This is a genomic window from Pseudomonas sp. NPDC089406, from assembly GCF_044900265.1.
In the GTDB taxonomy this organism is placed as follows: Bacteria; Pseudomonadota; Gammaproteobacteria; order Pseudomonadales; family Pseudomonadaceae; genus Aquipseudomonas; species Aquipseudomonas fakonensis.
This window is the reverse complement of the sequence record NZ_JBJDNC010000002.1, coordinates 1-56,483: the sequence shown is the minus strand read 5'-3', so window position 1 is coordinate 56,483 and position 56,483 is coordinate 1. Positions and strand designations below refer to the sequence as shown.

The window sequence follows — 56,483 nt, the reverse complement described above, 5'->3', positions numbered from 1 at the left end:
TACAACCCCAGCCAGCCCTTTTTGCTTTTTTCCAGCCGGGCGCCGGCGTAGGCCCAGTCGCCAGTGGCGGTGATGGTGTAGATATGGCGGTCGGTCTGTTTGACGAACTGGAATTTGAATTCGACCGGCCTGAACCCGTGTGCGCCCCTATGCTCGGGGCGTAGCCAGCCATCATATTTGGCAGGAAGGTCTGCCGCCCAGGCATGGGGGTATTGGGTTACCCCGATCCGGCCATACTTGCAATGCAACTCGGCGGTGAAGTGGGTATTGATCATGTTGGCTCCGGTTTGCGGCAGGGCTCCTCGTGGGAGCGACGGCCAAACCTAAGCTCGGGCGGGGTAGGGCGGCAGGTGGAAGGGCTGCTTTAGCGGTCGTGGGTGGCGGTAGTGGTGGCTGGGCAGGAATGAAAACGCCACCCGAAGGTGGCGTTGGTGAATCAGGCCTGGGATCAATAGTCGTCTTTGTCGAACCGCCGCGCCTCGCGCTGCAGTTGGTACACGAAGCCTTCGATCTTGCGCTGCGCCTGGCCGCTCAGGTTATGGAAGCGGATGCCGGCGAAGGTGGTGTTGATGCGCTCTTCATAGTGCAGGTGGCGCAGCTCGACCATGGTGTCGGTCAGGCCCAGTGGGGCGGCTGCCTTGAAGCGCTCGTACACCTGGCCCAGTTGCAGGCGGTCTTCGACGTTGCCCTCGAAGCGCAATTTGCAGCCGGTGGCAGAAATATCCAGCAGTTTGCCGCGCAGGGCGCCGTTGCCCTTGAGGTAGGTGCCGTCGAGCATCACATCGACCAGCTGCGACAGCTTCAGCGCGGCGCGGAAGGCATTGCGGCGCTGGTGATAGGTGACTTCTTCGGGCAGCGGGCCGCGGTAGCAGCGGTGGCCGTCGATTTCAGTAATGCTCAGCGGGGTGTTGCATTCCCAGGCGATGCGCACGCCGTCGTGGAAACCTTCGACACGGAACGGCTCGCCGTTCTCGATGAACTTCTCGCCGTCGCGGGGGATCATTTCGTCCAGGGCGACTACACCGGTGTCGCGGTCGACGTGCACCACATAGCTCTGGAACCGCTGGCTGCGCTCAGGGAAGCTGATGATCAGCGGGTCGTGGCTCTCCAGCAGCTGGCGCAGGTTGGCCGCAATCTCCAAAGGGGTACTGAGCACCTTTGGTGGCTGGGGGGCATCGGTTTCATTGAACACGGGTTTTCAATCTCCAGGCAAAAACGACACACGCAAGTAAAGGCATTTTGCCAGTATGTTCCGTGCCTTGAATATAGACAATCACACTTGGCTGAGCGCCCGGGGCTTGGCCATCGGTGAGGTGGTGCCACGGCTGTCGTACAGCGACGGGGAATCGCCGCCGTGGAGGATTCTGATCTGGTTGGCCGTGGTGTGTTGCTGCATCTGGATGATCCGGCCATTGGTCTCGTTGACCTTCTGGCAGGTATCGAGCAACTGGCTGAGCACATCGAGCTGCTGCAAAAGAAGTTCGCCGTTGGGCGACTGTGCAGCCATTACCTGCACGCCGGCGCGGTCTGGGCTCAGGCCCTGGCCGGTCAGCAGCAGCCTGCGCCGCTGCCCCTGCTGTTCGAGCAACACGATCAACGACTGCTTGCGTGCCAGGATATGTTCCAGCATTGGCATGTCGCGGCCGTGCAGGGCGAGTGCTTCCTGTTCCAGGAGCTCGAGCAGTTCCTGCGTCGGGGCGATGTCGTCTTCGATCAGTTGCAGCAGGGTGATGTCGTGCATGGCTAACTCTTGGGGTTGTTGCGTCCTTGAAGTCAGCGCGCCGAAAGGTTAGCGCTGCGCTTCGAAATCAAGCAGTTTGCTGGCGACCCGGCCGGCATCGACCTGGTAGCTGCCATCTGCGATCGCCTGCTTCAACTCGGCCACGCGGGCGCTGTTGACGGTAGGCTGGTCGCGCAGCTTGTCGCTGATCTTTTGCAACTGCTGTGCCTCTTGGCTCAGGTGTACCGTTTCTCCGCTGGCATTGCTGCGCACCGGGGCTTGGCTGGCTTCACCGGCTTTTTCGCTGTTGCCGGAAGCTGCGGTGCCGCGAGCGCCGCCCGTAACGGACGGAGAATTATTCAAACGACTGAAGTCGATGACCATGATCAGAACCTCTGGGTATTTGGACGCATGCCTTGTTTTCGGCCAACCCGAAACAAACTTTAGGCGCAAATGCATTGCCGCCCGTCAGCAGGCCTGCGTGACCCGATTTCCGACACAGTTTAGGGGGCGGGGTTCCTTACCGCCAGTCTTCTGTCGTTTGTCGATAACCCGTTGCCGGGCCTGTGCTACATGGCTACCTCTACCTGGCCTGGGCCGGTCACCCGGGCCTTGACCACACGTTTGGAATTCAGGTTGCGTACCCGGATCTGTTCCTGCATGCCGCCCTTGCTCAATGCCTCGCCCGGCATGCGCACGCTGAGGCTGCCGCTGCGAGCGATGATCACTACGTGGTCGCCCTTGCGTATCACCTCGGCCTGTTCCAGTTGCACCTGCGTCAAAACCTGGTCGAGCACCATCGGCCTTACAAGTTTCATGCCTACTGCCTGGTCCAGTTGCGTCAGGTAACCGGGGCCGAGCGTGCCGACATCACGTTCGCGTAGCGCCACATCGCCTTCTTCGACCATGCTTTCGCGCTTGAGCGGGCGGGTCATCACCACCACGTTGCGCAGCAGGCGCACCTGGGCCGGCACGAACACCGTCCAAGGGGCGGCGCCGTCGCAGCGTATCTTTACCGTCACCCGGCCCAGCGGCGTCGGGCTTTCCAGCGAAGCGTCAAGTTGCTGGCTGCACAGCGGCATGCGCAGGCGCGGGTCGAGGTTGTTGACCTGGATCTCGTAGCGGCCTTGGGTCTGGGTGGTGGCCAGGTAGTCTTCGACGGTGAATTCAAGAAACCCTTGGGTGACACCGATAAGCTGTTCAGGCAAGGTGAACGCGTCTGCCAGCGTGCGAACGCCGGGTGCCATGAAGCACAGGGCGGCCAGCGTGCCGGTCAGCAAGCGCGTCAGTCGTCGGGAAAATGTCGTTTTCGTGTACATGGTGCTCAAAAAAGCAAAGCCCGTGCCGACTCGGTACGCAGGCAATCGTTGAAGGAGTCCGGCATGGCTGGAGTGATGGATTCGGTCAACCAGCGCACACAGCTGGTGGGGCAGAATCGCCTGGAGCTGCTGTTGTTCCGCCTCAATGGCGAACAGCTCTACGGCATCAATGTGTTCAAGGTCCGGGAAGTACTGCAGTGCCCGGTGCTGACGCTGCTGCCCAAGGCTCACCCGGTGGTGCGCGGCGTGGCCAACATTCGCGGGGCGACCATCCCGATCCTCGACCTGTCGATGGCCACCGGGCTGCCGGGGCTACGGGAGGAAACCCGTAACAGTTTCGTGATCATTACCGAGTACAACACCAAGACCCAGGGCTTCCTGGTGCACTCGGTGGAGCGCATCGTCAACATGAACTGGGAAGAGATCCACCCGCCACCCAAGGGCACCGGGCGCGATCACTACCTCACGGCAGTGACCCGGGTCGACAACCGCATGGTTGAAATTATCGACGTGGAAAAAGTGCTCGCCGAAGTTTCGCCGTCGTCACAGCAGGTGTCGGCCGGTGTGGTCGACGAGGAAGTGGCGGTCAAGGCGGTGTCGCTGCGGGTGTTGACGGTCGATGATTCGTCGGTGGCGCGCAAGCAGGTCAGCCGCTGCCTGCAGACCGTCGGGGTCGAAGTGGTGGCGTTGAACGACGGCCGCCAGGCGCTGGATTACCTGCGCAAGCTGGTCGATGAGGGCAAGCGGCCGGAGGATGAGTTCCTCATGATGATTTCCGACATTGAAATGCCGGAGATGGATGGCTATACCCTCACATCAGAGATTCGCAACGACCCGCGCATGCAAAAACTGCACATCTGCCTGCATACTTCGTTGTCCGGAGTGTTCAACCAGGCGATGGTCAAGAAGGTCGGGGCCGATGACTTCCTGGCCAAGTTCAGGCCGGACGACCTCGCCCAGCGCGTTGTCGACCGCATCAAGGCAACCCATTGAAACAGTCGGGGCCCGCCCCGGCGCTAGCGATTTGAGAGAGGCGGCAGCTTTGTCTACGGGTAATTTGGATTTCGAACAGTTCCGGGTCTTCCTGGAAAAAGCCTGTGGCATCCTGCTGGGCGAGAATAAGCAGTACCTGGTCTCCAGCCGTCTCAACAAGCTGATGGAGCAACAGGGCATCAAATCGCTGGGCGAATTGGTGCAGCGCATCCAGACCCAGCCGCGCAGCGGCCTGCGCGAGCAGGTGGTCGATGCCATGACCACCAACGAAACCCTGTGGTTTCGCGACACCTACCCCTTCGAAGTGCTCAAGAGCAAGGTTATCCCCGAGTTTATCAAGGGTAACCCTGGCCAGCGCCTGCGCATCTGGTCGGCGGCTTGTTCATCGGGGCAGGAGCCGTACTCCATCTCCATGGCCATCGACGAGTTCGAGCGTACCAACCTCGGCCAGTTGAAGATGGGTGCGCAGATTGTCGCCACCGACCTGTCCGGGGCCATGCTGACCAACTGCAAGACCGGCGAATACGACAGCCTGGCCATCGCCCGCGGGCTGTCCCAGGAGCGCCTGCAGCGCTACTTCGACCCCAAGGGGCCGGGGCGCTGGGCGATCAAGGCGCCGATCCGCAGCCGCGTCGAGTTCCGTTCGTTCAACCTGCTCGACAGCTATGCCGCGCTGGGCAAGTTCGACATCGTGTTCTGCCGCAACGTGCTGATCTACTTCTCGGCTCAGGTCAAGAAGGACATCCTCATGCGCATCCACAGCACCCTCAAGCCGGGCGGCTACCTGTTCCTCGGCGCCTCCGAGGCGCTCAACGGCCTGCCGGACCACTACCAGATGGTCCAGTGCAGCCCGGGGATCATCTACCAGGCCAAGTAAGGCTGGTGGGGCAATGAAAAAGGCCGGTATCGCGAGATACCGGCCTTTTTCATTGCACCTTCTAGGGGCCGGATTGCCGGCGATGAGGCCGGCACAGCCAGAACAAGGCGGTTGCCCCCGGCAAGGCGGCAAAACCTGACGTCAATTTTTTGTTTTGCCGCTTTTGCCGCCCGGCAATTGCCGCTTGCCTGCCATCGGGCGGAACCGCCTTGCCGCTTTTCTGGCAGGCACAACCGGCAAAGTAGTGGCGCAGCCCAGTGAATCCGGGCTTCGGTAAAACTGGCACAGCCCTTGCTAAAGCTTTGCCAACGAAATTCCGGTCAACCTTCGAAGGTTTCCCCGACATGAGCATCAGCTTCGACAAAGCGCTTGGTATCCACGAAAAGGCATTGGGCTTCCGCGCCCAGCGCGCCGAGGTGCTGGCCAACAACATCGCCAACGCCGACACGCCCAACTACAAGGCGCGTGACATGGACTTCTCGTCGGTGCTCGCCGCCGAAGCCGACAAGCAGCAGAAGGGCCGCATTGCGCTGGACCGCACCAACACCCGGCACATCGAGGCCGAAGGCCTGGCCATGGCCGACGACAGCCTGCAGTACCGCACCCCGACCCAGCCGTCGATCGACCAGAACACCGTTGACGCGCAGATCGAGCAATCGAACTACACCGAAAACGCCATCGGTTTCCAGGCCAGCTTCACCCTGCTCAACAGTAAATTCAAAGGGCTGGTATCGGCCCTGCGCGGAGAGTAACCATGTCCCTGTCCAGTGTTTTCAACATCGCCGGTAGCGGCATGAGCGCGCAGAACACCCGCCTCAACACCGTCGCCTCCAACATCGCCAACGCCGAGACCGTCTCGTCGAGCATCGACCAGACCTACCGTGCCCGCCACCCGGTGTTCGCCACCACCTTCCAGAACGCGCAAAACGGCGTCAGCCAGTCGCTGTTCCAGGACCAGGGCGAAGCAGGGCAGGGCGTGCAGGTCAGCGGCATCGTCGAGGACCAGAGCAACCTCGAAGCCCGTTACGAGCCCAACCACCCGGCGGCGAACAAGGACGGCTACGTCTACTACCCCAACGTCAATGTGGTCGAGGAGATGGCTGACATGATCTCCGCCAGCCGTGCGTTCCAGACCAACGCCGAGCTGATGAACACCGCCAAGACCATGATGCAGAAAGTGCTGACCCTGGGTCAGTGATAAGGAATCCGGACCATGGCAATCGATACCACCGGCGGCGTCAATCTTAATGATGTCATCGCCAACTCCGGCGTCAGCACCAGCACGACCAACAAGTCGCTGACCAGCTCCGCGACCGGTAGCAACACCCTGGGTAAGGATGCGTTCCTGCAGCTGCTGGTCACCCAGATGCAGCACCAGAACCCGCTGGACCCGCAGGACAACAGCGAATTCGTCGCCCAGCTGGCGCAGTTCAGCAGCCTTGAAGGCATTACCTCGCTGAACGAGTCGGTCAGCAATATCACCAGCGCCATGGCGTCGTCGCAAGCCCTGCAGGCTTCGTCGCTGGTCGGCCGTTCGGTGATCGTGCAGAACGACAAGGCCGTGGTCGACACCACCGCCAGCTTCAATGGCCAGTTCGTCGTGCCGCAGTCCATCAGCGAAGCGAAGATCACCATCACCGACAAGGACGGCAACGCGGTCAAGACCATCGAGCTGGGCTCGCAGGCTGCCGGTTATGCCGACTTCATCTGGGATGGCACCAACTCCAAGGGCGAGAAGGTCGACCCGGGCACCTACACCTTCACCGCCACCACTACGGTGAACGGCCAGTCGGTGCAGATGAACACCCTGCTGCCGGCCAAGGTCACCAGCGTCAGCTTCAACACCACCGGCGAGATGGTTCTCAACCTCGCAGGCGTGGGCAAGGTTTCCCTGTCCGACGTACAAACCATCGGTATCTAAGGCCGACAGAACGGCAAAAAAAGGAGCGACACCATGTCTTTCAATATCGGCCTTAGCGGTCTGTACGCAGCCAGCAAGCAGCTCGACGTCACCGGCAACAACATTGCCAACGTCGCCACCACAGGCTTCAAATCCTCCCGTGCCGAGTTCGCCGACGTGTACGCCGGCGCCAACCGCCTGGGCGTTGGCAAGAACCAGGTTGGTAACGGCGTGCGCCTGGCGGCGATCTCCCAGCAGTTCAGCCAGGGCGACGTCAACAACACCGGCAACGTGCTGGACATGGGCATCCAGGGCCAGGGCTTCTTCATCCTGTCCGACAACGGCGCGCAGGTGTACACCCGTGCCGGTGCCTTCCAGAACAGCAAGGACAACTACGTGGTCACCTCGGACGGCCTGCGCCTGCAAGGCTATGCCGCCGACGAGAACGGCAACATCAAGAAAGGCGTGCTGACCGACCTGAAAATCGACACCTCGGCGCTGGCGCCCAAGGCCACCACCCTGATCGACCAGGGCATCAACCTGAACTCCGAGGCCGATATCATCCCGCTGCCGACCGCTACGCCTGCGGGCCCTGCGTTCGACCCTGCGGACGATACCACCTACACCAAGTCGTTCCCGACCAAGGTGTACGACAGCCAGGGTAACGAGCACACCATGGAGCAGTTCTACCGCAAGACCGGTACGAACCAGTGGACCATGTACACTCTGGTCGATGGCCGCAACCCGCTCGACCCGACCAGCACCGCTCCGCTGCAAGGTAATATCACGTTCAATTCCGACGGTACCGTGGCGTCGATGACTGCCCAGGCAGTCACCCCGCCGACCGCCTGGACCGTGACCAACAACACCTTCACCCTCAACGGCTGGATCCCGGCCGCCAAGGATGCATCGGGCAACTGGGCCTCCAACGGTTCTGCGGCCGCTGCCGGTGGCATGCGCCTGTCGATGAACAGCACCACCTCCTTCAACGAAGAGACTGCGCGGATGTCGCAGTCCCAGGACGGTTACGCCACCGGTATCCTGTCGAGCCTGTCGATCGACTCCACCGGCGTGATGTTCGCCAGCTTCAGCAACCAGCAGTCGCGCGCCATCGGCCAGGTGGCTCTGGCCAACTTCGCCAACGAGCAGGGCCTGCAGCAAATCGGTGGTACCCGCTGGACCGAGACCTACTCCTCGGGCATTCCGGGTATCGATACGCCGAAGACCGGTACCCTGGGCAGCGTCGAGTCCAACTCGCTGGAAGCCTCCAACGTCAACCTGACCCAAGAGCTGGTCGAGCTGATCAAGGCGCAGAGCAACTACCAGGCCAACGCCAAGACCATCTCCACCGAAAGCACCATCATGCAGACCATCATCCAGATGACCTGATGCTTTGCGCTTGAGCGTGTTCGGCGAACCCCTTTCCCTGTGAAGGGGTTCGTCGTTTTTGCAGGAGGGGTGATGAACAAGTTGCTTGTGGCATTGCTGGCCGCGTTCTGCCTGTGCCAGGCCCAGGCCGGTACCGCGCCCTGGTGGCGCTGGGAAAGTCAGGCCGACGGGCGCCTGGTGTGCTCGCAGTGGTCGCCGGGGGAGGGCTGGAAGAAGTTCGCCGGCCCCTACACCAATGCCGGCTGCCGCGAACCATAGCGCTGACGCGCGCCTTTGTAGGAGCCGGCTTGCCGGCGATGAGGCCGGGCCTGCCTTGCGCCTTGCCGGCCCCATCGCCGGCAAGCCGGCTCCTACACGGGGTAGCGTTATTGCCACCAGCGGCAACCCGGCGCCGGTTATCCGGCACCAGGCGCCCTGAAAAATCCCGCAAAGGCCCGTATTCACGGGCTTTTTCACAAATTTCAAAAGTTGGTTCGGAACTTGCTTTGTAGCCTGCACAGCAACGGCGAGCGGCAAGCGTTCGCCAGTGCAGCGGAGGATGACTGTGGACAAGATGCTTTACGTGGCCATGACCGGCGCCAGCCAGAACGCGCTGGCCCAGAAGGCCCACGCCAACAACCTGGCGAACGTTTCCACCAATGGTTTCCAGAAAGACCTGGAGCAGGCGCGCTCGATGCCGGTATTCGGCGACGTTTTACCGTCGCGTGCCTTCGCCATGACCGAGCGCCCGGCCACCGACTTCAGTGAAGGGCCGATGGTCGAGACCGGTCGCGAGCTGGATGTGGCAGTCGCCGGCAAGGGCTTCATCGCCGTGCAGGCGCCCGACGGCAGCGAAGCCTACGTGCGCACCGGCAGCCTGAACATTGACGCCCTCGGCGTGCTGCGTGCCGGCAATGGCATGCCGGTGATCGGCAATGGTGGTCCCATCGCCATCCCGCCGGAGCAAAAGGTCGAGGTGGGTTCGGACGGCACCATCAGCATCCGCTCCATGGGTGAAGACCCGCGGGTGATGGCCGAGGTCGACCGCATCAAGCTGGTCAACCCCGACATCAAGACCATGACCAAGGGCCTCGACGGCCTGATCCACACCAAGGACGGCCAGGCCGCTGCTGTCGACGTCAACGTACGCGTGGTGTCTGGCTTCCTCGAAGGCAGCAACGTCAACGCCGTCGAAGAAATGACCTCGGTGCTGGCCCTGTCCCGCCAGTTCGAACTGCACGTGAAAATGATGAACGCAGCCAAAGAAGGCGATGAAGCCATGGCGCGTGTTTTGCAAATCGGCTAACCACACTTGAACGGGTGCCGTAAAACAGGCGCACGAGGAGAATACTGATGCTTCCGGCTCTTTGGGTCGCTAAAACCGGCCTGTCCGCCCAGGACACCAACCTGACCGTCATTTCCAACAACCTGGCCAACGTCTCGACCACCGGCTTCAAGCGTGACCGTGCCGAGTTCGCTGACCTTCTGTACCAGATCAAACGCCAGCCGGGTGCCCAGTCCACCCAGGACAGCGAACTGCCCTCGGGCCTGCAGGTCGGTACCGGTGTGCGCATCGTCGGCACCCAGAAGAACTTCCAGACCGGCAGCCTGCAAACCACCGAGAACCCGCTGGACATGGCCGTCAACGGCCGCGGCTTCTTCCAGGTGCTGCAACCGGACGGCACCGTCTCGTACACCCGTGACGGCACCTTCCACCTGAACTCCGACGGCCAGGTCGTCACCGCCAACGGTTTCACCCTGGAGCCTGCGATCGTCGTACCGAACGACGCCCAGACCTTCACCGTCGGCCAGGACGGCACCGTATCGATCACCGTTGCCGGCAACCCGGCTTCGCAGGTCATCGGCAACATCCAGACTGCCGACTTCATCAACCCGGCCGGCCTGCAGGCCATCGGTGAAAACCTGTTCCTGGAAACCGCCGCCAGCGGCGCGCCGCAGGTCGGCACCCCAGGCCTGAACGGCTTCGGCACCACCCTGCAGCAAACCCTGGAAAACTCCAACGTGAGCACCGTGGAAGAGCTGGTCAACATGATCACCACCCAGCGTGCCTACGAGATGAACTCCAAGGTCATCTCCACCGCCGACCAGATGCTGTCGTTCGTCACTCAGCAGCTGTAAGCCATAAAGCTCGTTACACCGTGAGGTATGCAACATGAAGCGTCTGTTGTCCGTTTTCGCCCTGGGGGGGGCGGTGTCGCTGGCCGGTTGCGTCGCGCCGACGCCCAAGCCCAACGACCCGTACTACGCGCCGGTTCTGCCGCGCACCCCGTTGCCGGCAGCGGCCAACAACGGTTCGATCTACCAGGCCGGTTTCGAGCAGAGCCTGTACACCGACCGCAAGGCGTTCCGGGTGGGTGACATCATCACCATCACCCTGAACGAGCGCACCTCGGCCAGCAAGAACGCCGGCTCGCAGATCGCCAAGGACAGCAAGGCCGACATCGGCCTGACCTCGCTGTTCGGTACCGTGCCCAACACCAACAACCCGTTGGGCAGCGGCGACCTCACCCTCAATGCCGGCTACGAAGGTACCCGCGCGACCAAGGGTGCAAGCTCGGCATCGCAAGGCAACACCCTGACCGGCTCGATCACCGTCACCGTCGCCGAGGTGCTGCCCAACGGCATCATCGCCGTGCGCGGCGAAAAGTGGATGACCCTGAACACCGGTGAAGAGCTGGTGCGTATCGCCGGCATGATCCGCGCCGACGACATCGCCACCGACAACACCGTGCCGTCCACCCGTGTGGCCGATGCGCGCATTACATACTCCGGTACCGGTTCGTTCGCCGACGCCAGTCAACCCGGCTGGCTCGATCGCTTCTTCATCAGCCCGCTCTGGCCCTTCTGAGTACGGATGACCATGTTCAACGCTAGGCGGTTGATTGCCGCGACACTGCTCATGACCTGCGCGTTCGCCGCCCACGCCGAACGTCTGAAGGATATCGCCAGCATTTCCGGCGTTCGCACCAACCAGCTGATCGGCTACGGCCTGGTGGTGGGCCTGAACGGCACCGGCGACCAGACCACGCAGACTCCGTTCACCCTGCAGACCTTCAACAACATGCTGTCGCAGTTCGGCATCAAGGTGCCGGCAGGCTCCGGCAACGTGCAGTTGAAGAACGTCGCCGCGGTGTCGGTGCATGCCGACCTGCCGGCCTTCGCCAAGCCCGGCCAGGCGGTGGACATCACCGTGTCGTCGATCGGTAACTCCAAGAGCCTGCGCGGCGGCAGCCTGCTGATGACCCCGCTCAAGGGTATCGACGGCAACGTCTACGCCATTGCCCAGGGCAACCTGGTGGTGGGCGGCTTCGACGCCGAGGGCCGCGACGGCTCGAAGATTACCGTCAACGTTCCGTCGGCCGGCCGCATTCCTGCTGGCGCCACCGTCGAGCGCGCGGTGCCGAGCGGCTTCAACCAGGGCAACAGCCTCACCCTGAACCTCAACCGCCCCGACTTCACCACCGCCAAGCGTATCGTCGACAAGGTCAACGAGCTGCTCGGCCCAGGTGTGGCCCAAGCGGTGGACGGTGGTTCGGTGCGGGTCAGTGCGCCGATGGACCCGAACCAGCGTGTCGACTACCTGTCGATTCTGGAAAACCTCGAGATCGACCCGGGTCAGGCGGTGGCCAAGGTCATCATCAACTCGCGTACCGGCACCATTGTCATCGGCCAGAACGTCAAGGTGTCGCCGGCTGCGGTGACCCACGGCAGCCTGACCGTGACCATCACCGAAGACCCGATCGTCAGCCAGCCCGGCCCGTTCTCCAATGGCCAGACGGCAGTTGTGCCGCGCTCGCGGGTCAATGCCGAGCAGGAAACCAAGCCGATGTTCAAGTTCGGCCCAGGCACCACGCTGGATGAAATCGTCCGTGCGGTGAACCAGGTGGGCGCAGCCCCTGGCGACCTGATGGCGATCCTCGAAGCCCTGAAACAGGCCGGCGCCTTGCAAGCCGACCTGATCGTGATCTGAGGGCGGTGGCAATGGACAGCAAAAGCCTGGTCTCGAGCAGTGGCGACAGCGGCGCGTTCACCGACCTCAACCGCCTGAACTCGCTCAAGCACGGTGACCGTGACAGCGAGGCCAATATCCGCAAGGTGGCCCAGGAATTCGAGTCGCTGTTCGTCAGTGAAATGCTCAAGGCATCGCGCAAGGCCACCGATGTGATGGCCGACGAAGACAGCCCGATGAACAGCTCGACGGTCAAGCAGTACCGCGACATGTACGACCAGCAGCTGGCTGTGAGCCTGTCCCGCGAGGGTGGTGGTATCGGCCTGCAGGACGTGCTGGTGCGCCAGCTGTCGAAAAACAAGGCTGCCCCGGTCAACACCAGCCCGTTCCCGCGCATCGAGGGCAATGCCCCGGCGCTGTGGGGCACCAAGGTGGATGCCGCAGCCAACGCCACCCAGGCCAGCGTGCACCGCAACGACGTGGCGGCGCTCAATTCGCGGCGCCTGGCGCTGCCAGGCAAGCTCACCGACCGCCTGCTGGCCGGTATCGTGCCGTCGGCGGCCACCACCAACAGCGCCGCCGTGCCGGCCCGCGACGGCCAGCCGTTGGTCAATGGCGTGGTCAAGGGTGACTGGGAACCAGCCCAGGCCTTCGCGGCCAGCAGCAGCAACGGCATGCGCATCCTCGGGCGTGCCGTGGCCCAGCCGCCGCTGGCGCCGCAAAAAGCCTTCGCCGGCAGCGACGAATTCGTCGCCACCATGCTGCCGATGGCCGAACAGGCCGCCAAGCGCATCGGTGTCGACCCGCGCTACCTGGTGGCCCAGGCCGCCCTGGAAACCGGCTGGGGCAAGTCGGTCATGCGCAACAGCGACGGCAGCAGCAGCCACAACCTGTTCGGCATCAAGGCCACCGGCAACTGGCAGGGTGGCGAGGCACGGGCGATCACCAGCGAGTTCCGCGACGGGCAGTTCGTCAAGGAAACCGCAGCGTTCCGTTCGTACGATTCGTACCAGGACAGCTTCCACGACCTGGTCAGCCTGTTGCAGAACAACTCTCGCTATCAAGAAGCGGTGAAGTCGGCCGATAAACCAGAACAGTTTGTGCGAGAGCTGCAAAAGGCCGGGTACGCCACCGACCCGAACTACGCCAGCAAGATCTCGCAGATCGCAAGACAGATGAAGTCGTACGAGAGCTACGCGTCGCTCGGTACCACAACGAAACTTTAAGGGCTTGAACCATGGCGAGTTTGATCAACATTGGCATGTCCGGGCTGACGAGCGCTTCGTCGGGCCTGCATACCACCGGCAACAACATCGCCAACGCCGATGTCGCCGGCTACTCCCGTCAGCAGAACATCCAGCGCAGCAAGGGCTCGGTCCAGGACGGTCAGGTGTTCATGGGCACCGGCACCACGCTGGCTGACGTTCGCCGGGTGTATAACTCGTTCCTCGACGCGCAGTTGCAAACCGCCACCTCGCTCAACAGTGACAGCACCACCTACCTGAACCAGGTGACGCCGCTGAACAACCTGTTGTCCGACAGCAACACCGGTATCACCAGCGCCCTGGCCAACTTCTTCTCGGCCCTGCAGAGCGCGGCCAACAAGCCGACCGAAGACGCCTCGCGCCAACTGCTGCTGAGCAACGCCGACGCCCTGGCAAACCGCTTCAACAGCCTGTCTGCCCAGTTCAAGGAGCAGAACACCAACATCAACGGCAACCTCAGCTCGCTGACCTCGCGTATCAACGAGCTGACCTCGAGCATTGCCCAGTACAACGAGCAGATCTCCAAGGTTTCGGCGATCACCGGCCAGCCCAACGACCTGCTCGACCAGCGCAACGAAGCCGTGCGCCAGCTCAACGAGCTGGTTGGCGTGCAGACCGTCGAGCGTGACGGCAGCATCGACGTCTACCTGAAGAACGGCCAGTCGCTAGTGTTGGGCAAGACCACCAACAAGATGAGCGCCGAGCCCAGCGCCACCGACCCGACCCAGTACGCGGTCAAGATCGACCGCGGCAGCACCACCATGGACATCACCAGCAGCATCACCGGTGGCGAGATGGGCGGCCTGCTGCGCTACCGCAGCGACACCCTGGCCCCGGCGATGAACGAGCTGGGCCGTATCGCCCTGGTGGTTGCCGAACAGATGAACTCCCAGCTGGGGCAGGGCATCGACAAGAACGGTGAGTTCGGCGCGGCGCTGTTCAACGACATCAACAGCGACAAGGCCATGTCGGCGCGCAGCACGCCGAAAGTGGGCAACACCGGCAGCGCCGACCTGAACGTGGTCATTCGCGATACCGGCAAGCTCAGCACCAGCGACTACCAGGTGACCTTCGTCGGCCCAGGCACTGACCAGTACCAGGTCAAGAAGCTGCCTGACGGCACCGACATGGGCACCTTCAGCACCAACGACGACCCGGCGCCGGTGATCGATGGCTTCAGCATCGACCTGGCCAGCGGTACCGCGGCAGTGGGCGACAGCTTCAAGATCACCCCCACCCGCAATGCCTCGGCCGAAATGGACGTGGTGCTCACCGACGCCAAGCGCCTGGCCCTGGCCGCACCGCTGACCGCCACCACCAACAGCGGCAACAAAGGTACCGGTGTGATCACCCAGCCGGTGCTGACCTCGGTACTGGACATCGCCGACCCGGCCCAGCGCCTCGACCTGCAGACCGGCATCAAGTATTCGACCCCGGTACGCCTGGTGTTCGGCAGCGAGACCACCTCGCCGCAAACCTACGAAGCCTTCGATGCCAAGGGCAACAGCATCGGCACCGGCACCTTCGTGCCGGGCCAGAGCAACACCCTGAGCTTCAGCGTGCCGATGATCGACAGCGCCGGCAACCCGATCAACGACGCCAGCGGCACGCAGAAGAACTTCACCTTCGAGATGGACATCGCCGGTTCGCCCAAAGAGGGCGATACCTTCAGCGTCGCGCTGACCGGCGCAGGCTCCTCGGACAACCGCAACGCGCTGGCCCTGCAAGGCCTGCAGACCAAGCAGACCATGGACATCGGTTCGACCAAGGGCATCAGCATCACCGACGCCTACGGCAAGCTGGTGGAAAGCGTGGGCGCCAAGGCCAAGCAGGGCCAGATGGACTCCCAGGCCACCGGCGTCATCCTCACCCAGGCCACCGCCGCCCGCGATTCGGTGTCCGGCGTGCAGCTGGATGAAGAGGCCGGCAACCTGGTCAAGTATCAGCAGTACTACACCGCCTCGTCGCAGATCATCAAGACGGCGCAGGAAATCTTCAACACCCTGATCGCTGCGCTTTAAGGAGTTTGCCCATGCGTATTTCCACGGCCCAGTTCTACCAGTCGAGCGCGGCAAACTACCAGCGCAACTATTCCAACGTGGTCAAGACCAACGAAGAAGCCAGCTCCTTCGTGCGCGTCAACACCGCCGCCGATGACCCGGTGGGGGCGGCGCGCCTGCTGCAGCTGGGCAACCAGGCAGACATGCTGGCGCAGTACAAGACCAACGCCACCAACATCACCAACTCGCTGAACCAGGCCGAGACCACGCTCGACTCGATCAACACGATCCTGACACGGGTCAACGAGCTGGCACTGGAGTCGGGCAACGCCGGCTACACCGACACCGAGCGCAAGGCCAAGGCCGCCGAGCTGGGCCAGCTGGAAGACCAGCTGCTGAGCCTGATGAACAGCCGCGATGAAAACGGCCAGTACCTGTTCGCCGGTTCCAAGACCGACACCGCGCCGTTCGTGCGCAATGCCGATGGCACCTACTCCTACCAGGGCGACCAGACCCAGCTCGAGCTGCAGGTCGGTGACATGCTCAAGATGGCCGGCAACAGCACCGGTTTCAGCGTGTTCCAGCAGGCCCTGAACACCAGTCGTACCGAAACCACCCTGGCCACCCCGGCGGTGGATGATGGCCGGGTCAAGCTGTCCAACGGCCAGGTGTCCGGCAGCGTCACCTACAACGACCGCTTCCGCAGCGGCCAGCCGTACACCATCACCATGCTCAGCAGCACCCAGTTCAGCATCACCGACAGCCTGGGCAACGACGTCACCGCCGAGGCCACCCAGGGCGGCACCTTCGACCCGAACACCGCCGGCGGCTCGGTGGTCAGCTTCCGTGGTGTCGACCTGCGCCTGAACATCAACCTGCAGGATGGCGACGTGCCGGACACCGCCGTGGCAGGCCACAGCTTCACCCTGCAGAGCAAGCCCGACAGCATCAACACCACCCGCAGCCCGGGCAACCCGTCCAGCGCCCAGGTGACCTCGGCCAGCATCACCGACCCGGCCAAGTACCAGGCGATGTTCCCCAACGGCGGTGCGGTGATCAAGTTCACCAGCGCCACCGATTTCGAGCTGTATGCCCAGCCGCTGACCGCCGACAGCCGCCCGGTGGCGAGCGGCACCATGGCCGGCAACGTGGCCTCGGCCGCCGGTGTCGACTTCACCTTCAGCACCACGCCGCCGCAGCAGTCGGGCGACCAGTACATGGTGACCGTGGACAACCACCAGACCCAGAACGTACTGGACACCGTGGCCCAGCTGCGCACTGCCCTGAGCAAGCCGATCGAAGGCGACGCGGCGGCCTACCAGCAGCTGCGTGCCGACCTGGACTCGGCCATTGCCAACATCCAGAGCGGCCAGGACTCGCTGAGCACCGCCGTCACCGATATCGGTGCCCGGGGCAAGGCGCTGGAAATCCAGCAGGCCACCAACGAGAGCCTGACCATCGCCAACACCAACACCCAGTCGTCGATCCGCGACTCCGACCCTGCCGAAGTGGTGATCCGCCTGACCCAGCAGAAGGCCATGCTCGAAGCGTCGCAGACCGCGTTTGCCCGCATCAGCCAGCTGAGCCTGTTCAACGCCCTCTGAGTGCGCCTGCTGCGGTCACCCTCTGCCCGCCCCGGGCGAGGGTGACGGCGCCGTGTTTCCCCTGTGGTTGCGACTGTTCTGAATTCTCTGCGGGCAGTCGCCTGTCGAGAGAATTCCCCCGTGAACCCAGCCCCCCTGGTCAGCCTCGTCATCCCCGCCTGCAACCCGCGGTTCTTCCGTGCGGCCCTGGCCAGCGCCCTGGCCCAGGACTACGAAAACCTCGAAATCATCGTTTGCGACGACAGCCGTGGGCCCGAGATCGAAGCCTCGGTCGAGGAGCTGCGCGCACTGGCCCGTCACCCGCTGCTGTACCTGCGCAACCTCGAGCCGCTGGGGTTTGCCGGTAACCTGCAGCAGGGGCTTGAGCAAAGCCAGGGCGACTACATCAAGTTCCTCTGCGACGACGACCGTCTGATGGCCGATTGCGTGTCCAGCCAGGTGCAATTGTTCAGGGCGCAGCCCGAGATCAGCCTGGTCGCGGCCCGCCGCCACCTGGGTGACGAAGGCGATCACATCCTGCCGCAGCGCCTGGAAACCAGCCCGCTCACCTTTGGCGCCACGCTGTTCAATGGCAGCGACCTGCTGGACTTCTTCGAGACGCGCCAGCTCAATTTCATCGGTGGCTTAAGCTGCGTGCTGCTGCGCGCCAGTGACCTGCGCGAACTGCTGCCGGCGCTGGCGCCGGGGTTTGTGGCGCTGCTCGACTTCGTATTGTTCGTGTGCCTGCTGCGCCGCGGGCACCTGGGCGTGACTGCCGGGGTGCATTGCATCGAGCGGGTCCACCCGGGCCAGTTGAGCAGCCAGGCCGACATCAAGGCCGCCGCCGCAACAGAGGCGCAGCACCTGCGCGATATGTTCGCCGCGCGCACCCGCGAGGGTGAACCGTTCAGCGGCTGGGTGCGGGTGCAGTTCCTCCAGGGCGACCAGCTCGACGCCCAACGCGCCTGGGACAACCTGTTCCTGGTGCACACCCTGCGCTGCCTGCAAGCCATTCATGACTCCAAGGTCGGCAGCGACAGCGACAGTTTTGCCGAGCTCTACGGCAAGTGGCTGGCCTGCCGCCAGGACCCGCTGGTGCTGGCACGGCTGATGCGCCTGAGCGAGCACTGGCCGGTGCGCCCGCGCATCGTGCCGGTGGTGATCGACAGCGACGGCAACGCCCACGCGCTGCAGGTGACGCTGGACAGCATCGCAGGCCAGGCCTACGCCGCCGATGCCACCCTGGTGCTGTCGCACTCGCCCAAGGCAGGGGAGTGGGGCGCCAAGGTCATCAGCCAGCCGTTGCAGACCGACTGGGCCGCGCAACTGAACACCCTGGTCGGGCAGTTGGGCGGGGCGGACTGGATTTACCTGCTGCGTGCCGGCGACCGCCTCAGCGCCTTCAGCCTGATGCTGCTGGCCGAGCGCATCGTGTCGCGCCCACAGATCGCCTGCTGTTATGGCGATGAGGGTGTGCTGCGTGACGGCGAGTCCCAGGAGCCGGTATTCAAGCCCGACTTCAACCTCGACCTGATGCGCGGCTACCCCTACACCGGGCGCATGCTGGCGTTCTCCTGCAGCGCCCTTCAGGCCCTGGGCGGTTTTGCCGCCGGCTACCGCGAACTGGCCCCCCATGACCTGCTCTGGCGGTTGGTGGAAGCGCAGGGCCCGCAAGTCATCGAGCACATCCCAGAAGTGCTGGGCGAGAGCACCTTCGGTTATGCCGCCTGGCTGTCGTCGGCGGCCGTGATCGAGGAAAACCCGCAACTGCTCAAGGTGCACCTCGAGCGCCTGGGCGTCAGCTACCAGCTGCGCAACAGCGACGGGCTGATCAACCAGGTGCGCTACCTGCATGCCGCGCAGCCCCTGGTAACCCTGGTGATCAGTGTGCGCGACCAGTTGCCGGCGCTCGAGCGCTGCCTGGAGAGCGTGCTGGAAAAGACCGCCTACCCGCACTACGAAGTACTGATCGTCGACAACGCAAGCCAGGGCGCCGACATTCACGCCTGGCTGGCGGCGATGCAGCAGTTGGGTGGTGGCAAGCTGCGGGTGCTGAGCCTGGGCGAAGAAACCAGCTTGGCCGCGCAGCAGAACCTGGCGGCGCAGCAGGCCCGGGGCGACTACCTGCTGATGTTGAGCCCGTTTGCCGTGGTCACCGAGCCGGGCTGGCTCGATGCGTTGCTTAGCCATGGCCAACGTCAAGAAGTCGGCGCGGTCGGGGCCAAGCTGTGCGATGCCCGCGGCCTGGTGGTCCAGGCGGGCAGCGTGCTGGGGCTGCGCGGCGGGGTGGCTTCACCCTTCGTTGGCGAGCCGGCAGAGGCGGGGGGCTACATGCAGCGCCTGCAGGTGGCGCAGAACTACTCGGCGGTGACCGCCGACTGCCTGCTAGTGCGCAAGGCGTTGTTCGACAGTGTCGGCGGCCTGAACGATGCGCAGTTCGGTGTCGCCTTCAGCGACATCGACCTGGGCCTGCGCCTGTGCCAGGCCGGTTACCTGGTGGTGTGGGCGCCCGATGCCCGCCTGGTGCTGGACCGCCCGGCGGAAGCTGCGCCCGACGCTGCCCGCAGCGCCGAGCGCCAGGCGCGCCTGGTGCAGCAGCACGAGGTGTTCGCCGAAGCCTGGATGCCGCGGGTGGCACGCGACCCGGCCTACAACATCAACCTGGCCCTGGGCGGCTCCGGTTTTTGCCTGGACCCGGGCTTGAAAGCCGGCTGGATGCCGTTTGCCGGGCGCTCGCTGCCCCATGTGCTGGCGCTGCCGATGAATACCGGCGCCGTCGGCCATTACCGGGTGATCCAGCCGCTTACCGAGCTGGACAAGGCCGGCTGGGTGACCCAGCAGCAATACTTCGAGATCCCCACCAATGTGGAGCTTGAGCGCAGCTCGCCGGATGTGGTGATCGTGCAGGGGCGCTACCAGGAGAACTTCGTCAAGGAGATCGAGCGCCTCAAGACCTTCTCCAAGGGCTTTTGCATTTACGAGCTGGACGACTATGTGGTCGATGTACCGAAAAAGAACGACCACCTCAAGCACGTGCCGCATGACCTGCAAAAATCACTGCGCCGCGGCATCGAGCGCTGCGACCGCCTGGTGGTCTCGACCCAGGCCCTGGCCGACGCGCTGCACGGCGCCCACAGCGATATCCGGGTAATGCCGAACATGCTCGCCGAACAGCTGTGGACCGGCCTGCGCAGCCAGCGCCGCAGTTCGCGCAAGCCGCGCGTGGGTTGGGGCGGTGGCACCAGCCACACCGGCGACCTTGAAGTGATCGCCGAGGTGGTCAGGGCCCTGGCCAACGAGGTGGACTGGATCTTCTTCGGCATGTGCCCGCCGGCGCTGCGCCCGTACCTCAAGGAATTCCACCCGCCGGTGCCCATGGAGCTGTACCCGGCCAAGCTGGCCAGCCTGAACCTCGACCTTGCCCTGGCGCCGCTGGAGTTCCACATCTTCAACGACTGCAAGAGCAACCTGCGCCTGCTGGAGTACGGGGTGTGCGGCTACCCGGTGATCGTCACCGACACCCGCGCCTACGAAGGCTACCTGCCGTGCACGCGGATCAAGACCAACAGCACCGAGGAGTGGTTGCAGGCGATCCGCATGCACCTGGCCGACCCGGACGAAAGCTACCGTATGGGCGACCGCCTGAGGCAGGAAGTGTTGCGCGACTACGTGCTGCGCGAGGACCACGTGCAGCATTGGTACAGCGGCTGGATGCCAGGCTGATACGCAATTGCGAATACGCCCAGTCTCCCTGTGTAGGAGCGGCCTTGTGTCGCGAAAGGGCTGCGCAGCAGCCCCAGGATCTCGGCATCATGCAAAATTGCCGGGGCTGCTGCGCAGCCCTTTCGCGACACAAGGCCGCTCCTACACAGGGATCGCATAAGCTTCGAGTCGGCGCCGTACCTGTAGGAGCCGGCTTGCCGGCGATGAGGCCGGTACAGTCAGCACAACACAGTTGCTCCTACAAGGATCTGTGCAGCCCACTCTGGCGCGTTTCCTGCAAGTCCCCTCTGATATCGCCATAAATCGTGCAGCCACACGAGCCATGGCCGGTGACGAACAAGAGGGGACAACATGAAGGCGGTAATTCTGGCCGGTGGACTGGGCACGCGTATCAGCGAAGAGTCCCACCTCAAGCCCAAGCCCATGATCGAGATCGGCGGAAAGCCAATTCTCTGGCACATCATGAAGCAGTACTCGGCCCACGGCATCCATGACTTCGTGATCTGCCTGGGCTACAAGGGCTATGCGATCAAGGATTTCTTCGCCAACTACTTCCTGCATACCTCCGACGTCACCTTCGACATGCGCGCCAACCGCATGGACGTGCACCAGAACTACAGCGAGCCGTGGCGCGTCACCCTGGTGGACACCGGCGAGGAAACCATGACCGGTGGCCGCCTGCGCCGCGCCGCGCGTTACCTGGAAGACGAAGAAGCCTTCTGCTTCACCTACGGTGACGGCGTGTCCGACCTGAACATCGGCGCCCTGGTGGACTTCCACCTGGCCCACGGCAAGCTCGCCACCGTCACCGCCGTGCAACCGCCAGGCCGCTATGGCGCCCTGGAGCGCGACGGCGACCAGGTCAAAGGCTTCGTCGAGAAACCCCGCGGTGACGGCGGCTGGATCAACGGCGGCTTCTTCGTGCTGTCGCCCAAGGTGCTTGGCTACATCGCCGACGACCAGACCTCGTGGGAGTCCGAACCCCTTGCCAGGTTGGCTGCCGAATCGCAGCTGAACGCCTTCCAGCACGACGGCTTCTGGCACCCGATGGACACCCTGCGCGACAAGAACCACCTCGAGCAACTCTGGCAAAGCGGGGAGGCCCCATGGAAGCAGTGGGCCTGAGCCCGGCGTTCTGGCAGGGCAAGCGGGTCCTGCTGACCGGCCACACCGGCTTCAAGGGCAGCTGGCTGGCGCTGTGGCTGCGTGAGCTGGGTGCGCAGGTGACAGGCTTTGCCCTGGACCCTGGTACTGAACCCAGCCTGTTCGAGCTGGCTGAGGCCGGTACCGGCATCAAGGATGTGCGCGGCGACCTGCGTGACCTGGGCGCGCTGCTCGAGGTGATCGCCGAAGCCGAACCCGAGATCGTCCTGCACCTGGCGGCGCAGCCGCTGGTGCGCGAGGCTTACCGCGACCCGCTGGGCACCTATTCGAGCAACGTCATGGGCACCCTCAACCTGCTGGAGGCAGTGCGCCAGGTCGGTGGCGTGCGCGCCTGCGTGCTGGTGACCACCGACAAGGTGTACGCCAACCAGGAATGGCCTTGGCCGTATCGCGAGAACGAAGCCCTCGGCGGGCACGACCCGTACAGCAGCAGCAAGGCCTGCTGCGAGCTGCTGGCGCAATCCTATGCGGCGTCGTTCTTCCCGGCCGCCAAGCATGCCGAACACGGCCTGGCCATGGCCACCGCGCGCGCCGGCAACGTGCTGGGCGGCGGCGACTTTGCCGCCGACCGCCTGATCCCCGACGTGCTCAAGGCCTGGTCGGCCGGCGAGCCGGTCACCCTGCGCTATCCGCAGGCCGTGCGCCCCTGGCAGCACGCCCTGGAGCCGCTGGCCGGCTACCTGCTGCTGGCCGAGCGCTTGTATGAAGAAGGCCCGGCCTACGCCGGTGCGTGGAACTTCGGCCCGGGCGAGCAGGACATGTGCAGCGTCGGTTCGGTGGTCAGTTATCTGGCCCGGCAGTGGCCGGACGCCCCGGGCGTGCAGGTGGAGCAAAGCGAGCTGCATGAAGCCGGCCTGCTGCGCCTGGACAGCTCCCGCGCCCGTCAGGTGCTGGGCTGGCGCACGCGCTGGTCGCTGCACGAGTGCCTGCGCCACACCCTGGACTGGCACCTGGCCTGGCAGCGCGGTGACAACATGCGCGCCTTCACCCTCGACCAGTTGAACCTGTACGCGGAGCTGTCGTGACCGACCTGCAGTTGCAAGCCTTGCCCCTGGACGGCCTGTTCAGCGTGGTACACAAAAGCCATGGCGATGCCCGTGGCCGCTTTTCGCGGTTGTTCTGCGAGGGCAGCCTGGGCGAGCTGGGTACGCCGTTCCATGTGCGCCAGATCAACCACTCGCACACCGTCGGCCAGGGCAGCGTGCGCGGCCTGCACTACCAGCTCGGCGACAGCCCGGAAGCCAAGCTCATCACCTGCCTGCGCGGTGAGGTGTGGGATGTGGCCGTGGACCTGCGCCAGGGCTCGCCGACCTTTTTGCACTGGCACGCCGAGCACCTGCGCGCGGGCGACGGCCGCAGCCTGTTGATCCCGGCCGGTTTCGCCCATGGCTTCCAGGTGTTGAGCGAGGAAGCCGAACTGCTGTACCTGCACAGCGCCGACTATGCCCCGGGTCGTGAAGGCGGGCTGTCGGTGCATGACCCGAAGCTGGCCATCGACTGGCCGCTGGCTGTCAAGAATCTGTCTGCCCGGGATGCCGAACACCCCTGGCTGACGCCATCGTTTGCCGGAGTATGTCCATGAACTGCCGTGGCTGTGGTACCTGCCTGAGCCTGCCCCTGATCGACCTCGGCACCGCGCCGCCGTCCAACGCCTACCTGCGTGCCGACCAGCTGGCCGCCGCCGAGGCCTGGGTGCCGCTGAAAGTGGCAGTGTGCGAGCACTGCTGGCTGGTGCAGACCGAGGACTACACCCGGGCCGATGCGCTGTTCGATGCCGACTACGCGTATTTCAGCTCCTACTCAAGCTCCTGGCTGGCCCATGCCCGCGACTACGTGGCGCAGATGGTCGAGCGCTTCGGCCTGGGCGCGCAAAGCCGCGTGGTGGAAATCGCCGCCAACGACGGCTACCTGCTGCAGTACGTGGCCGAGCGCGGCATCCCATGCCTGGGCGTGGAGCCCACCCGCAGCACCGCCCAGGCGGCGCGTGCCAAGGGCCTGGAGATCCGCGAGGTGTTCTTCGGCGAGCAAACTGCTGAGGCGCTGGTGGCCGAGGGCTGGTCGGCCGACCTGATGGCGGCCAACAACGTGCTGGCCCACGTGCCGGACATCAACGACTTCTTGCGCGGCTTCGCCACCTTGCTCAAGGCCGATGGCGTGGCCACCTTCGAGTTCCCGCACCTGCTGTGCCTGATGGCCGAGCACCAGTTCGACACCCTGTACCACGAGCACTATTCCTACCTGTCGCTGACGGCGGTGAACACCCTGTGCGCGCGTAACGGCCTGGAGATCTTCGACGTCAGCGAGTTGCCCACCCACGGCGGCTCGCTGCGGGTGTTCGCCCAGCGTGCCGGCGGCCCGCAGCCGCGCAAGGCCTGCGTCGATGATTTGCTGGGGATCGAGGCGCGGGTCGGGGTGACCACGGCGGCGTTCTACAACACCCTGGCACCGGCGGCCGAACGCATCAAGCAGCAGCTGCTGCGCTTCTTGCTGCAGGCCAAGGCCGAGGGCAAGCGCGTGGTTGGTTATGGCGCTGCCGCCAAGGGCAACACCTTGTTCAACTATGCCGGGGTCAAGCCCGACCTGCTGGCCTGGGTCGCCGACGCCAACCCGCACAAGCAGGGCAAGTACCTGCCGGGCAGCCGCATCCCCGTGGTGGCGCCGGAGCGCCTGGCCATCGAGCAGCCTGACTACGTGCTGGTGCTGCCGTGGAACCTGCTCAAGGAAGTCAGCGAGCAGCAGGCGCACATCCGTGAGTGGGGCGGGCGTTTCGTCATCGCCGTGCCGGAGCTGACCGTTCTATGAAAGTGCTGGTCACCGGTGCCACCGGTTTTGTCGGCCGGCACCTGGTCGCCGAGCTGCTCGCCCGCGGGCACCAGGTACGCGCCGTGGCCCGCCGGCAGGAGCCTGCCCAGGCGCTGCCGTGGTTCGACCAGGTCGAGTTCGTCAGCGCCGATATCCACGACCCGCAGTTGGCGGTGGGCGCGCTGTGCGAGGGCATCGATGCACTGGTGCACCTGGCCTGGCCCGGCTTGCCGAACTACCAGGGCCTGTTCCACCTTGAGCACAACCTGATGGCCGACTACGGCTTTATCCGCCGTGTGGTGGAAGCGGGGGTGAGCCAGGTGCAGGTCACCGGCACCTGCTTTGAATATGGGCTGCAGGACGGCGCCTTGAGCGAGGCGCTGCTGTGTCAGCCGGCCAACCCCTACGGGCTGGCCAAGCACAGCCTGCAGCAGTTTTTGCAGAGCCTGGCCCGCCAATTGCCGTTCAACTTGCAATGGGTGCGGCTGTTCTACCTGTATGGCGAGGGGCAGAACCCCAACAGCCTGCTGGCGGCACTGGACCGCGCCATCGACGCCGGGCAGGCGTGCTTTGACATGTCTGGCGGCGAACAGCTGCGCGATTTTCTGCCTGTGCAGGCGGTGGTCGCCAACCTGGCCGGGCTGCTCGAACTGCGCGATTTCACCGGCGTAGTCAATTGCTGCAGCGGCCGGCCGATATCTGTACGCAACCTGGTGGAGGCGCATATCGCCAGCCGCGGCGCGAAGATTGCGCTGAACCTGGGCCATTACCCCTATCCGGCCCACGAACCCATGGCGTTCTGGGGCGATGCCCGCCAGTTGCGGGCACTGCTGGGGGCCAGCCTGTGAAGAATTCCAGTTACCCCGAATCAAACCGCCGTATGACCGCTGGCCACTGCCACGCCGTCGACAGCGCCCGTTCAGCACACCTGTCTACCGAGACCCGATAAATGACCGACTCGCCGATTAAGGCCTTCGAAGCCGAATGCACCGCGCAAATTGCCGCCCAGGGTGAAGACAAGGCGTTGCAGCAGCTGTCCCGCGACTTCTACGACAAGTCCGCCGAGCACAAGTACACCTACCACTTCTCGTGGATGGGCCGGCCGATCATTCAGCTGCCCCAGGACATGATGGCCATGCAGGAGATCGTCTGGCAGGTCAAGCCGGACCTGATCATCGAGTGCGGCATCGCCCACGGCGGCTCGATCCTCTACTACGCCTCCCTGCTGGAGCTGCAGGGCCATGGCGAGGTGCTGGGCATCGACATCGACATCCGCGCGCACAACCGCGAAGCCATCGAGGCGCACCCGATGAGCAAGCGCGTGCGCATGATCCAGGGCTCGAGCATCGACGAAGGCATTGCCGCGCAGGTGCGGGCGATCGCCGAGGGCAAGAAGGTCATCGTGGTGCTCGACTCCAACCACACCCACGCGCACGTGCTCAAGGAGCTGGAGCTGTACGCGCCGTTGGTGGCGGTGGGCAGCTACTGCGTGGTGATGGACACCGTGGTCGAAGACATGCCGGCCGGCTCCTTCCCCGACCGCCCGTGGGATGTGGGTGACAACCCCAAGACTGCGGTGTGGGAGTACCTCAAGGGGAACGACAGCTTCGAGATCGACTACCAGATGCAGAACAAGCTGATGATCACCGTGGCGCCGGACGGCTACCTGCGCCGGGTTCGCTGAGACACATACACAGTTCGATTTCTTCGGCGGCAACGCCAATGGTGGTGAAGACTATGCAAGGCAATTTTGCGGCAGACCAGGCAACCCCACTGCGCGAGCGCTTGACGCTGGTAGTGATGACGCACAACCGTCAGGCGTTCCTGCAACGCACGCTGCAGTACTATCAGGACTACCCGTGCTCGATCCTGGTACTGGACTCCTCGACCGAATCGGCAGCGGCAATGGCCGCCCAGTACCCGGGCGTGGAATACCTGCACTTGCCGCAGTTTTCCTACATGGGTCTGCAGGCCAAGCTGACCTATGGCGTAAACCTGGTGCGTACGCCGTACATGGCGTTTGCCGCCGATGACGACTTCCTGCTGTTCGACGGCATGAACCAGTCGCTGGACTTCCTTGACGCCAACCCCGACTACGGCCTGTGCCACGGCTACTGCCTGAACTACCTGGCCCAGGCCACCCAGGTGCTCTACCACCGGCGCAATAAAAAGGTTCGCGAAGACTACGCCGAGCCGCGCGCCGAGCAGCGCCTGCTGGACTTCATGGGCGAGTTCATTCCGCCGTTCTACGCCATCACTCGCACCGCGCTGCTGCAGCAGTGGTTCGAGCTGCTGCCGGCCGGCACCAGCTTCGAGTGGCAGGAAATCGGCCATGCCTACTTCTTGCTGACTAACGCCAAGGCGCGTCTGCTGCCGATCCCCTATGCAGTACGGGAAACCAACTACGGCGTCTCGGAGCACAACACCGAGGTGTATCACGTGCTGGCGTTCACCGATGCCAAGGCAGTTGCCGAGCGTGAACGCTACGCCGACTTCTTCGCCGGCCTGCCGACCGCCATCGAGGGCCTGGACCACGCGGGCCGTCGCCAACTGGCGCTGGACAGCTTCGCGGCCATGGCCGACGGCTTGCTCAAGGGCCGGGCACTGACCCTGGAACTGCTCTGGGTGTCGAGCTGGGCCGACCCGTTGAAGCCGCCGGTGCGTACCTTCCAGCCCGCGCAGTACGTCGAGATGCCGTTCTACAACCAGGCCTTCTTCGACCAACTGACCGCGTTCGAATTCCTGATCCACGCCATGCCGGCCGGCCGCCTGCAGTTGCAGGAGCTGGAGCCGCTGCTGCTGCGCCAGGAGCAGCTGTTGCAGCCCCAGGCCAACGATACGCCGGGCACGGTGTGGTCGCGCCTGTGGGATGCGCTCAAGCGCAACGCCTTCAACCGCGAGGTGGTGCGCGGCCTGGCCGAGCAGCTGCGCGAGCGGGGTGAAAACGCAGAAAGCCAGGCGCTGTTCGCCTGGCTGGAGCGCCTGAACAGCGTGCCGCACCAGAGCGGCCGGCAACTGCTTGGCAACATGCGTTCCGGGCGCCTGCTCGACTGGCTGCAGGCACGCAAGCCCGATGCCGCTGCGCAAAGCGCCATCGCCGAGCACCTGGCGCTGCACCAGGGCGGGCCGCAGTTCGGCATCCTTCTGCTGGACCTGGACAACAACCAGACCGCACTGCAGGACACCTTCGACAGCCTGGTCGGTGGTCTGAGCAAGGCGTTCCGCATCATGGTGTTCACCACCGGCGAGCCGCCGATGGCCACCTCGCTGCACAACACCCTGCACTTCATCAAGGTCAGCCGCGAGGACTATGTCGAGCGGATCAACCAGATCGCCCGGCAGACCTCCTGCGAATGGCTGCTGCTGGCCGAGGCCGGTGACCAGTTCACCGCCACCGGCTTGCTGCGCGCCGGCCTTGAGCTGATGAACGCGCCAGAGTGCCGCGCGGTCGCAGTGGACGAGATCCAGCGCCAGGCCAACGGCGCCTGGCACGAACTGCTGCGCCCGGGGGTCAACCTGGACCTGCTGCAAAGCAACCCGGCGCTGATGGCGCGCCATTGGCTGCTGCGCCGTGAGGTGCTGGTAGAGGCGGGCGGTTTCGACAAGCAGTTCACTGATGCCCTGGAATATGACCTGCTGCTGCGCCTGATCGAGCGGGGCGGCCTCAACGGCCTGGCACACCTGGATGAGCCGCTGCTGATTACCGCCGTACCGCAGGCCGGGGACGATGAGCATGCCCGCCAGGCCCTCAGCCGGCACCTGGTGAGTCGTGGCTACAAAGCCCAGGTCAGCGCGCCGCAGGCGGGCACCTTGCGCATCGACTACCGCCATGTTGAACGGCCGCTGGTGAGCATCCTGTTGCTCAGCGAAGACAATCTGGAGCCACTGCAGCGCTGTGTCAGCAGCATCCTGCAGCGCACCCGCTATGCCCGCTACGAAGTGCTGATCGCCGACAACGCCAGCCAGTCGCCACAGTTGCTTGAGTGGCTGGCGCTACAGCAGCAGGCGGCCGGCAAGGTGCGCGTGCTGCAAAGCGCCGAACGCCTGAGCCCGGCAGCGCTGCGCAATGCTGCTGCGGCCCAGGCGCAAGGGGAATACCTGGTGCTGCTGGCAGCCGATGCCGAAGTGGTCAATGCCAACTGGATCGAAAGCCTGCTCAACCAGGCGCAGCGCCCCGAGGTGGGGGTGGTTGGTGCCAAGCTGCTCGACGCAAAAGGCAAGCTCGGCCAGGCCGGCCTGCTGCTGACGGCCGATGGCCAGGTGCTGCCGGCCTTTGCCGGCGAAGCCGGGGAGGCGACCGGCTACCTGCAACGCTTGGCCGTGGAGCAGAACTGCACGGCGGTCTCCGGGGCCTGCCTGATGATCGGCAGCGAGCTGTACCGGGCGTTGCAGGGCCTGGATGAACAGGCATTCGCCAGCGCCTATGGCGATGTCGACCTGTGCTTGAAGGCCGCTGCCGAGGGCTTGTTGACGGTGTGGACACCGCAGGCGCAGGTGTGCAGCTTCGGTGTGCAGGCCGAGGACCCGGCGGCGCTGGCAGCCTTGCGCGACAAGTGGTCGGCGCAGTGGCATGGCGCGGTCCAGGGGCGCGACCTCAAGCCGGCTTCGGCGGCGTTTGACTGGCTGCAACTGATCGCCTGATCGCCGGCAAGCCGGCTCCCACAGGATCGCCCAGAGCCTGAATCAGGCGCTGTACCTGTGGGAGCAACTGTCTTGCTCGATTTCTAAAAGCTGGCGCGTTCCCTGTGGGAGCGGGCTTGCCCGCGAACACCGGCGCAGCCGGTGCCAGCCACCGCGTCGTCTGCTTCGCGGCTAAAGCCGCTCCCACAGGATCGAGCAGAGCCTGAATCAGGCGCTGTACCTGTAGGAGCGGCTTTAGCCGCGAACACCGGCGCAGCCGGTGCCATCCACCGCATCGCCCGCTTCGCGGGGCAAGCCCGCTCCTACAGGATTGTGTTAGGTCCGCTCCCGGCGCTGTATCTGTGCCGCCATTACCCCACTTTGCGCCTCGCCGGGGTGACGCACCCAGGCAAAATATGCGATTGTCTGCAATATTTCGTGACCTATCGGTCAGAGCGGGCATCTCCCTCTTTAATCGTTAATGGGGCCGGCGTGCATTTGCCGCTCGCCTGCGCCACCCGTGGGGCGGCGGATTCCGTTTTTTTCAGGCGCTGCCCCAGTCATCCGGGCGGTGGTATTGAGCTGTTTTTTATTGGGAAGCCATGATGATCGGCATTAAAAGCATCGCGAGCTACGTGCCCGCTGCCGGCCTGGACAACTACGCGCAAGGCGCAAAATTCGACAAGGATGAAACCTTCATCCTCGGCAAGATCGGCTCGGCCTTCCTGCCGCGCAAAGCGCAAGAACAGGAAACCTCCGACCTGTGCGTCGAGGCCGTCAACAACCTGTTCGCCGCCAACCCTGAACTCAAGCGCGAAGCCATCGATGCGCTGATCGTCGTCACCCAGAACGGTGACGAAGAGGGCCTGCCGCACACCGCCGCAATCGTCCAGCACAAGCTCGGCCTGCCGACCCATGTGGCTGCCTTCGACATCTCCCTGGGTTGCTCCGGCTACGTGTACGGCATCTATGCGCTCAAGGGCTTCATGGAAGCCGCAGGGCTGAAGAACGGCCTGCTGGTCACCGCCGACCCGTACTCCAAGATCGTCAACCCCGAAGACCGCAACACCACCATGCTGTTCGGTGATGCCGCCACCGCTACCTGGATGGGCGAAGACGCCGCCTGGCAGCTGGGCAAGTCGAAGTTCGGTACCGATGGCGCGGGCGCACCCTACCTGAAAGTCACCGACGGCGAGTTCTACATGAACGGCCGCCAGGTGTTCAACTTCGCCCTGGTCAAGGTGCCGGCGCACCTGCATGAGCTGCTCGACGAGTCGGGCCTGCACAACAGCGACATCGACGCCTTCTGCATTCACCAGGGCAGCGCGGCGATCGTCGATGCCGTGGCGCGGCGCTTCGAGGAAGAGCCGGAGAAGTCCGAGGCGCACAAGTTCGTCAAGGACATGCTGGAGACCGGCAACACCGTGTCGTCGAGCATCCCGCTGCTGCTGGAAAAGCGCCTGAACGACAGCACCTGGAAGCGCGTGGCCATCAGTGGCTTCGGCGTTGGCCTGTCGTGGGGCTCGGCCATTCTTCACCGGGCTGAATAAACCGGCGTAGTCAGGTAGGCTTCAGCGTTTTGCAGGTAAGGGAAGCTCGAGCATGAGCGAATTTTTCCAGGCTAACGCTGAGGTGCTGCAGGCACGCTGGCCGGCGCTGTTCGAGCGCCTGCAGCAGCAAGCGGGCGAGCCGTTTGAAGCCGAGCTGGTGGAGGGGTTGGGTTCGACCCTGAGCATCTCTGGTATTCAGCTCACCAGCCGCCATGACCGGGTTGCCGAGGCGCGCCTGCAGGCCGCCAGCCTTGCCGAAGGCAGTGAGGTGATTCACCTCTACGGCGTGGGTCTTGGCGACTTGCCCAGGGTATTGCTGGAGCGTCCCCAGCTTCAGCGTCTGTGCGTTTTTCTGCTAAACGGCGCGCTGTTCGAGCTGGTGGTGCAGCTTCTGGATCATTCCGACTGGCTGCTCGACCCCCGCGTCGAGCTGGCGTTTGCCGGCGACAGCAGCGAAATCCAGCTGCCGTTCTTCGCCTTGCCCTCCGAGCTGGTGCTGGCCGACGACTTCAACGCAAAAATCCGTGACCGGCTGATCAGCGAGAGCCACCTGGCCTATAACAATCGTCGCTTCGATGTGGCGGATGCGCGGTTGCAGGGGTTGCTTGAGGCAAGCCTGCCGCTGCTGCAGCAGGACCCGGATGTCGCCAGCCTGTTCGGCTCTGCAAAGGGCCGCGACTGCTACGTGATCGCCACTGGCCCGAGCCTGGCCCGGCATCTGCCGGCGCTGGCAGCCATTCGCGAGCGCAGCGAGCGGCCGCTGCTGATCTGCGTCGATACTGCCTACCTGCCTTTGAAGCGTGCCGGTATTCAGCCCGACATCGTCGTTAGCGTCGACCACGCCATCCGTATCGGGCACCTGCCGCCAGAGGGTTCGCAGGGCATCGCGCTGGTCTATATGCCGATGCTCGATGTCGAGCTGCTCGGTCAATGGCAAGGCCCGCGTTACAGCGCTTATTCCGGCAGCGAGCTGTATGCGCAGGTGCGTCAGCAAATCCCCCGCGCCGAATTGTTCGTCGGCGGCAGCGTGCTGCACCCCGCGGTGGACCTGGCGGTGCGGCTTGGGGTGAAGCGCATCACATTGTTCGGCGCCGATTTCGCCTTCCCGGGGGGTCGCACCCATACTGGCTGGGAGGATGGCGCCCTGGGCCCGTCGATCAGCCATGCCAGCCACTGGGTGCTCGACGGGCATGGCCAGCGGGTACGCACCCAGCTCAACTTCCGTGGCTACCTCATCGAGCTTGAGCGCTTCATTGCCCGCCACCCCGAGGTGCGCTTTTTCAATACCAGCCGAGACGGCGCATTGATTGCCGGTACCGAGTTCGATGCGGAGTTCTGTTCATGAATGCGAGCAGTCAGGTGGAGGCGGCCCGCGAGTGCGCCGCGCTGATGCGCCTGGGGCGCGATGTCGAAGGCGGTGTGCGCATGGTCGAGCTGTTTGAGGCGGTGCTGCCACGGCTCGAACCGCAGGCCGGCAGCGTGCTGCTGCAGGCCATGCTCGATGCGCAGCAGCGCCAGGACTGGTTGGCCCTGGCTGATTACCTGGAATACGAGCTGGTGCAGCTGATCGGGCAGGGCGCAGCGCACTGAAATGTGACGTGCGTCACACTTGGTTTTTTCAGCGGGTTATGTGGGGTGGGCTGGAAGGCGCGGAATACAAGGGGTGGCGCGGTGATGGCATTTTTTTTTGCGAAACCCCTAAAGCAACTTGCAAAACCGACGATAACCATTACGAAGGTTCTCTAGGCCACACCCGGCGGATGCCAGGGCCGGAAGCCGCAGTATCCATCCAACGAGGAATTCGTCATGGCTTTAACCGTAAACACCAACACCACTTCGCTGGGCGTGCAGAAGAACCTGAACAAAGCTTCTGACGCTCTGGGCACTTCGATGACCCGCCTGTCCTCGGGCCTGCGCATCAACAGCGCCAAAGACGACGCCGCCGGCCAGCAGATCGCTACCAAGCTGCAGACCATGGTTACCGGTACCACCGTTGCCATCAAGAACGCCAACGACGGTAACTCGATCACCCAGACCGCTGAAGGCGCTCTGTCGGAAATCACCAACATCCTGCAGCGTATGCGTGAGCTGGCTCTGCAAGCTCGAAACGACTCGAACGGTACCACTGAACGCGCCGCTCTGAACAAAGAGTTCGCTGCCAAGTCCGACGAAATCACCCGTATCGCTTCGTCCACCACCTTCGGTACCAGCAAGCAACTGCTGGACGGTTCGGCTGGCGACATGGAGTTCCAGGTTGGCGCGATGACTGGCACCAGCCAGACCCTGACCGTTTCCCTGAGCACCTCGTTCGCAGCTTCGACTCTGGGTGTTGGCACCGGTACCCTGTCGATCTCGGGCACCACCGACGCCGCTGTTCACACCTCGGCTGACGCTGCAATCGACGCAATCGACACCGCTCTGCAAACCGTGAACGACACCAAGTCGGACCTGGGTGCCATCCAGAACCGCTTCCAGTCGACCATCAACAACCTGCAAAGCATGAACGAGAACTCGGCTGCCGCCATGGGCCGCGTTCAAGACACCGACTTCGCCGCAGAAACCGCTCAGCTGACCAAGCAGCAAACCCTGCAGCAAGCTTCGACCGCAGTTCTGGCCCAGGCCAACCAACTGCCATCCGCCGTACTGAAACTGCTTCAGTAATAGCGCGATGCAATCAGCGAGAGGGTGCCTGCGCACTCTCTCGCTTTTTACTTTCAGAGGTGATGCACGATGGACATAAGCGTAAAGTCGAGCCCGTCGTATCCGGTGTCGTCGGTAGCCGGCAACATGCACAAGGATGATGCTGCGCTCAAGGCCTTCGGCCAGGTCCGTGACGCATCGCAGGTACAAGACGCTGCCGCCCCCGGTAGTGAAGCCGAGCTACACTCGGCGGTGAAGGAAATACAGGATTTCGTCCAGTCGTTGCAGCGCAACCTGGAATTTTCGGTGGATGATTCCACCGGCACATGGGTCGTCAAGGTGGTCGCCCGCGACAGCGGTGAAGTGATTCGCCAGATCCCCTCGGAAACCGCGCTGGAACTGGCCCGCAGCCTGCAGGATGCCAACAGCGTGCTTTTCGACATCAAGGCCTGACGGCTGGCCGACCGATTCGCCCCTTTAGTTGCAGGGGCGGTTGAGCTTGTTGGCGTTAACCAGATAAGGAGTTTGTAATGGCAAGTCCAATTCTACCGAGTTTGGGCCTGGGTTCCGGCCTCAATACTACGGCCATTGTGGAGGCCCTGGTTAATGCTGAGAAAACCCCCAAGCAAAGCCAGCTCGACCGCCGTACCTCGGCCAACACCGCGTCGATTTCGGCCGTCGGTGGCCTCAAGAGCGCGCTGACGGCGTTCAAAAGTACGCTGGAGAAGCTCAATAGCGCTACTGACCCTGCGTTCCTGGGTTCGGTGGCTACCAGCTCCAACGACAAGACCGTCAAGGCCACTGCCGGCAGCTCCGCGGTCAATGGCAGCTATTCGGTGCAGGTTTCGCAACTGGCTACCGCCTCGCGGGTGGCCAGTGACCGTTACACCGACAGCAGCTCGGTGGTGTCGGCCAGTGGCGGCACCCTGACCCTGACCCAGAACGGCACCAGTTTCGATGTGACCATCCCGGCCGGTGCCACCCTGCAGCAGACCCGTGACGCCATCAACGCCCAAGCCACGTCCAAGGGCTACACGGCCAACATCGTCAACGACGGGCAGGGCTCGCGCCTGGTGTTGAGCTCCGACACCATGGGCAAGGAGTCGGACATCTCCGTCTCCGGCGTGATGACCATCGACCCGGCGGCCGAAATGACCGCTGCCGGTGGTTCCGGGCGCGTTGGCGAGCTGGCCAAGGACGCCGAATTCAACATCGATGGCATGGCGCTTACCAGCAAGTCGAACAAGGTCGAGAACGCGATCAGCGGCATGACCTTCGAGTTGCTGGCCAAGACCGACACCAACTCGTCGGTATCGATTGGCGTGACCGCCAACACCGACGGCCTGAAGACCTCCTTGCAGTCTTTCGTTGATGCCTACAACTCGCTGGTGCTGAACATCAACACCGTCAGCAAGTCGGTACAGGGCTCCGACGGCACCTGGAGCACCCCGGCGCTGGCAGGTGACTCGGCAGTGCGCAGCATCCTCACTGCGCTGCGCAACGAGCTGGTGGTGCCGGCGACGTCAGGTTCCGGGCAGCTGACCGTACTGTCGCAGCTGGGTATCAACACCTCCCAGGCCAGCGGCATGCTGGAGTTCGACAGCACCAAGTTCACCAAAGCCATCAACGATCAGAAGCTCGGTGGCGAGGTGCAGAACCTGTTCAACGGTGATGGCGGCGTGCTCGACCGCATGACCAAGGCCATGGAACCGTTCTCGACCAGCGGCGGCGTGCTGGACACCCGCAACAAGTCGCTGGAGTCGGCGAAAAAATCGCTGGAGCTGGAGCAGACCGCCCTGGATGCGCGCATCAAGGACCTCGAGGCTTCGTTGACCAAGAAGTACAACAACATGGACACCCTGGTCGGTCAGCTGAACTCCCAGCGCGACACCGTGACGTCCATCTTCGAGGCGATGGCGGCTCAGCAGAAGAACTCCTGACCGGCAGGCCCGGCATGGCCCGAGGCTGAAAGACCAACGCCAAAAGCCCGACGAAGCGTGACGCTCCGTCGGGCTTTTTGTATTCTCGCTAAAGTTTTTTGACGCCGCGCCGATAGCCCGGTCATACAGCAACCCCCGTGGTGACGAGGTACCCATGAACCCAATGTTAGCCCTTCGGCAGTACCAGAAGATCGGCGCCCAGGCGCAGACCTCCGAGGCGAGCCCGCATCGTCTGGTGCAAATGCTGATGGAAGGCGGCCTGGACCGTATCGCCCAGGCCAGTGGCTCGATGCAGCGCAAGGATCTTGCCGGCAAGGGTATTGCCATCGGCAAGGCCATCGGCATCATTGGCGGGCTGCGTGACGGCCTTGACCGTGACAATATGACCGATGAACTCAACCGCCTCGACAACCTCTACCTGTACATGACCCGCCGTCTGAGCGAGGCCAACATGCACAACGACCCGGCTATTCTGGAGGAGGTCCGCGGTTTGCTGGCCACCGTCAAGGAAGGCTGGGATGCGGTCGGCGGGCAGTCGACGGCACCTTGAGCCGGGAGGTTGTATGAGCGAGGTGATCGAGCGTATCGAGCGAACCCGGGATGCGTTGCTGGCAGCGTTGGCTGGCCGCGACTGGGATGCGGTCGGCGCTCTCGACCTTGAGTGCCGCATTTGCGTCGAGGATGTACTGGCCGAAGCCTTGGTCAACGAAGCCGAAGTGCGCGCCAGCCTTGAAGAGCTGCTGGAGGTTTACCGTCAGCTGATCGACGTGGCAAGCGGTGAGCGTCAATCGATAGTCGACGAGATGGCGCAGTTACGTCAGGCAAAAAACGCGGCGAAGGTATACCATCTGTTCACCTGACCACGAATAACACGAGAAATAGCGCGCCATTAAATTGACTGCACGCTGTTTTTTGACTTAACTAGTGGCTGTTTTCGAATTTCAGACGTCCGAACACTGACCATTCAGTCGGAATGATGTCGAGCACGCCCCACGGGCGCCGATATGACTAGGGAAGTTGCTATTGCATGTGGCGTGAAACCAAGATTCTCCTGATCGATGACGACAGCGCCCGCCGCCGCGATCTGGCGGTGGTCCTGAATTTCCTCGGCGAAGAAAACCTGCCGTGCTCCAGTGACAACTGGCAGCAGACGGTCGAGGCCTTGTCGTCGAGCCGCGAAGTGCTGTGCGTGCTGATCGGGGCGGTAAATGCTCCAGCCGGTGTGCTCGGGTTGCTTAAGACAGTGGCGGGGTGGGATGAGTTCCTTCCGGTGCTGCTTCTGGGCGAAATTTCTTCTGCGGAGTTCCCCGAAGACCTGCGCCGCCGTGTGCTGTCCAACCTCGAGATGCCGCCGAGCTACAGCCAGTTGCTCGATTCGCTGCACCGTGCCCAGGTCTATCGCGAGATGTACGACCAGGCCCGCGAGCGCGGTCGCCAGCGCGAGCCCAACCTGTTCCGCAGCCTGGTGGGCACCAGCCGTGCCATCCAGCATGTGCGCCAGATGATGCAGCAGGTGGCCGATACCGACGCCAGCGTGCTGATTCTGGGTGAGTCCGGCACCGGTAAAGAGGTGGTGGCGCGCAACCTGCACTATCACTCCAAACGCCGTGAAGCGCCGTTCGTGCCGGTCAACTGCGGTGCCATCCCGGCAGAGTTGCTCGAAAGCGAACTGTTCGGCCACGAGAAGGGCGCCTTCACCGGGGCCATCACCAGCCGCGCCGGGCGTTTCGAGCTGGCCAACGGCGGCACGCTGTTCCTCGACGAAATCGGCGACATGCCGCTACCGATGCAGGTCAAGCTGCTGCGGGTGCTGCAGGAGCGCACATTCGAGCGCGTGGGTAGCAACAAGACCCAGAGCATCGATGTGCGCATCATTGCGGCCACCCACAAAAACCTCGAAAGCATGATCGAGGACGGCACCTTCCGCGAAGACCTGTACTACCGGCTGAACGTCTTCCCCATCGAGATGGCCCCGCTGCGCGAGCGCGTCGAGGACATCCCGCTGCTGATGAACGAGCTGATCTCGCGCATGGAGCACGAAAAACGCGGCTCGATCCGCTTCAACTCTGCCTCGATCATGTCGCTGTGCCGCCACGGCTGGCCGGGCAACGTACGCGAACTGGCCAACCTGGTGGAGCGCATGGCGATCATGCACCCGTACGGGGTGATCGGTGTGTCGGAGCTGCCGAAGAAATTCCGCTACGTCGACGATGAAGACGAGCAACTGGTGGACAGCCTGCGCAGCGACCTCGAAGAGCGCGTGGCGATCAACGGCCATACGCCAAGCTTCGCCAACCCCGCCATGCTGCCGCCAGAAGGCCTGGACCTGAAGGACTACCTCGGCAGCCTCGAACAGGGCTTGATCCAGCAGGCGCTGGACGATGCCAACGGCATCGTCGCCCGCGCCGCCGAACGCCTGCGCATCCGCCGCACCACGCTGGTGGAAAAGATGCGCAAGTACGGCATGAGCCGCCAGGGCGGCGAGGAGCAGGCGGAGGATTGACGGTTTCACCGCCCCTGTAGGAGCCGGCAAGCCGGCTCCTACAAGGGCAAGTCGGCCTTGCTTCGCCCCAATCCCCCATCCCCGGCACGGCTATTGCTACACCGCTGGCATCACACCGTTTTTATGACGGTCAGCCATGCGAGAGAGCACGATGCCCCAGGCCGCCCACAAGTCCCGAGTTCCTGCTTTGCAGGCGAGCATCCCGGTCGAGCAGGAAAGCCGGCTGGGCCTCGAGCAGGCGTTCGCCCTGTTCAACCAGGTCTCCACCCAGCTTACCGAGTCCTACGGCATGCTCGAGGCGCGCGTCAGCGAGCTCAAGGGCGAGCTGGAGGTGGTCAGTGCGCAGCGCATGGCCGAGCTTGGCGAGAAAGAGCGCCTGGCCAACCGCCTGCAGAACCTGCTGGACCTGCTGCCGGGTGGGGTGATCGTGATCGACGCCCAGGGTTACGTCTGCGAAGCCAACCCGGCGGCCTGCGAGCTGCTGGGCGAGCCGCTGATCGGCCAGCTGTGGCGCCAGGTGATCGCCCGCAGTTTCGCCCCGCGCAAGGACGACGGCCACGAGGTGTCGCTGCGTGACGGCCGCCGCCTGTCCATCGCCACCCGCTCGCTGGACGCCGAACCCGGCCAACTGGTGCTGCTGACCGACCTGACTGAAACCCGTCGCCTGCAGGACCAGCTGGCGCGCCATGAGCGCCTGTCGTCCCTGGGCCGCATGGTGGCCTCGCTGGCCCATCAAATCCGCACGCCGCTGTCGGCGGCCATGCTCTATGCAGGCCACCTGGCCGACGGCGAGCGCGACCTGCCGTTCGAAACCCGTCAACGTTTTGCCGGCAGCCTTAAAGAGCGCCTGCTGGAGCTGGAACACCAGGTGCGCGACATGCTGGTGTTCGCCCGCGGCGAGTTGCCGCTGGGCGACCGGCTGACCCCCAAGGCTCTGTTCCAGGCCTTGCAGCATGCAGCCCAGGCCCATGTGCAGGGCCATGCGGTGCGCTGGCAGTGCGACACCCACCTGGGTGAATTGCTGTGCAACCGCGACACCCTGGTCGGTGCCTTGCTCAACCTGATCGACAACGCCCTGCAGGCCAGTACCGAGCCCGCGCGCCTCAAGGTGCACCTGTACCGCCGCGAGCAAAGCCTGCACCTGTGCATCAGCGATGCCGGCACTGGCATCGACGCCGAATTGCTGGCGCGCCTGGGCGAACCGTTCCTCACCACCAAGGCCACCGGTACCGGCCTGGGCCTGGCGGTGGTGCAGGCCGTGGTGCGTGCCCACCAGGGCAGCCTGAGCCTGCGCTCCAGGCCTGGCCGCGGCACCTGTGCCCAGGTGGTGCTGCCGTTGATCGGTGCGCAGGAGGCGCAGTGATGGATATCAAGGTATTGCTGGTCGAAGACGACCGTGTATTGCGCCAGGCCCTGGTCGATACCCTCGAGATCGGCGGCTTCGCCCATCGCGCCGTGGGTTCGGCCGAAGAGGCCATCCAGGCGGTGGGCGAGGAGCCGTTCAGCCTGGTGGTCAGCGACGTCAACATGCCCGGCATGGACGGCCACCAGTTGCTGGCGCAGCTGGGGCGCAACCACCCCGAACTGCCGGTGTTGCTGATGACCGCCCACGCTGCGGTCGAGCGCGCCGTGGATGCCATGCGCCAGGGGGCGGTGGATTATCTGGTCAAGCCGTTCGAGCCCCGTGCGCTGATCAGCCTGGTGGAGCGCCACGCCGCAGGCCAGTTGGGGGATGCCGAGCAGGACGGCCCGGTGGCCAGCGAGCCGGCCAGCCGGCAGTTACTGGAGCTGGCCGCGCGCGTGGCGCGCAGCGACTCGACCGTGCTCATCTCCGGCGAGTCCGGTACCGGCAAGGAAGTGCTGGCGCGCTACATCCATCAACAGTCGCCCCGTGCAGCGGCGCCGTTCGTGGCGATCAACTGCGCGGCAATCCCCGACAATATGCTCGAGGCCACCCTGTTCGGCCACGAGAAGGGCTCGTTCACCGGCGCCATCGCCGCCCAGCCCGGCAAGTTCGAGCAGGCCGATGGCGGCACCTTGCTGCTCGACGAAATTTCGGAAATGCCCCTGGCCTTGCAGGCCAAGCTGCTGCGTGTGCTGCAGGAACGTGAGGTGGAACGGGTAGGGGGGCGCAAGCCGATCGCCCTGGACATTCGCGTGCTGGCCACCACCAACCGCGACCTGGCCGGCGAAGTCGTCGCCGGGCGTTTCCGTGAAGACCTGTACTACCGCCTGTCGGTGTTCCCCCTGGCCTGGCGCGCCCTGCGCGAGCGCCCGGCCGACATCTTGCCTTTGGCCGAGCGCCTGCTCGCGCGCCATGTCGGCAAGATGAAGCACGCCCCGGTACGCCTGTCGGCTGATGCGCGCGCCTGCCTGCAGGCCCATGCCTGGCCGGGCAACGTGCGTGAACTGGACAACGCGCTGCAGCGTGCGCTGATTCTGCAGCAGGGCGGGGTGATCGAGGCGGCGGATTTCTGTCTGGCAGGCGTCATTCCGTTGTCGAGTCCGGCGGTGGCCACTACGGTGCCATTATCCGAGGATTTGACGGTCGAGGCCGGTGGCCTGGGCGATGACATGCGCCGCCACGAATACCAGATGATCATCGACACTCTGCGCGCCGAGCGCGGGCGTCGCAAGGAGGCGGCCGAGCGCCTGGGCATCAGCCCGCGCACGCTGCGCTACAAGCTCGCGCAGATGCGCGACGCAGGGCTCGATGTGGAAGCCAGCCTGTTCGGCTGATACACCGTTTTGAATGACCGATGGGCGGGCTGGCACTCCTCTTGCTAGTTCCAGCCTATCCGCTGCATGACTGTCAAAAAAATGCGGCCGCCGGAGAGAGAAGTCCATGACCCAAGGTGTTGAATTCAATCGTCTGATGTTGGACATGCGTGCCATGCAGGCCGATGCCATGTCCCTGCCCAAAGTCGCTGCCGCCCCCGAGCTGGCACCGGGGCAGAGCAGCTTCGCCGACATGCTCGGCCAAGCCATCGGCAAGGTGAACGATGTGCAGCAGGCTTCGACCCAGCTGTCCAACGCCTTCGAGATCGGCAAGAGCGGTGTCGACCTGACCGACGTGATGATCGCCTCGCAAAAGGCCTCCGTGTCGTTCCAGGCACTCACCCAGGTGCGTAACAAGCTGGTGCAAGCGTACCAGGACATCATGCAGATGCCGGTTTAAGGCGAGAGTTGAGTCATGGCCGAAGCAGTCGTCGATAACGCCCCCGCCAAAAGCGGCCCGCCAGCAGCCAAGCCGCCGCTGTTCGGCATGGCGTTCCTGGAAAACATTTCGCAGATGCCCATGCTGCGTCAGGTCGGCCTGTTGGTCGGTCTGGCCGCCAGCGTGGCCATCGGCTTTGCCGTGGTGCTGTGGTCGCAGCAGCCGGACTACCGTCCGCTGTATGGCAGCCTGGCCGGCATGGACACCAAGCAGGTCATGGACACCCTGGCCAGCTCCGACATTCCCTATCGCGTGGAGCCGAACTCCGGCGCCCTGCTGGTCAAGGCCGACGACCTCTCCCGTGCGCGCCTGAAACTTGCAGCGGCCGGCGTGGCACCGAGCGATGGCAATATCGGTTTCGAGCTGCTCGACAAGGAGCAGGGCCTGGGTACCAGCCAGTTCATGGAAGCTACCCGCTACCGCCGCGGCCTGGAAGGCGAGCTGGCGCGCACCGTGTCGAGCCTGAACAACGTCAAGGCCGCCCGCGTGCACCTGGCCATCCCGAAAAGCTCGGTATTCGTGCGTGACGAGCGTAAACCTAGTGCTTCGGTACTGGTCGAGCTGTACCCAGGCCGCGCCCTGGAAGCCGGCCAGGTAATGGCCATCGTCAACCTGGTGGCCACCAGCGTGCCAGAGCTGGACAAGTCCCAGGTGACCGTGGTCGACCAGAAGGGCAACCTGCTCTCCGAGCAGATCCAGGACACCGCCCTGACCATGGCTGGCAAGCAGTTCGACTACAGCCGCCGCATGGAAGGCATGCTCACCCAGCGTGTGCACAACATCCTGCAGCCGGTGCTGGGCAACGACCGCTACAAGGCCGAAGTGTCGGCCGACGTCGACTTCAGCGCGGTGGAGTCCACCTCCGAACAGTTCAACCCCGACCAGCCAGCCCTGCGCAGCGAACAGTCGGTCAACGAGCAGCGCTCCAGCAGCCAGGGCCCGCAAGGCGTGCCTGGCGCCCTGAGCAACCAGCCGCCAGGCCCGGCCACTGCGCCGCAGACTACCGGTGGTGCCGCCGGCGCCACAGGCCCGATCCAGCCAGGCCAGCCGCTGGTCGACTCCAACGGCCAGCAAGTCATGGACCCGGCCACCGGCCAGCCGATGCTCGCGCCGTACCCGAGCGACAAGCGCCAGCAAAGCACCAAGAACTTCGAACTGGACCGCTCCATCAGCCACACCCGCCAGCAGCAGGGTCGCCTGACCCGCCTGTCGGTGGCAGTAGTGGTGGACGACCAGGTCAAGCTCGACGCCGCCAGCGGCGAAGCCACCCGCAACCCGTGGGGCGCCGAGGATTTGGCGCGCTTCACCCGCCTGGTGCAGGACGCGGTGGGCTTCGATGCCAGCCGTGGCGACAGCGTGACCGTGATCAACGTGCCGTTCGCCGCCGACCGTGGCGACGAGCTGGCAGACATTCCGTTCTACTCGCAGCCGTGGTTCTGGGACATCGTCAAGCAGGTGCTGGGCGTGCTGTTCATCCTGGTGCTGGTATTCGGCGTACTGCGTCCGGTGCTCAACAACATCACCGGCGGTGGCAAGCAAGCTGCCGCAGATAGCGACATGGAGCTGGGCGGCATGATCGGTCTGGATGGCGAACTGGCCAACGACCGCGTCAGCCTGGGTGGCCCGACAAGCATTCTGTTGCCGAGCCCGACCGAGGGTTACGAGGCGCAGCTCAACGCAATCAAGGGCCTGGTGGCCGAAGACCCGGGCCGCGTGGCCCAGGTCGTGAAAGAGTGGATCAACGACGATGAGTGACAACCGAGCCGTTACCGCCAAGCTGAGCCGCGTCGACAAGGCGGCCATCCTCCTGCTCTCGCTGGGCGAGACCGATGCTGCGCAGGTGCTGCGCCACATGGGCCCGAAGGAAGTGCAGCGGGTCGGCGTGGCCATGGCGCAGATGGGCAACGTCCATCGCGAACAGGTCGAGCAGGTGATGAGCGAGTTCGTCGAGATCGTCGGCGACCAGACCAGCCTGGGTGTCGGTTCCGACGGTTACATCCGCAAGATGCTCAACCAGGCGCTGGGCGAAGACAAGGCCAACGGCCTGATCGACCGCATCCTGCTGGGCGGCAACACCAGCGGCCTGGACAGCCTCAAGTGGATGGAGCCGCGCGCCGTGGCCGACGTCATCCGCTACGAGCACCCGCAGATCCAGGCCATCGTGGTCGCCTACCTCGACCCCGATCAGGCCGGTGAAGTGCTGAGCAACTTCGACCATAAGGTGCGCCTGGACATCGTCCTGCGCGTATCGTCGCTGAACACCGTACAGCCGGCGGCGCTCAAGGAGCTGAACCAGATCCTCGAGAAGCAGTTCTCGGGCAACTCCAACGCCGCGCGCACCACCCTGGGCGGCATCAAGCGCGCCGCCGACATCATGAACTTCCTCGACAGTTCGGTAGAGGGTGCGCTGATGGACTCGATCCGCGAGATCGACAGCGACCTGTCCGAGCAGATCGAAGACCTGATGTTCGTCTTCAACAACCTGGCCGACGTCGACGACCGTGGTATCCAGGCGCTGCTGCGCGAGGTGTCCTCGGACGTGCTGGTGGTGTCGCTCAAGGGCGCCGACGAGCGGGTCAAGGACAAGATCTTCAAGAACATGTCCAAGCGTGCTTCCGAGCTGCTGCGCGACGACCTCGAGGCCAAGGGCCCGGTGCGGGTCAGCGACGTGGAAACGGCGCAGAAGGAAATCCTCACCATCGCCCGCCGCATGGCCGAGGCCGGCGAGATCGTGCTCGGCGGCAAGGGCGCCGAGGAAATGATTTAAGCGGCGAGCTTCAAGCGGCAAGTGACAAGAAACAGCAGGCCGAGTGGGGCTGCTGTTTCTTGCGACTTGTAGCTTGAACCTTGTAGCTAACGAGGCTTTTGAGCATGTCCACCACCGAACACCCCAGCGACCTGATCCGCGCCCGCGACCTCGAGGGCGTCGATGTGTGGGCGCTGCCCAGCTTCGACCCGGAGCCCGAACCCGAGCCGGAACCTGAGCCGGAAATCGTCGAGGAGGTCGAGGAGGTACCGCTGGAGGAAGTCCAGCCACTGACCCTCGAAGAGCTCGAGGCCATCCGTCAGGAGGCCTACAACGAAGGCTTCGCCACCGGCGAGCGTGAAGGTTTTCATAGCACCCAGCTGAAAGTGCGCCAGGAGGCGGAAGTCGCCCTGGCCGCCAAGCTGGCCAGCCTCGAGCAGCTCATGGCGCACCTGCTCGAGCCCATCGCCGAGCAGGACACCCAGATCGAGAAGGGCCTGGTGCAACTGGTGGCGCACATGACCCGCCAAGTGATCGGCCGCGAGCTCAAGACCGACTCCAGCCAGATCACCCATGTGCTGCGCGAAGCCCTGAAGCTGTTGCCGATGGGCGCCGACAATATTCGCATCCACCTCAACCCGCAGGACTTCGAGCTGGCCAAGGCCCTGCGCGAACGCCACGAAGAAAGCTGGAAGCTGCTCGAAGACGAAGCGCTGATGCCTGGCGGCTGCCGCATCGAAACGGCCCACAGCCGCATCGACGCGACCATGGAAACCCGTATCGAAAAAGCCATCGCGCAACTGTACGACCAGTCCCATGACCAGTCGCTGCACCCGGCCGCCCCGGACATTTCGGTAGAGCTGGACGTGCCAGCCGGTGAAGACGATGCGCCTTGACCGCACCAGCTTCGGCAAGCGCCTGGAAAGCTACCAAGGCGCGGTGAAGCTGCCCGACCAGCCGGTGGTCGAAGGCCGCCTGCTGCGCATGGTCGGCCTGACGCTCGAGGCCGAAGGCCTGCGCGCCGCGGTGGGCAGCCGCTGCCTGGTGATCAACGACGACAGCTACCACCCGGTGCAGGTGGAGGCCGAGGTGATGGGCTTTGCCGGTACCAAGGTGTTCCTCATGCCGGTGGGCAGTATCGTTGGCCTCGCGCCCGGGGCGCGGGTGGTACCGCTGGACGACAGCGGCCGCCTGCCCATGGGCATGAGCATGCTCGGCCGGGTGCTCGACGGCGCCGGCCGCGCGCTGGACGGCAAGGGCGGCATGAAGGCTGAAGACTGGGTGCCGATGGACGGCCCGATCATCAACCCACTCAATCGCGACCCCATCAGCCAGCCACTGGACGTGGGCATTCGCAGCATCAACGGCCTGCTCACCGTTGGCCGCGGCCAGCGCCTGGGCCTGTTCGCCGGTACCGGTGTGGGTAAGTCGGTGTTGCTGGGCATGATGACCCGCTTCACCGAGGCCGAGATCATCGTGGTCGGGCTGATCGGCGAGCGGGGCCGCGAGGTAAAGGAATTCATCGAGCATATTCTCGGTGAAGAGGGGCTCAAGCGCTCGGTGGTGGTGGCATCGCCCGCCGACGATGCGCCGCTGATGCGCCTGCGGGCCGCCATGTACTGCACCCGCATTGCCGAATATTTCCGTGACAAGGGCAAGAACGTCCTGCTGCTGATGGACTCCCTGACCCGTTTCGCCCAGGCCCAGCGGGAAATCGCCCTGGCCATCGGCGAGCCGCCGGCCACCCGTGGCTACCCGCCGTCAGTGTTCGCCAAGCTGCCCAAGCTGGTGGAGCGTGCCGGCAACGGCGAACCCGGCGGTGGCTCGATTACCGCGTTCTATACCGTATTGTCCGAAGGCGACGACCAGCAGGACCCGATCGCCGACTCGGCGCGGGGTGTGCTCGACGGCCACTTCGTGCTGTCGCGCCGGCTGGCCGAAGAGGGCCATTACCCGGCCATCGACATCGAAGCCTCGATCAGCCGGGTCATGCCCCAGGTGGTCGATGCCGATCACCTGCGCCAGGCGCAGAAGCTCAAGCAGCTGTGGTCGCGCCTGTCGCAAAGCCGCGACCTGATCAGCGTCGGTGCCTACGTGGCCGGCGGTGACCCGGAAACCGACCTGGCCATCGCCCTGCAACCGAAAATGGTCGATTACCTGCGCCAGGGCCTGGACGAGAACGTGTCCATGGCCCAGAGCCGCGCCGAGCTCGAGGCGATCTTCACCCCGCCTGGGGCAGGCCGCTAAGCCATGGCCCAGCCAAGTCGCGCCGCGCGCCTGGCGCCGGTGGTGGAAATGGCCGAGGAGGCCGAGCGCAAGGCCGCGCAGCGCCTTGGGCACTTCCAGCAGCAACTGGCCCAGGCCCAGGCCAAGCTGGCCGAGCTTGAAACCTTCCGCGAGGGTTACCAGGCGCAGTGGATCAACCGCGGCGGCACCGGCGTCAACGGTAACTGGCTGGTCAACTACCAGCGCTTTCTCGGCCAGCTGGAAACTGCCATGACCCAGCAGCGCCAGAGCATGGCCTGGCACCAGAACAACCTCAACAACGCCCGCGGCGCCTGGCAGCAGGCCTATGCCAGGGTCGAAGGCCTGCGCAAGCTGGTGCAGCGCTACATGGACGAAGCCCGACGCGCCGAAGACAAGCGCGAGCAGCGCCTGCTCGACGAACTGTCCCAGCGCCTGCCCCGGCAAAATCTGCTCTGAGCCGGCCGCGCGACGCGTGGATGGCACCGGCTTCGCCGGTGTTCGCGGCTAAAGCCGCTCCTACAGGGAGCACATCACCTTCAGGCCTACGCTGTACCTGTAGGAGCCGGCTTGCCGGCGATGGGGCCGGCACATCCAACACAAGGCCGGGCAAGCTTGCACCCCGGGTTGCGCACTGCTAAACCTTCCATAAGCCGCATTCGCCATCATCGAAGGAATCGCTCGCATGGCAGTCGAAACTGATTTTTCACAGGACGGGAAAAAGCTGACGATCAAGGTCAAGGGGCGCTTCGATTTCGGCAAGCACCAGGAGTTTCGCGATGCCTACGAGCGCCAGCACCCGGCCCCGGACTCGGTGGTGGTCGACCTGAGGGAGGCCACCTATCTGGACAGTTCGGCGCTGGGCATGCTGCTGTTGCTGCGCGACCATGTCGGCGGCGAGGAGTCGGACATCCGCGTGGTCCATGCCAGCCCCGATGTGCGCAAGATCCTGGCCATCTCCAACTTCGAAAAACTCTTCGATATCAGTTGAGCATCCCCATGCCTGACGCCCAGGCGTTGCGTGTACTGGTAGCCGAGGACGGTGCCACCGACCGGATGCTGCTGGCGCAGATCGTCCGTCGCCAGGGGCATGAAGTATGCACCGCAGAAAACGGCGAGCAGGCGGTGCGCCTGTTCCTCGAGCAGCGCCCGCAGTTGGTGTTGCTGGATGCGCTGATGCCGGTGATGGACGGTTTCGAGGCCGCCCGGCAAATCAAGGCGCTGGCCGGCGAAGCACTGGTGCCGATCATCTTTCTCACCTCGCTCAACGAGGAAGAGGCGCTGGTGCGCTGCCTGGAAGCCGGCGGCGACGATTTCATGGCAAAGCCCTACAGTGCGGTGATTCTGGCGGCGAAAATCCGCGCCATGGACCGCCTGCGCCGGCTGCAGGCCACGGTGCTGGAGCAGCGTGACCAGATCGCCCGCCACCACCATCACCTGCTCAACGAGCAACGGGTGGCCAAGGCGGTGTTCGACAAGGTGGCGCATTCCGGTTGTCTGAGCGCGCCAAATATCCGTTACCTGCAGTCGCCCTACGCGCTGTTCAATGGCGACCTGCTGTTGGCCGCATTCACCCCGAGCGGCGACATGCATGTGCTGCTCGGTGATTTCACCGGTCACGGCCTGCCTGCCGCAGTCGGCGCCATGCCATTGGCGGAGGTGTTCTATGGCATGACCGCCAAGGGCTACGGGCTGGTCGAGACGCTGCGCGAGATGAACGCCAAGCTCAAGCGCATCTTGCCGGTGGACATGTTCTGTTGCGCGCTGCTGCTTAACCTGAGTTTCCAGCGTGGCACGGTGGAGGTGTGGAGCGGCGGCATGCCTGACGCCTACCACCTGGCAGAAAATGGCGAGGTGCTGGGAGTGCTGGCGTCGCGCCACCTGCCGTTGGGTATCTTGCCCCCCGAGCAGTTCGACGACAGCACCCATGTGCTGCCGCTGGCCGAGGGTGAGCGGCTGCTGTTGCTGTCCGATGGCGTGGTGGATACCGGCGATGCCCAGGAGCAACTGTTCGGCGTGCACCGCTTGCAGCAAGTACTGGCCGCCAACCGCGAGCCGGCGCGTTTGTTCGATGAAGTGATGCAGGCCCTGGCGCGCTTTGGCGGCGAGCCGCGGGACGATATCAGCCTGTGCGATGTGCGCATGCTCGGCCCTGACAGCGTGGCCCCGCAGCCGGTGGTTTATTCCGATAGCGGCCGTTCCAGCCCGCTGGACTGGGCCATGGACTTCGAGCTGCGTGGCGACAGCCTGCGCCGCTTCAACCCGGTGCCGTACCTGGTGCAACTGTTGCAGGAAATCCACGGGCTGAGGCCGGTCAGCGGCATGTTGCACAGCGTGCTCAGCGAGCTGTATTCCAATGCCCTGGAGCACGGGGTGCTGGGGCTGGATTCGGGCCTCAAGCGCGACGCCCGGGGCTTCTCGGAATACTATCGCCAGCGCGGCGAGCGGCTGGCCAACCAGGTCGAGGGCTTCGTGCGCATTGGCTTGAAGGTGGAACCCCACGCCCAGGGCGGGCGTCTGATGATCGAGGTGCGCGACAGTGGCGCTGGTTTCGACGTCGCCAGGGTATTGGCGCGCGGCCCGCAGGAGCAAGGCTTCAGTGGCCGCGGGCTGAGCCTGGTCAGGCGCCTGGGGTGCACTGCGCAATGGCTTGACGGCGGGCGCCTGGCGCAGGTGACGTTCGATTGGTAGGTGGGCTCTGGCCGTGTGCTGGGCCTTGGTGAAACAGGCTTGATCAGGGAGTGAGCAAGTGGTGGACATGCATATTGATCACAAGGTCCTGAGCGACCTGCGGGAGGTCATGGAAGATGGCTACCTGCAATTGCTGGAGACCTTCCTTGAAGATTCCGAGCGGCGCTTGAGCCAACTGCACGAGGCCAAGGACGCCGAGGAGCTCGGCATGGCGGCGCACAGCTTCAAGGGCAGCAGCAGCAACATGGGCGCCGTGGGGCTGGCCCGGCTGTGCCAGCAACTGGAAGAGCGGGTGAAGCAGGCGCCGTTGTACGGCATTGAAGACCTGATCAACCGTATCGACCAGGAATACAGCGAGGTGCAGCGCTTTTATCACAGCGAGCGGCAACGTATCTCGACGGGCTGATGCCAACCTGGCGCGAGTTTTGCTTTTCTTCACCCAGACGTTTTTTAAAGTTTCTGGCGTGGAGATGTTTCAATGCCTGTCGCACCCAACCCATTGCTGCAAGCCGGCCTGTTGAACAAGGCTTCGCGCCCGGTTGCCAGCGCGCCGGACAAATCGCTGCAGCCCACGGCCGATCAGGGCGCAGGCTTCGACAAGGTCATGGCCCGGCAGGGCCGTGACAAGGTTCCGGCACGGGATGACAAGGTGGCCCAGGCACCAGCCCAGCCCAAACCAAAGGATAAGCCCGAGCCTGCCGCCAGCGGCAAGAAGGACGATGCCGGCAAGGCCGACGTTGCCGATGACGGCAACAGCTTGCCAGCCACGGCGGCCGCAGACGACAGCGCCCCGGCTACCCCGGTTGCCGACGCCAGCCAGGCCGGTGATGGCGATGCAGCGGCACTGCTGGACTCGGCCCTGGTGGCCGGCCAGGTCACCGATGCCCAGCCGGGCGCGCAACTGTTGCAGGCCCAGGCCGAGGCCGTTGCGCCGATGTTGCAGTCTGCAGCGCAGCAGCCGCAGCCAGCGCAGCAGCCCCCCCAGCAGGCGGTCGCCGCCGAAGAGTTCGACCCTGCGGCCGACCCGCTGGCCGACATGCCGACCCTGCGCCTGGCCCTCGAGCAGAGCGCTCAGGCCAAGGGCACCACCTCGGCCCATGCCGCCAGCAGCCGCAGCGACAACACCAGCCAGCAGCCGACCGACCCGAACCAGGCGGCCGTCAATACGTTGGCGAACCTGGTGGGCAAGGCCGAAACCGAGCCGGGTAGCTCCGAAGGTGGCGACAAGGCCTTTGCCGGGCTGATCGACGACGGCCTCAAAGACCTCAAGAGCGCCAGCAGCGATACCCGCGTTGACGACTTCGCCAACCGCCTGGCCAGCCTCACCCAGGCCGCCACCGCCAAGACCGCCAATGCCGTGCCAGTGGCCCCCAGCCCGTTGGCGCAGCCCCTGGCCATGAACCAGGGCGCCTGGGCCGAGGGCCTGGTCAACCGGGTGATGTACCTGTCCAGCCAGAACCTCAAGTCGGCTGACATCCAGCTGGAGCCGGCCGAGCTCGGGCGCCTGGACATCCGCGTCAATGTCGCGGCGGACCAGTCCACCCAGATTCACTTCGTCAGCGGCCATGCCGGGGTGCGCGACGCCCTCGACAGCCAGGTCCATCGCCTGCGCGAGCTGTTCGCCCAGCAGGGCCTGGCCCAGCCGGACGTGAGCGTGGCCGACCAGTCGCGTGGCCAGCAACAGCAGCAGGCCCAGCAAGATGGCTCGAACCTGTCCGGTGTGGCGGCTCGCCGCGCCGCCAACGGTGCGGGCGAGGGCGGCGAGCTGGCGGATGCCACCCGCCCGGTCGAGCAGCAGGTGGTGATCGGCGACAGCGCGGTCGACTACTACGCGTGATTGCGCCGCCGCTCCCACGTCTGTGGGGGCGGCGGACGGCGTAGAAATTCCCTTCCGGACAAATTTGGCATAACACTTGCTCAAGCCTCGTCATCCTTCTTTGAAACCCTGATGGACGACGGATTATTGGCATGGCGAAGAGCGACGCAGTGAAAGACCCCGCCGCTAAAGGCAAACTCAAGCTGATCCTGCTGGTGGTAGTGGCCCTGCTGCTGGCGGTCGGCCTCTCGGTGGGCGCCACCTGGTTCTTCATGCACAAGAGCGAGTCGGCTCCGGCGCCGGAAGCCGCGGCGAGCAACGTCAAGCAGCCGGCTATCTACGAACCGCTGGCCCCCGCTTTCGTGGTCAACTTCAACCAGAACGGCCGCCAGCGCTACATGCAGCTGAGCATCACCATGCAGGGCCGCAACCAGGCCGACCTGGACGCCCTGAAGGTGCACATGCCGGTGATCCGCAACAACCTGGTGATGATGTTCTCCGGCCAAGGCTTCGACACCTTGTCTGCAAGCCCGGTAGGCCAGGAGATGCTGCGCCAGAAAGCCACCGCGGTGGTGCAGGAAGTGGCGCAGAAGGAAGTCGGCAAGCCGGTCGTGGACCAGTTGCTGTTCACCAATTTCGTATTGCAGTAGGAGCACACAGATGGCCGTGCAGGACCTGCTGTCCCAGGATGAGATCGACGCCCTGCTGCATGGGGTGGACGATGGTCTGGTACAAACCGAGAGCGCTGGCGACCCGGGCAGCATCAAAAGCTACGACCTGACCAGCCAGGACCGTATCGTCCGGGGGCGCATGCCGACCCTGGAGATGATCAACGAGCGTTTCGCCCGATACACCCGCATCAGCATGTTCAACCTGCTGCGCCGCTCGGCGGATGTGGCGGTGGGCGGCGTGCAGGTGATGAAGTTCGGCGAGTACGTACATTCGCTGTACGTGCCCACCAGCCTCAACCTGGTGAAGATCAAGCCGCTGCGCGGCACCTCGCTGTTCATCCTCGACGCCAAGCTGGTGTTCAAGCTGGTGGACAACTTCTTCGGTGGCGACGGCCGCCACGCCAAGATCGAGGGGCGTGAGTTCACCCCCACCGAGCTGCGCGTGGTGCGCATGGTGCTGGACCAGTGCTTCGTCGACCTGAAAGAAGCCTGGCAGGCGATCATGCCGGTCAACTTCGAGTACATAAACTCCGAGGTCAACCCGGCCATGGCCAACATCGTCGGCCCCAGCGAGGCGGTGGTGGTATCGACCTTCCACATCGAGCTGGACGGCGGCGGCGGCGACCTGCACGTGACCATGCCGTACTCGATGATCGAGCCGGTGCGCGAAATGCTCGACGCCGGCTTCCAGTCCGACCTGGACGACCAGGACGAGCGTTGGGTCAAGGCCCTGCGCGAGGACGTGCTGGACGTCAGCGTACCGATTTCGGCCACGGTCGCCCGTCGCCAGATGAAACTGCGCGATGTGCTGCACATGCAGCCGGGCGATGTGATCCCGGTAGAGCTGCCCGAGCACCTGGTGCTGCGCGCCAATGGCGTGCCGGCGTTCAAGGCGCGCCTGGGCTCGCACAAAGGCACCCTGTCGCTGCAGGTCATCGACCCGATCCCGCGCCGCTGACGGCGTGCCGGTCGCACTAAACGAATTGAATGGCTGTCGAGGAAATCATGGCTAACGAAAACGAGATCAACTCGCCCGAAGAGCAGGCCCTGGCCGACGAGTGGGCAGCAGCACTGGAAGAAACCGGCGACGCCGGCCAGTCCGACATCGATGCACTGCTGGCCGCTGACGGGCATGGCAACGCCATGGCCATGGAAGAGTTCCCCAGCTCGCCGAAACCCAGCGAGAACGTCAGCCTCGAAGGCCCCAACCTGGATGTGATCCTGGATATCCCGGTGAGCATCTCGATGGAAGTGGGCAGCACCGAAATCAACATCCGCAACCTGCTGCAGCTCAACCAGGGTTCGGTGATCGAGCTCGACCGCCTGGCCGGCGAGCCGCTGGACGTGCTGGTCAACGGCACGCTGGTCGCCCACGGCGAGGTGGTGGTGGTCAACGAGAAGTTCGGCATCCGCCTGACCGACGTGATCAGCCCCAGCGAACGCATCAAGAAGCTGCGCTGAGTGAAGGGCAGGGTGCGGGCCCTCGCGGCCCTGGTGGCCTTGCTGGTCAGCGAGGCGGCGATTGCCGCCGCCGAGCCTGCCGCCGCATCCGCCGCCGCTGCTGCTGCGGCCCCTGCGCCAGGTGGCCTGGGCGCGCAATTGGCGCAGACGGTACTGGGTTTGCTGGTGGTGGTCGGGCTGATCTTCGTGTTGGCCTGGCTGTTGCGGCGCATGCAAGGCAGCGCCCAGCGCGGCGCGCCAGTGATCGAGATCGTCGGCACTCGCGCCATCGGCCCGCGTGACCGTTTGCTGCTGGTGCAGGTAGGCAAGGAGCAGATCCTGATCGGCCACACGCCGGGCAGCATCGAGGCCCTGCATGTGCTGGCCGAGCCTGTCGAGGTGCCCGCTGCGGCGCGCCAGGCCACGCCGGAATTCGCCCAGCGGCTGCTCGAGCTGATGGGCAAGGATCAAAAGGACAAGACGTGATGAAGGGCGCCCCGCGCTTGCTGTTGACCCTGGCGCTGCTGTTGGCTGCGCCGCTGGCCCTGGCCGCCGACCCGCTGTCGATCCCAGCCATCACCCTGTCCAATGGTGCGGACGGGCAGCAGGAATATTCGGTCAGCCTGCAGATTCTGCTGATCATGACGGCGCTGAGCTTCATCCCGGCGTTCGTCATCCTGATGACCAGCTTCACCCGCATCATCATCGTGTTCTCCATCCTGCGCCAGGCCCTGGGCCTGCAGCAGACACCGTCGAACCAGGTGCTCACCGGCATGGCGCTGTTCCTGACCATGTTCATCATGGCGCCGGTCTTCGACAAGGTGAACAACCAGGCCATCCAGCCTTACCTGGCCGAGCAGATGACCGCCCAGCAAGCCATTGAAACGGCCCAGGGCCCGCTCAAGGACTTCATGCTGGCGCAGACCCGGCAGAGCGACCTGGACCTGTTCGTGCGCCTGTCCAAGCGCACCGACCTGGCCGGCCCCGACCAGGTGCCGCTGACCATCCTGGTGCCGGCGTTCGTCACCTCCGAGCTGAAAACCGCGTTCCAGATCGGCTTCATGATCTTCATTCCGTTTTTGATCATCGACATGGTGGTGGCCAGCGTGCTGATGGCCATGGGTATGATGATGCTGTCGCCGCTGATCATCTCGTTGCCGTTCAAGATCATGCTGTTCGTGCTGGTGGATGGCTGGGCGCTGATCATGGGCACCCTTGCCGGCAGTTTCGGCGGCGTCTGACGCCGCCCAGGAGAGCGACCCATGACCCCTGAAGTTGCCGTCGACCTGTTCCGCGATGCCCTGTGGCTGACCACCCTGATGGTGGCCATCCTGGTGGTACCCAGCCTGCTGGTGGGCCTGGTGGTGGCGATGTTCCAGGCTGCCACGCAAATCAACGAACAGACCCTGAGCTTCCTGCCGCGCCTGCTGGTGATGCTGGTCACCCTGATCGTCGCAGGCCCTTGGCTGGTGCAGAAGTTCATGGAGTACATCACCGGCCTTTACACCAGCATCCCGCAGCTGATCGGTTGACGCCGCCATGCTGGAGCTGACCGACGCGCAGATCGGCACCTGGGTCGCCACCTTCATCCTGCCGATGTTCCGGGTGATGGGCGTGCTGATGACCATGCCGATCATCGGCACCAAGATGCTGCCGGCGCGGGTGCGCCTGTACGTGGCCGTGGCCATCACCGTGGTGATCGTGCCGGGGCTGCCGGCGTTGCCGCAGATCGACCCGCTGAGCCTGCGCGGCGTGCTGTTGTGCGCCGAGCAGGTAATCGTAGGTGCGCTGTTCGGTTTCTCGCTGCAGTTGCTGTTCCAGGCGTTCGTCATTGCCGGGCAGATCATTGCCGTGCAGATGGGTATGGCCTTCGCCTCGATGGTCGACCCGGCCAACGGCGTCAACGTGGCGGTGGTCAGCCAGTTCATGACGATGCTGGTGAGCGTGCTGTTCTTGCTGATGAACGGCCACCTGGTGGTGTTCGAGGTGCTCACCGAAAGCTTCACCACCCTGCCCATCGGCAGTGCCCTGGTAGTCAACCACTTCTGGGAGATGGCCGGGCGCATGAGCTGGGTGCTTGGCGCCGGCCTGTTGTTGATTCTGCCGGCGATCGCTGCCCTGCTGGTGGTCAACATCGCCTTCGGCGTGATGACCCGCGCTGCGCCGCAACTGAACATCTTCTCCATCGGCTTCCCGCTCACCCTGGTGCTGGGCCTTGGCATCTTCTGGGTCGGGCTGGCCGACATTCTTTCCCATTACCAGGCACTGGCCAGCGAAGCGCTGCTGTGGCTGCGTGAGCTGGCGCGGGCGGGCTGAGCATGGCTGAGAGCGAGAGCGGTCAGGACAAGACAGAAGAGCCCACCGACAAACGCAAGCGCGACGCGCGCGAAAAAGGTGAGATCGCCCGTTCCAAGGAGCTCAACACGGTCGGTGTGACCCTGGCCGGTGCCGGCGGCCTGCTGGCGTTCGGTGGCTACCTGGCCGAGTCGCTGATGGCGATGATGCGCATGAACTTCAGTCTCACCCGCGAGGTGATCGTTGATGAGCGCAGCATGGGCGCCTTCTTGCTGGCCTCGGGCAAGATGGCCATCTGGGCGGCGCAGCCGGTGCTGATCCTGCTGTTCGTGGTGGCCTTCGTCGCGCCTATCGCCCTGGGTGGTTTTCTGTTCTCCGGCAGCCTGCTGCAACCCAAGTTCAGCCGCATGAACCCGTTGTCGGGGATCAAGCGGATGTTCTCGATGAATGCCTTGACCGAGCTGCTCAAGGCCCTGGCCAAGTTCTTCGTGATCCTGTTGGTGGCGTTGGTGGTGTTGAGCAACGACCGCCAGGCGCTGCTGGCGATTGCCAACGAGCCGCTGGAGCAGGCGATCATCCACAGCGTGCAGGTGGTGGGTTGGAGTGCCTTGTGGATGTCGGCGGGCTTGCTGCTGATTGCGGCGGCGGACGTGCCGTTCCAGCTGTGGCAGACCCACAAGAAGCTGAAGATGACCAAGCAGGAGATCAAGGACGAGTACAAGGACAGCGAGGGCAAGCCCGAGGTCAAGCAGCGCATTCGCCAGCTGCAGCGGGAGATGTCGCAGAGGCGCATGATGGCGGCGGTGCCGGAGGCGGACGTGATCATCACCAACCCGACGCACTATGCCGTGGCTCTGCAGTACGACCCGGAGAAGGGCGGGGTGGCGCCGTTGCTGCTGGCCAAGGGTACCGATTTCATTGCCTTGAAGATTCGCGAGATCGGGGTGGAGCACAAGGTGCAGATCCTCGAATCGCCGGCCCTGGCGCGGGCTATCTATTACTCCACCGAGCTTGAACAGGAGATCCCGGCGGGGCTGTACCTGGCGGTGGCGCAGGTGTTGGCCTATGTGTTCCAGATTCGCCAGTACCGGGCTGGCAAGGGCAAGGCGCCTGATCCGTTGAAGAAGGATTTGCCGATTCCTGATGATTTGCGGCGGGATGAGTGATTGTTTGATTGTTTGATTGTTTGATTGTTTGATTGTTTGATTGTTGGGTTGTTTTGGGAGTTTTATGCGCATTCATTATTTATATTGACGCTTATTCACCTTTCCGCCCTTACGGCGGCTCACTTTTTGAAGGATCAAAAAGTAAGCAAAAAATCCTCGCTCCATTCATCCGGCCCCTGCGCTTCGCTCCGGGGTACCCTCACTCCGGGCTTGCTCCGGGGGTACGCGCCGACGGGCCGTCCCTGGCCCGATCGGCGCTC

The 56,483-nt window shown here is 64.2% G+C and carries 56 protein-coding genes (1 of these 56 running past the window's edge); 51 read left to right on the top strand and 5 right to left on the bottom strand.

Annotated features, from left to right (window positions below; genetic code table 11):
- The 5 genes from ACI2KK_RS01585 to flgA form a co-directional block, all read right to left on the bottom strand.
- Window positions 1-275, bottom strand: the 5' portion of a protein-coding gene (locus ACI2KK_RS01585) for a hypothetical protein (RefSeq protein WP_404667622.1). 250 nt of this gene lie to the left of the window's left edge; only the first 275 of its 525 coding nucleotides appear in the window; it begins with the start codon at window positions 273-275; its stop codon lies off the left edge, out of view.
- 173 nt (window positions 276-448) lie between these two features.
- The gene (locus tag ACI2KK_RS01580; protein ID WP_404667621.1) at window positions 449-1,192 is read right to left on the bottom strand and encodes a flagellar brake protein; all 744 of its coding nucleotides are present in this window, start codon (window positions 1,190-1,192) and stop codon (window positions 449-451) included.
- A gap of 81 nt (window positions 1,193-1,273) precedes the next feature.
- On the bottom strand, window positions 1,274-1,741 hold the full coding sequence (locus ACI2KK_RS01575) for a flagella synthesis protein FlgN (protein ID WP_217839692.1): 468 nt from the start codon (window positions 1,739-1,741) through the stop codon (window positions 1,274-1,276).
- Between the two features lie 48 nt (window positions 1,742-1,789).
- Window positions 1,790-2,104, bottom strand: coding sequence for a flagellar biosynthesis anti-sigma factor FlgM (flgM, locus tag ACI2KK_RS01570; protein WP_404667620.1), 315 nt, complete (start codon window positions 2,102-2,104; stop codon window positions 1,790-1,792).
- Between the two features lie 185 nt (window positions 2,105-2,289).
- On the bottom strand, window positions 2,290-3,039 hold the full coding sequence (gene flgA, locus ACI2KK_RS01565; RefSeq protein ID WP_404667619.1) for a flagellar basal body P-ring formation chaperone FlgA: 750 nt from the start codon (window positions 3,037-3,039) through the stop codon (window positions 2,290-2,292).
- A gap of 63 nt (window positions 3,040-3,102) precedes the next feature.
- Between flgA and ACI2KK_RS01560 the strand changes: the two genes are divergently transcribed.
- The 51 genes from ACI2KK_RS01560 to flhB all read left to right on the top strand — a co-directional run bounded on the left by ACI2KK_RS01560 (window position 3,103) and on the right by flhB (window position 56,223).
- Window positions 3,103-4,032 (top strand): chemotaxis protein CheV, encoded by a 930-nt coding sequence (locus tag ACI2KK_RS01560; protein WP_369987467.1) that lies wholly within the window; start codon window positions 3,103-3,105, stop codon window positions 4,030-4,032.
- A 49-nt stretch (window positions 4,033-4,081) separates the two neighbouring features.
- On the top strand, window positions 4,082-4,909 hold the full coding sequence (gene cheR, locus ACI2KK_RS01555; RefSeq protein WP_404667618.1) for a protein-glutamate O-methyltransferase CheR: 828 nt from the start codon (window positions 4,082-4,084) through the stop codon (window positions 4,907-4,909).
- A gap of 344 nt (window positions 4,910-5,253) precedes the next feature.
- Window positions 5,254-5,661 carry a flagellar basal body rod protein FlgB gene (gene flgB, locus ACI2KK_RS01550; protein ID WP_404667617.1) on the top strand — a complete coding sequence of 136 codons (408 nt, stop codon included), beginning with the start codon at window positions 5,254-5,256 and terminating at the stop codon, window positions 5,659-5,661.
- A gap of 2 nt (window positions 5,662-5,663) precedes the next feature.
- Window positions 5,664-6,107 carry a flagellar basal body rod protein FlgC gene (flgC, locus tag ACI2KK_RS01545; protein WP_217839686.1) on the top strand — a complete coding sequence of 148 codons (444 nt, stop codon included), beginning with the start codon at window positions 5,664-5,666 and terminating at the stop codon, window positions 6,105-6,107.
- 15 nt (window positions 6,108-6,122) lie between these two features.
- The gene (gene flgD, locus ACI2KK_RS01540) at window positions 6,123-6,830 is read left to right on the top strand and encodes a flagellar hook assembly protein FlgD (protein ID WP_217839685.1); all 708 of its coding nucleotides are present in this window, start codon (window positions 6,123-6,125) and stop codon (window positions 6,828-6,830) included.
- Window positions 6,831-6,863: 33 nt separating this feature from the next.
- On the top strand, window positions 6,864-8,198 hold the full coding sequence (gene flgE, locus ACI2KK_RS01535; protein WP_404667616.1) for a flagellar hook protein FlgE: 1,335 nt from the start codon (window positions 6,864-6,866) through the stop codon (window positions 8,196-8,198).
- A 72-nt stretch (window positions 8,199-8,270) separates the two neighbouring features.
- On the top strand, window positions 8,271-8,456 hold the full coding sequence (locus tag ACI2KK_RS01530) for a hypothetical protein (RefSeq protein ID WP_404667615.1): 186 nt from the start codon (window positions 8,271-8,273) through the stop codon (window positions 8,454-8,456).
- A gap of 286 nt (window positions 8,457-8,742) precedes the next feature.
- Window positions 8,743-9,483: a flagellar basal body rod protein FlgF gene (locus ACI2KK_RS01525; protein ID WP_217839682.1), complete on the top strand. Its 741-nt coding sequence runs from the start codon at window positions 8,743-8,745 to the stop codon at window positions 9,481-9,483.
- Window positions 9,484-9,530: 47 nt separating this feature from the next.
- On the top strand, window positions 9,531-10,316 hold the full coding sequence (gene flgG, locus ACI2KK_RS01520; RefSeq protein WP_404667614.1) for a flagellar basal-body rod protein FlgG: 786 nt from the start codon (window positions 9,531-9,533) through the stop codon (window positions 10,314-10,316).
- 34 nt (window positions 10,317-10,350) lie between these two features.
- Window positions 10,351-11,046, top strand: coding sequence for a flagellar basal body L-ring protein FlgH (gene flgH, locus ACI2KK_RS01515; RefSeq protein WP_217839680.1), 696 nt, complete (start codon window positions 10,351-10,353; stop codon window positions 11,044-11,046).
- Window positions 11,047-11,058: 12 nt separating this feature from the next.
- Complete coding sequence (locus ACI2KK_RS01510; RefSeq protein WP_404667763.1) at window positions 11,059-12,168, top strand: flagellar basal body P-ring protein FlgI; 1,110 nt, start codon at window positions 11,059-11,061, stop codon at window positions 12,166-12,168.
- Between the two features lie 11 nt (window positions 12,169-12,179).
- A complete protein-coding gene (gene flgJ, locus ACI2KK_RS01505) occupies window positions 12,180-13,373 on the top strand; it encodes a flagellar assembly peptidoglycan hydrolase FlgJ (protein ID WP_404667613.1) in 1,194 nt (397 codons plus the stop codon).
- Window positions 13,374-13,384: 11 nt separating this feature from the next.
- Complete coding sequence (flgK, locus tag ACI2KK_RS01500) at window positions 13,385-15,433, top strand: flagellar hook-associated protein FlgK (RefSeq protein WP_217839677.1); 2,049 nt, start codon at window positions 13,385-13,387, stop codon at window positions 15,431-15,433.
- An 11-nt stretch (window positions 15,434-15,444) separates the two neighbouring features.
- Window positions 15,445-17,016, top strand: a complete 1,572-nt coding sequence (locus ACI2KK_RS01495) for a flagellar hook-associated protein 3 (protein WP_404667612.1) — start codon at window positions 15,445-15,447, stop codon at window positions 17,014-17,016.
- Between the two features lie 120 nt (window positions 17,017-17,136).
- Window positions 17,137-20,718, top strand: a complete 3,582-nt coding sequence (locus tag ACI2KK_RS01490) for a glycosyltransferase (protein ID WP_404667611.1) — start codon at window positions 17,137-17,139, stop codon at window positions 20,716-20,718.
- Window positions 20,719-21,069: 351 nt separating this feature from the next.
- Window positions 21,070-21,843 (top strand): glucose-1-phosphate cytidylyltransferase, encoded by a 774-nt coding sequence (gene rfbF / locus ACI2KK_RS01485; protein ID WP_217885941.1) that lies wholly within the window; start codon window positions 21,070-21,072, stop codon window positions 21,841-21,843.
- Window positions 21,825-22,907, top strand: coding sequence for a CDP-glucose 4,6-dehydratase (rfbG, locus tag ACI2KK_RS01480; protein ID WP_404667610.1), 1,083 nt, complete (start codon window positions 21,825-21,827; stop codon window positions 22,905-22,907). Before rfbF ends, rfbG begins: the two co-directional genes overlap by 19 nt.
- The gene (locus ACI2KK_RS01475) at window positions 22,904-23,464 is read left to right on the top strand and encodes a dTDP-4-dehydrorhamnose 3,5-epimerase family protein (RefSeq protein WP_217839672.1); all 561 of its coding nucleotides are present in this window, start codon (window positions 22,904-22,906) and stop codon (window positions 23,462-23,464) included. The genes rfbG and ACI2KK_RS01475 overlap by 4 nt, the downstream gene beginning before the upstream one ends.
- Window positions 23,461-24,684, top strand: coding sequence for a methyltransferase domain-containing protein (locus tag ACI2KK_RS01470; protein WP_404667609.1), 1,224 nt, complete (start codon window positions 23,461-23,463; stop codon window positions 24,682-24,684). The genes ACI2KK_RS01475 and ACI2KK_RS01470 overlap by 4 nt, the downstream gene beginning before the upstream one ends.
- A complete protein-coding gene (locus ACI2KK_RS01465; RefSeq protein WP_404667608.1) occupies window positions 24,681-25,532 on the top strand; it encodes an NAD-dependent epimerase/dehydratase family protein in 852 nt (283 codons plus the stop codon). Before ACI2KK_RS01470 ends, ACI2KK_RS01465 begins: the two co-directional genes overlap by 4 nt.
- A 101-nt stretch (window positions 25,533-25,633) precedes the next feature.
- Complete coding sequence (locus ACI2KK_RS01460; RefSeq protein ID WP_217885936.1) at window positions 25,634-26,368, top strand: cephalosporin hydroxylase family protein; 735 nt, start codon at window positions 25,634-25,636, stop codon at window positions 26,366-26,368.
- Window positions 26,369-26,421: 53 nt separating this feature from the next.
- The gene (locus tag ACI2KK_RS01455) at window positions 26,422-29,325 is read left to right on the top strand and encodes a TIGR00180 family glycosyltransferase (protein ID WP_404667607.1); all 2,904 of its coding nucleotides are present in this window, start codon (window positions 26,422-26,424) and stop codon (window positions 29,323-29,325) included.
- A 584-nt stretch (window positions 29,326-29,909) separates the two neighbouring features.
- The gene (locus tag ACI2KK_RS01450; protein ID WP_404667606.1) at window positions 29,910-30,854 is read left to right on the top strand and encodes a ketoacyl-ACP synthase III; all 945 of its coding nucleotides are present in this window, start codon (window positions 29,910-29,912) and stop codon (window positions 30,852-30,854) included.
- Window positions 30,855-30,906: 52 nt separating this feature from the next.
- Complete coding sequence (locus tag ACI2KK_RS01445; protein ID WP_404667605.1) at window positions 30,907-32,199, top strand: motility associated factor glycosyltransferase family protein; 1,293 nt, start codon at window positions 30,907-30,909, stop codon at window positions 32,197-32,199.
- Window positions 32,196-32,444: a hypothetical protein gene (locus tag ACI2KK_RS01440; protein ID WP_404667604.1), complete on the top strand. Its 249-nt coding sequence runs from the start codon at window positions 32,196-32,198 to the stop codon at window positions 32,442-32,444. The genes ACI2KK_RS01445 and ACI2KK_RS01440 overlap by 4 nt, the downstream gene beginning before the upstream one ends.
- Window positions 32,445-32,660: 216 nt before the next feature.
- On the top strand, window positions 32,661-33,515 hold the full coding sequence (locus ACI2KK_RS01435; protein ID WP_217839665.1) for a flagellin domain-containing protein: 855 nt from the start codon (window positions 32,661-32,663) through the stop codon (window positions 33,513-33,515).
- A gap of 69 nt (window positions 33,516-33,584) precedes the next feature.
- Window positions 33,585-33,947, top strand: a complete 363-nt coding sequence (locus ACI2KK_RS01430) for a flagellar protein FlaG (RefSeq protein ID WP_217839664.1) — start codon at window positions 33,585-33,587, stop codon at window positions 33,945-33,947.
- A 77-nt stretch (window positions 33,948-34,024) separates the two neighbouring features.
- Window positions 34,025-35,434, top strand: coding sequence for a flagellar filament capping protein FliD (gene fliD / locus ACI2KK_RS01425; protein WP_404667603.1), 1,410 nt, complete (start codon window positions 34,025-34,027; stop codon window positions 35,432-35,434).
- 154 nt (window positions 35,435-35,588) lie between these two features.
- The gene (gene fliS / locus ACI2KK_RS01420) at window positions 35,589-35,984 is read left to right on the top strand and encodes a flagellar export chaperone FliS (protein WP_217839662.1); all 396 of its coding nucleotides are present in this window, start codon (window positions 35,589-35,591) and stop codon (window positions 35,982-35,984) included.
- A gap of 13 nt (window positions 35,985-35,997) precedes the next feature.
- Complete coding sequence (locus ACI2KK_RS01415) at window positions 35,998-36,294, top strand: flagellar protein FliT (RefSeq protein WP_404667602.1); 297 nt, start codon at window positions 35,998-36,000, stop codon at window positions 36,292-36,294.
- A 167-nt stretch (window positions 36,295-36,461) separates the two neighbouring features.
- Window positions 36,462-37,937, top strand: a complete 1,476-nt coding sequence (gene fleQ, locus ACI2KK_RS01410) for a sigma-54 dependent transcriptional regulator (protein ID WP_217839660.1) — start codon at window positions 36,462-36,464, stop codon at window positions 37,935-37,937.
- Window positions 37,938-38,088: 151 nt separating this feature from the next.
- The gene (locus ACI2KK_RS01405) at window positions 38,089-39,300 is read left to right on the top strand and encodes a sensor histidine kinase (RefSeq protein WP_404667762.1); all 1,212 of its coding nucleotides are present in this window, start codon (window positions 38,089-38,091) and stop codon (window positions 39,298-39,300) included.
- Complete coding sequence (locus ACI2KK_RS01400; RefSeq protein WP_404667601.1) at window positions 39,300-40,676, top strand: sigma-54-dependent transcriptional regulator; 1,377 nt, start codon at window positions 39,300-39,302, stop codon at window positions 40,674-40,676. Before ACI2KK_RS01405 ends, ACI2KK_RS01400 begins: the two co-directional genes overlap by 1 nt.
- A gap of 106 nt (window positions 40,677-40,782) precedes the next feature.
- Entirely contained in the window at window positions 40,783-41,115 is a 333-nt protein-coding gene (gene fliE / locus ACI2KK_RS01395) for a flagellar hook-basal body complex protein FliE (RefSeq protein WP_217839657.1), read from the top strand.
- Between the two features lie 15 nt (window positions 41,116-41,130).
- The gene (gene fliF / locus ACI2KK_RS01390; RefSeq protein ID WP_404667600.1) at window positions 41,131-42,909 is read left to right on the top strand and encodes a flagellar basal-body MS-ring/collar protein FliF; all 1,779 of its coding nucleotides are present in this window, start codon (window positions 41,131-41,133) and stop codon (window positions 42,907-42,909) included.
- Window positions 42,902-43,921, top strand: a complete 1,020-nt coding sequence (fliG, locus tag ACI2KK_RS01385; protein ID WP_217839655.1) for a flagellar motor switch protein FliG — start codon at window positions 42,902-42,904, stop codon at window positions 43,919-43,921. Before fliF ends, fliG begins: the two co-directional genes overlap by 8 nt.
- A 104-nt stretch (window positions 43,922-44,025) precedes the next feature.
- Window positions 44,026-44,796 carry a flagellar assembly protein FliH gene (gene fliH / locus ACI2KK_RS01380; protein ID WP_404667599.1) on the top strand — a complete coding sequence of 257 codons (771 nt, stop codon included), beginning with the start codon at window positions 44,026-44,028 and terminating at the stop codon, window positions 44,794-44,796.
- Window positions 44,786-46,147, top strand: coding sequence for a flagellar protein export ATPase FliI (gene fliI / locus ACI2KK_RS01375; protein ID WP_404667598.1), 1,362 nt, complete (start codon window positions 44,786-44,788; stop codon window positions 46,145-46,147). Before fliH ends, fliI begins: the two co-directional genes overlap by 11 nt.
- A gap of 3 nt (window positions 46,148-46,150) precedes the next feature.
- Window positions 46,151-46,603, top strand: a complete 453-nt coding sequence (gene fliJ, locus ACI2KK_RS01370; protein WP_404667597.1) for a flagellar export protein FliJ — start codon at window positions 46,151-46,153, stop codon at window positions 46,601-46,603.
- A gap of 226 nt (window positions 46,604-46,829) precedes the next feature.
- Complete coding sequence (locus ACI2KK_RS01365; protein WP_217839651.1) at window positions 46,830-47,135, top strand: STAS domain-containing protein; 306 nt, start codon at window positions 46,830-46,832, stop codon at window positions 47,133-47,135.
- A gap of 8 nt (window positions 47,136-47,143) precedes the next feature.
- Complete coding sequence (locus tag ACI2KK_RS01360; protein ID WP_404667596.1) at window positions 47,144-48,835, top strand: SpoIIE family protein phosphatase; 1,692 nt, start codon at window positions 47,144-47,146, stop codon at window positions 48,833-48,835.
- Window positions 48,836-48,893: 58 nt separating this feature from the next.
- Window positions 48,894-49,241, top strand: a complete 348-nt coding sequence (locus ACI2KK_RS01355; protein WP_404667595.1) for an Hpt domain-containing protein — start codon at window positions 48,894-48,896, stop codon at window positions 49,239-49,241.
- Between the two features lie 72 nt (window positions 49,242-49,313).
- On the top strand, window positions 49,314-50,672 hold the full coding sequence (locus tag ACI2KK_RS01350; RefSeq protein ID WP_404667594.1) for a flagellar hook-length control protein FliK: 1,359 nt from the start codon (window positions 49,314-49,316) through the stop codon (window positions 50,670-50,672).
- Window positions 50,673-50,803: 131 nt separating this feature from the next.
- A complete protein-coding gene (gene fliL, locus ACI2KK_RS01345) occupies window positions 50,804-51,301 on the top strand; it encodes a flagellar basal body-associated protein FliL (RefSeq protein ID WP_217839647.1) in 498 nt (165 codons plus the stop codon).
- 10 nt (window positions 51,302-51,311) lie between these two features.
- On the top strand, window positions 51,312-52,280 hold the full coding sequence (gene fliM / locus ACI2KK_RS01340; RefSeq protein WP_217839646.1) for a flagellar motor switch protein FliM: 969 nt from the start codon (window positions 51,312-51,314) through the stop codon (window positions 52,278-52,280).
- 47 nt (window positions 52,281-52,327) lie between these two features.
- Entirely contained in the window at window positions 52,328-52,783 is a 456-nt protein-coding gene (fliN, locus tag ACI2KK_RS01335; RefSeq protein ID WP_217885917.1) for a flagellar motor switch protein FliN, read from the top strand.
- The gene (gene fliO / locus ACI2KK_RS01330) at window positions 52,784-53,248 is read left to right on the top strand and encodes a flagellar biosynthetic protein FliO (RefSeq protein WP_404667593.1); all 465 of its coding nucleotides are present in this window, start codon (window positions 52,784-52,786) and stop codon (window positions 53,246-53,248) included.
- Window positions 53,248-54,003 carry a flagellar type III secretion system pore protein FliP gene (fliP, locus tag ACI2KK_RS01325; protein WP_404667592.1) on the top strand — a complete coding sequence of 252 codons (756 nt, stop codon included), beginning with the start codon at window positions 53,248-53,250 and terminating at the stop codon, window positions 54,001-54,003. Before fliO ends, fliP begins: the two co-directional genes overlap by 1 nt.
- A 21-nt stretch (window positions 54,004-54,024) precedes the next feature.
- Window positions 54,025-54,294, top strand: a complete 270-nt coding sequence (gene fliQ, locus ACI2KK_RS01320) for a flagellar biosynthesis protein FliQ (RefSeq protein WP_016393817.1) — start codon at window positions 54,025-54,027, stop codon at window positions 54,292-54,294.
- A 7-nt stretch (window positions 54,295-54,301) separates the two neighbouring features.
- A complete protein-coding gene (fliR, locus tag ACI2KK_RS01315) occupies window positions 54,302-55,078 on the top strand; it encodes a flagellar biosynthetic protein FliR (protein ID WP_369987438.1) in 777 nt (258 codons plus the stop codon).
- Window positions 55,079-55,080: 2 nt separating this feature from the next.
- Entirely contained in the window at window positions 55,081-56,223 is a 1,143-nt protein-coding gene (gene flhB / locus ACI2KK_RS01310) for a flagellar biosynthesis protein FlhB (protein WP_217839641.1), read from the top strand.
- Window positions 56,224-56,483 lie beyond the last annotated feature (260 nt).

What these genes read in the sequence shown, in the direction of transcription:
- rfbF (WP_217885941.1), top strand. Translation starts at nt 21,070, where the DNA reads ATGAAGGCGGTAATTCTGGCCGGTGGACTGGGCACGCGTATCAGCGAA.
- flgJ (WP_404667613.1), top strand. Translation starts at nt 12,180, where the DNA reads ATGGACAGCAAAAGCCTGGTCTCGAGCAGTGGCGACAGCGGCGCGTTC.
- ACI2KK_RS01460 (WP_217885936.1), top strand. Translation starts at nt 25,634, where the DNA reads ATGACCGACTCGCCGATTAAGGCCTTCGAAGCCGAATGCACCGCGCAA.
- fliL (WP_217839647.1), top strand. Translation starts at nt 50,804, where the DNA reads ATGGCGAAGAGCGACGCAGTGAAAGACCCCGCCGCTAAAGGCAAACTC.
- flhB (WP_217839641.1), top strand. Translation starts at nt 55,081, where the DNA reads ATGGCTGAGAGCGAGAGCGGTCAGGACAAGACAGAAGAGCCCACCGAC.
- fliP (WP_404667592.1), top strand. Translation starts at nt 53,248, where the DNA reads ATGAAGGGCGCCCCGCGCTTGCTGTTGACCCTGGCGCTGCTGTTGGCT.
- ACI2KK_RS01470 (WP_404667609.1), top strand. Translation starts at nt 23,461, where the DNA reads ATGAACTGCCGTGGCTGTGGTACCTGCCTGAGCCTGCCCCTGATCGAC.
- ACI2KK_RS01350 (WP_404667594.1), top strand. Translation starts at nt 49,314, where the DNA reads ATGCCTGTCGCACCCAACCCATTGCTGCAAGCCGGCCTGTTGAACAAG.
- fliQ (WP_016393817.1), top strand. Translation starts at nt 54,025, where the DNA reads ATGACCCCTGAAGTTGCCGTCGACCTGTTCCGCGATGCCCTGTGGCTG.
- ACI2KK_RS01400 (WP_404667601.1), top strand. Translation starts at nt 39,300, where the DNA reads ATGGATATCAAGGTATTGCTGGTCGAAGACGACCGTGTATTGCGCCAG.
- flgE (WP_404667616.1), top strand. Translation starts at nt 6,864, where the DNA reads ATGTCTTTCAATATCGGCCTTAGCGGTCTGTACGCAGCCAGCAAGCAG.
- fliF (WP_404667600.1), top strand. Translation starts at nt 41,131, where the DNA reads ATGGCCGAAGCAGTCGTCGATAACGCCCCCGCCAAAAGCGGCCCGCCA.
- fleQ (WP_217839660.1), top strand. Translation starts at nt 36,462, where the DNA reads ATGTGGCGTGAAACCAAGATTCTCCTGATCGATGACGACAGCGCCCGC.
- ACI2KK_RS01450 (WP_404667606.1), top strand. Translation starts at nt 29,910, where the DNA reads ATGATCGGCATTAAAAGCATCGCGAGCTACGTGCCCGCTGCCGGCCTG.
- ACI2KK_RS01435 (WP_217839665.1), top strand. Translation starts at nt 32,661, where the DNA reads ATGGCTTTAACCGTAAACACCAACACCACTTCGCTGGGCGTGCAGAAG.
- ACI2KK_RS01360 (WP_404667596.1), top strand. Translation starts at nt 47,144, where the DNA reads ATGCCTGACGCCCAGGCGTTGCGTGTACTGGTAGCCGAGGACGGTGCC.
- fliE (WP_217839657.1), top strand. Translation starts at nt 40,783, where the DNA reads ATGACCCAAGGTGTTGAATTCAATCGTCTGATGTTGGACATGCGTGCC.
- flgH (WP_217839680.1), top strand. Translation starts at nt 10,351, where the DNA reads ATGAAGCGTCTGTTGTCCGTTTTCGCCCTGGGGGGGGCGGTGTCGCTG.
- ACI2KK_RS01560 (WP_369987467.1), top strand. Translation starts at nt 3,103, where the DNA reads ATGGCTGGAGTGATGGATTCGGTCAACCAGCGCACACAGCTGGTGGGG.
- flgM (WP_404667620.1), bottom strand. Translation starts at nt 2,104, where the DNA reads ATGGTCATCGACTTCAGTCGTTTGAATAATTCTCCGTCCGTTACGGGC.
- ACI2KK_RS01455 (WP_404667607.1), top strand. Translation starts at nt 26,422, where the DNA reads ATGCAAGGCAATTTTGCGGCAGACCAGGCAACCCCACTGCGCGAGCGC.
- rfbG (WP_404667610.1), top strand. Translation starts at nt 21,825, where the DNA reads ATGGAAGCAGTGGGCCTGAGCCCGGCGTTCTGGCAGGGCAAGCGGGTC.
- fliJ (WP_404667597.1), top strand. Translation starts at nt 46,151, where the DNA reads ATGGCCCAGCCAAGTCGCGCCGCGCGCCTGGCGCCGGTGGTGGAAATG.
- flgB (WP_404667617.1), top strand. Translation starts at nt 5,254, where the DNA reads ATGAGCATCAGCTTCGACAAAGCGCTTGGTATCCACGAAAAGGCATTG.
- ACI2KK_RS01415 (WP_404667602.1), top strand. Translation starts at nt 35,998, where the DNA reads ATGAGCGAGGTGATCGAGCGTATCGAGCGAACCCGGGATGCGTTGCTG.
- ACI2KK_RS01430 (WP_217839664.1), top strand. Translation starts at nt 33,585, where the DNA reads ATGGACATAAGCGTAAAGTCGAGCCCGTCGTATCCGGTGTCGTCGGTA.
- fliS (WP_217839662.1), top strand. Translation starts at nt 35,589, where the DNA reads ATGAACCCAATGTTAGCCCTTCGGCAGTACCAGAAGATCGGCGCCCAG.
- ACI2KK_RS01440 (WP_404667604.1), top strand. Translation starts at nt 32,196, where the DNA reads ATGAATGCGAGCAGTCAGGTGGAGGCGGCCCGCGAGTGCGCCGCGCTG.
- flgK (WP_217839677.1), top strand. Translation starts at nt 13,385, where the DNA reads ATGGCGAGTTTGATCAACATTGGCATGTCCGGGCTGACGAGCGCTTCG.
- flgG (WP_404667614.1), top strand. Translation starts at nt 9,531, where the DNA reads ATGCTTCCGGCTCTTTGGGTCGCTAAAACCGGCCTGTCCGCCCAGGAC.
- flgD (WP_217839685.1), top strand. Translation starts at nt 6,123, where the DNA reads ATGGCAATCGATACCACCGGCGGCGTCAATCTTAATGATGTCATCGCC.
- ACI2KK_RS01495 (WP_404667612.1), top strand. Translation starts at nt 15,445, where the DNA reads ATGCGTATTTCCACGGCCCAGTTCTACCAGTCGAGCGCGGCAAACTAC.
- ACI2KK_RS01445 (WP_404667605.1), top strand. Translation starts at nt 30,907, where the DNA reads ATGAGCGAATTTTTCCAGGCTAACGCTGAGGTGCTGCAGGCACGCTGG.
- fliN (WP_217885917.1), top strand. Translation starts at nt 52,328, where the DNA reads ATGGCTAACGAAAACGAGATCAACTCGCCCGAAGAGCAGGCCCTGGCC.
- fliG (WP_217839655.1), top strand. Translation starts at nt 42,902, where the DNA reads ATGAGTGACAACCGAGCCGTTACCGCCAAGCTGAGCCGCGTCGACAAG.
- ACI2KK_RS01405 (WP_404667762.1), top strand. Translation starts at nt 38,089, where the DNA reads ATGCCCCAGGCCGCCCACAAGTCCCGAGTTCCTGCTTTGCAGGCGAGC.
- ACI2KK_RS01510 (WP_404667763.1), top strand. Translation starts at nt 11,059, where the DNA reads ATGTTCAACGCTAGGCGGTTGATTGCCGCGACACTGCTCATGACCTGC.
- flgC (WP_217839686.1), top strand. Translation starts at nt 5,664, where the DNA reads ATGTCCCTGTCCAGTGTTTTCAACATCGCCGGTAGCGGCATGAGCGCG.
- fliR (WP_369987438.1), top strand. Translation starts at nt 54,302, where the DNA reads ATGCTGGAGCTGACCGACGCGCAGATCGGCACCTGGGTCGCCACCTTC.
- ACI2KK_RS01530 (WP_404667615.1), top strand. Translation starts at nt 8,271, where the DNA reads ATGAACAAGTTGCTTGTGGCATTGCTGGCCGCGTTCTGCCTGTGCCAG.
- fliD (WP_404667603.1), top strand. Translation starts at nt 34,025, where the DNA reads ATGGCAAGTCCAATTCTACCGAGTTTGGGCCTGGGTTCCGGCCTCAAT.
- fliH (WP_404667599.1), top strand. Translation starts at nt 44,026, where the DNA reads ATGTCCACCACCGAACACCCCAGCGACCTGATCCGCGCCCGCGACCTC.
- ACI2KK_RS01575 (WP_217839692.1), bottom strand. Translation starts at nt 1,741, where the DNA reads ATGCACGACATCACCCTGCTGCAACTGATCGAAGACGACATCGCCCCG.
- ACI2KK_RS01365 (WP_217839651.1), top strand. Translation starts at nt 46,830, where the DNA reads ATGGCAGTCGAAACTGATTTTTCACAGGACGGGAAAAAGCTGACGATC.
- ACI2KK_RS01465 (WP_404667608.1), top strand. Translation starts at nt 24,681, where the DNA reads ATGAAAGTGCTGGTCACCGGTGCCACCGGTTTTGTCGGCCGGCACCTG.
- fliM (WP_217839646.1), top strand. Translation starts at nt 51,312, where the DNA reads ATGGCCGTGCAGGACCTGCTGTCCCAGGATGAGATCGACGCCCTGCTG.
- fliI (WP_404667598.1), top strand. Translation starts at nt 44,786, where the DNA reads ATGCGCCTTGACCGCACCAGCTTCGGCAAGCGCCTGGAAAGCTACCAA.
- flgA (WP_404667619.1), bottom strand. Translation starts at nt 3,039, where the DNA reads ATGTACACGAAAACGACATTTTCCCGACGACTGACGCGCTTGCTGACC.